This window comes from Teichococcus aestuarii (assembly GCF_042651065.1).
Lineage (GTDB): Bacteria > Pseudomonadota > Alphaproteobacteria > Acetobacterales > Acetobacteraceae > Pseudoroseomonas > Pseudoroseomonas aestuarii.
The window spans coordinates 1-57671 of sequence record NZ_JBHSCH010000016.1; the positions used below are offsets into that span (position 1 = coordinate 1).

A 57671-nucleotide genomic window follows, 5' to 3' on the forward strand; every position below is an offset into this window, starting at 1 on the left:
GCCGCTTCCTGGCTCGGCGCGCCGCTCTTCCTGGCGCTGATCCGCGCCGGCGGGGCGGCGCCGCCCGGGCTGGAGCCCCCGCCGGAACCCTGGCCGGTGCTCGATTGCGGCCAGGCGCCGGGGCACGCGCACGCCGCGCTGCGCGCCGCGCTGGCGGCGGTGGTGCTGGCGCCGGAATGCCCCGCCTTCCCCACCCTCGCCGCGCTGGCGCAGGGCCGCGTGCTGGCGGCCGCCCCGCCGGCGCTCGACCTCGCCCATGGAACGGGCGGGCGGCCGGCCACGGAGGAGCAGGTTGCCCGCTGGCTCGCCGCCGATCCGGCGCGCAGCGCCGGCCCCGCCGCCGGCGGCAGCGGCCCTGGTGACAGTCCGGAGGCCCTCGGGTAAAGCCGGAACGGCCCCCGCCGACGAGCGGGGCGCCGCAACGGCCCGCCGCCGTGGGGCGCCTCCCGCGGCCTGGTCCCGCACCGGCGGCAGGGCGCCGAACGGAAGGAAGCACGGTCATGCAGCTGACGCCCCGCGTGAAGGAAATCCTCTCCTGGTACGAGAGCGACAATCCCGGCACCAAGGCCAACCTGGCGCGCATCCTGATGGAGGGAAAGCTCGGCGGCACCGGCCGGCTGGTGATCCTGCCGGTGGACCAGGGCTTCGAGCACGGCCCGGCCCGCTCCTTCGCCCCCAACCCCGCCGCCTATGACCCGCGCTACCATTTCGAGCTGGCCATTGAGGCGGGCCTCTCCGCCTATGCCGCGCCGCTCGGCATGATCGAGGCGGGGGCCTCCACCTATGCCGGCGCCATCCCGACCATCCTGAAGGTCAATTCGTCCAACAGCCTCTCCACCACCAAGGACCAGGCGGTGACGGCCACCGTGGCGGATGCGCTGCGCCTCGGCTGCTCGGCCATCGGCTTCACCATCTATCCCGGCTCCGAATACCAGTTCGAGATGATGGAGGAGCTGCGCGAGCTGGCCGAGGAAGCGAAGGCCGCCGGCCTTGCCGTGGTGGTGTGGAGCTATCCGCGCGGCCCGAACCTCGACAAGACCGCGGAGACCGCGCTCGACATCTGCGCCTATGCCGCGCACATGGCGGCGCTGCTCGGCGCCCACATCATCAAGGTGAAGCCGCCAACGGAAGCGATCTCGCTCGACGCCGCCAGGAAGACCTACGAGAAATCCCCGGTGCCGGAGATCGGCCAGCTCTCCGGCCGCATCCGGCACATCACCCAGGCCTGCTTCGGCGGCCGGCGCATCGTGGTGTTCTCGGGCGGCGAGGCCGGCACGGCCGAATCCATCGTCGAGATGGCGCGCGGCATCCATGCCGGCGGCGGCAACGGCTCGATCATCGGCCGCAACACCTTCCAGCGCCCCAAGGCGGAGGCGCTGAAGCTGCTGTCCGACATCATCGCCGTCTACCAGGCGGCCGCCTGAGATGGCGCCGGCTCCGGAGGCGGGCGGCGGCGAGCCGGGCTGCCGCCTCTATCTCATCACGCCGCCCGCGCTGGAGCCGGCGCGCTTCGCCGACGACCTCGCCCGCGCGCTCGACGCGGGCGACGTGGCCGCCGTGCAGCTGCGCCTGAAGGATGTGGGCGAGGACGCGCTGCGGCGCGCCATCGACGTGCTGCGGCCCGTGACGCAGTCGCGCGATGTCGCCTTCCTGCTGAACGACCGCGCCGACCTCGCCGTGCAGCAGGGCTGCGACGGCGCCCATCTCGGCCAGACCGATGGCGACCACGCCCAGGCGCGCAAGCTGCTGGGGCCGGAGCGGATGCTCGGCATCACCTGCCACGCCAGCCGGCACCTGGCGATGGAGGCGGGCGAGCTGGGCGCCGACTACGTGGCCTTCGGCGCCTTCTTCCCCACCGCCACCAAGCAGGCCGAGCACCGGGCCGAGCCCGAGATTTTGGAGTGGTGGACGGAGATGTTCGAGCTGCCCTCGGTCGCCATCGGCGGCATCACCGCCGAGAACTGCGCGCCGCTGGTGCGGGCGGGGGCGGATTTCCTGGCCGTGGTCGGGGCGGTGTGGAACCACCCGGACGGCCCCGCGGCCGGGGTGCGCGCCCTGAACGCGGCGATCGCCGCCGCCTGAGGCGGCCCGCGCCTAGGGGTCCGCGCCTAGGGGTCCGCGCCTCAGGGCCGGTGCCTCAGGGCCGGCGCGGATAGGCCTCGCCGGTGACGGGGCAGCAGGGCGGGTCCGGCAGCCGGGCGATGCGCGCCCGCGCCTCCGCCGCCTGTGCCGTGGAGGCCAGGCGCTGGTCCGGCTCCTGCCCTTCCGGATAGGCGCCCACCACCAGCAGGTCCTCGCTCTCCTCCACGCGCTGGTGCCCGGTGCCGGCGGGCAGCACCAGAACGTCGCCGGCGCTCACCGGCACCTCCGGCCCGCTCTCGTCGCCCAGCCGCACGACCACCGATCCCTTCACGATGGCCAGCGCCTCATGCGCCGTGGTGTGGAAATGCACATAGGGATGGATCCCGTCGCGCCAGGCGGGCAGCCAGCCATGTCCGGCGAGCAGCGCCTCCGCCCGTTCCACCTTGCCTTCGGGAAAGACCTTCCGGTGCACCTGGACGGGCAGCCGCGGATTGTTCGGGACCGCCTCCTGACTGGGCAGCCACAGGGTTTCGCTTTGCATCTGCCGGTCTCCGGTATTCCTTGCCGTTGCCAACGGGATCGAAGGCGCCCGAGTTGCGGAGCAGGGCCTTGGCTATTGCGTGAACGCGGCCATCCGCCGCTCCCATTCCTGCCGCAGGCGCAGGGCCCAGCTTGGGTGCGGCTCCGGCAGGCGGGGCATGTCGGGCGGCGGCGGCGTGGCCAGCAGCGCCTCGGGGCGCGGCCGGGGCGCCGGCGGGGCCAGCCGGCCCAGCAGATGCGGGTCGGCCATGCGGGCCTGGGCCTCCGGGGAGAGCAGGAAATTGGCGGCCAGCATCGCCGCCTCGGGCTGCGCCGCGGCACGCGGCACGGCCAGCAGCGCGGCATGGGCCATGCTGCCGCGTCCCAGCGTCTGGGCGCGGCTGGAGGGCGGCCATTCCCCCAGCCGCACCAGCCGCGGCAGCGCGATGGGATGCAGCGCCGGCATCAGGGCGATCTCGCCGCTCCGCAGCAGGCGCCGCAAGGCCGCGGCCCCTTCGGGGAAGGCCTGGCCCTGGCGCCACAGGAAAGGGCGAAGCGAGCCATACCACTCCCAGAAGGGCGCGGTGAAAAGGGTGAAGTTCCGGTCGGTGGTGGGGCTCTCCAGAAGGCGCGGATGCGGCACCAGCTCGTGCAAGGCCTGCAGCAGGAAGGCGGCGCCCAGCGCGTGGCGTGGCGTCGGGTGCGCCAGCCGGCCTGGCCGGGCCCGCGCCCAATCCGGCAGCGCCAGCATGCCGGGCGGCGGCTCCGGCACCTGCGCCGCATCGTGCACCAGCACCAGCCCGCCGCCATGCCAGGGCACGCCGAAGCCGCCTTCCGGCGCCCCGGGCGGCGGCGGCGCGGCGTTGGGCAGGGCCGAGCGGGCCGGCAGCAGCAGGTCCTGCTGCCGCAGGGCGAGCAGCGCGCCCGCATCCAGCGCCACCAGATCCACCCCCTCCCCCGATGCGACGCGCGAGACCGCCTCCGCCTCGTCGCGCAGCGGCACGATGTCGAGGCCAATGCCGTGGCGGGCCGCCAGCTCGGCCGCCATCCAGCCCAGGAAGCCCTCCAGGCCCGGATCCTCGGCAGTCAGGTGGAAGCGGAGGGTACGGCCCCAGGCGTTCTGGCGCAGCGCCTCCCACAACAGGGCGGCGGCCCCGTCGAGAGGGATCCCGGCGGCGGCGCGGCGGCGCGGCAGCCCGGCGGCCAAGGCCGGGGGCAGGCCCGCCAGCAGGCCGCGCCGCGTGATCATGCCCCCGCCCCGGCGGAAAGCCGGGGAGCACGGGAGCCTGCATTTCTGTTCCGCCTCAGCATGGGGCGGCGTAGATAGGATGGCGGAGCCGCTTTACCCAGCCCCGCCGGCCTTCAGGGCGCGCCGTGCGGCACGTGCCGGGCCAGCCCCCCGAACAGGTCCAGCATGCGCTCGCGCCAGGCATGGACCGCGTCCGAGGCTTCCAGAAGCGGGAATGACGACACGCAGCGCGCCCATTGGAAGCTTCCGAACACGGCATAGTCGCCATAGTCCGGCGCCGCACCGCCCAGAAAGGGCTGAGCACGCAGGATCACCCGCAGCGGTTGCAGGGCCGCGCGGAACTCGGGCAGCCGTGCTTCACGCCCTTGTGTCACCTGCTCCAGGGCCATGCCGAAGCGCGCTTCGCGGCTGGCGCGGAAATAGGTCCGGTGGCTTTCATCCAGCCATTGCGGGATGTCGCTGACGATCATCCGCGCCAGATGCAGGTTCAGCACCGTGTCGGCCCAGGCATTGATGAAGCGCACCGGCTGGCGGGCGCCGTTGAACAGCGAAGGGGCCTCGGGGTAGCGGTCCTCCAGATACTCGGCGATGGCCCAGGAATCCGCGACCACATGGTCCCCGTCCACCAGCACCGGCACCTTGTCCTGGCCCGAGAAGGCGATGGCCTGGCCTTCGGTGAAGCGCCAGGGGACGCAATCCGCCTCCAGCCCCTTGTGCGCCAGCGCCATGCGGCTGCGCCAGCAATAGGGGCTGAAGCGGCGCTGCGGGTCGGAGCCGGCCAGCTCGTAGAGTTCGCGCGCCATCGCCGCTCAGCCGGCCCGGACGCCGCGGCGCAGGGGCAGGCCGTGCAGCGCGCCCCCCTTCAGGCAGCGTGCGGCCCCAGGCTGGCTCGGCGTCATCGCGGAATGCGGTTCGGTCATCGCTGGCAGCTCCCACGCGGTGGCGCAGCGCCACCGCTCCGGAGCAGGACGCTACAAAGCCCCCTCCCCCGCGGCAAGCCGGCCCCGGCGGCGCGGGTCACGCCGCCCGCGCATCCCGCCCCGGGAAATGGCAGGCTGCCATCTGCCCGCCATGCGGCGCCAGCGCCGGCTCCCGCTCGGCGCAGAGCGGGGTGGCGCGCGGGCAGCGGGTGCGGAAGCGGCAGCCGCCCGGCAGCCGCCCGGCATCGGGCGGCTCGCCCTGGAGGCTGAAATTCTCGGTCACGCGCCGGCCGCCGATCTGCGGGATCGCCGCCAGCAGGGACTGGGTGTAGGGGTGCTGCGGGTCGGCGAAGATCGCGGCGGTCGGGCCGATCTCGACGATGCGGCCGAGATACATCACCGCCACCCGCGTACACATCATCCGCACCACCGCGAGGTCGTGGCTGACGAAGACATAGGTGAGGTCGAAGCGGTCGCGCAGCTCGCGGAACAGCTTCAGCACCGTGGCCTGCACCGAGACATCCAGCCCCGAGGTCGGCTCGTCGAGGATCACCACCTTGGGGTGCAGCGTCAGGATGCGCGCGAGGCCCACGCGGCGCTGCTGCCCGCCCGAGATCTCGTGCGGATACAGTTCCAGATGCCCCTCCGGCAGCCCCACGGCGCGCAGGATCTCGCGCACCCGGGCACGGCGCGCGGCAGCGTCGAGCTTCGTGTGGATGACCAGCGGCTCCTCCAGCGAGCGGCCGATCTTCCAGCGCGGGTCGAGCGAGGCGCCGGGGTCCTGGTAGGCGTATTGCAGGTCCTTCCGGCGCTCGGTGCGGTGACGCTGGCCGGGGCCGGCGAGCAGTTCGCCATCGAGCAGGATCTCGCCGGCATCGGGCTGCTGGATGCCCATTACCGTCTTGCCGAGCGTCGACTTGCCGCAGCCGGATTCGCCCACCAGGCCGAGGATCTCGCCCTTCTCCAGGGTGAAGGAGATGTCGTCCACCGCCTTCACCGCTCCCACCCGGCGGCCCATGAAGCCACGGATGGGGAAGTGCTTGACGAGGTGGCGCAGCTCCAGGATGGGGCTCGTCGGGGTCATGCGGGCAGCCTCGGATGGTAGCAGCGCAGGCGGTGGCCCTCGGCCAGCAGCGTCTCCTCCGGCCGGGTGGCGCGGCACGCCTCCGTGGCGCGGTCGCAGCGCGGATGGAAGCGGCAGCCGGGCGGCTGGGCGAGCGGGCTCGGAACCTCGCCGGGAATGCCCGCGACATCGGCGCCTTCCCTGGGCAGGCTCTCCAGCAGGCGGGTGGTGTAGGGGTGCGCGGGGGCGGCGAAGAAGCGGTCGATCGGCGCCGATTCCACGTCCTGCCCGGCATACATCACCGTCACCGCGTCACAGATCTCCCAGGCGGAGCCGAGGTCGTGCGTCGTCAGCAGCACCGCCACGCGCCGCTCGGTGGCGAGGCGGCGGATGACGCCCAGGATCTGCGCCTGGATGGTGACGTCGAGCGCCGTGGTCGGCTCGTCGGCGATGACGAGGTCGGGCTCCGGCAGCAGCGCCATGGCGATCATCAGCCGCTGCCGCTGCCCACCCGAGACCTCGTGCGGGTATTTCCGCAGGATGGCGGCCGGGTTGGGGAGTTGCACGGCGGCGAGCATCTCCAGCACCGCCTCCCGGTCGGCCTTCCGGCGTGCGCGTGGATAGGGTTGCAGCAGGGTGGGCCAGCGCCCCTCTCCCTGGCGACGGGGAGACTTCCACTTCATCAGGTCCATCAGCTGCTCGCCGATGGTGAAGACCGGGTTGAAGCTGCTGAACGGGTCCTGCGGGATGAAGGTGATGGCGCGGCCGCGCAGGTCGCGCGCCAGGGTGGCGGGGTCCTCGCGCAGCAGGTCTCGGCCACGGAAGCTGATGCGCCCGCCCTCGATCTGCGCGCCGCCCGCCGGCAGCACGCCAAGGATGGCGCGCGCCAGCGTGGTCTTGCCGCAGCCGGATTCGCCCACCAGCCCCATCACCTGCCCCGGCGCGATGCGGAGGCTGGCACCATCGAGGATGCGCGCCAGGCCACGCTCGGTGCGGAAGCCGAGGGTGAGGCGGTCCACCTCCAGGAGAAGCCCGCTCACGGCCCGCGCCCCCCACGGCGGATGCGCGGGTCGAGGATGTCCCGCAGGCCATCGCCCAGCAGGTTGAAGCCCATGACGACGAGGAAGATGGCGATGCCCGGGGCCAGCGCGTACCACCAGGCCTCGGGCAGGTATTCGCGGGATTCGGCGATGGTGCGGCCCCATTCCGGCGTCGGCGGCGGCGCGCCGAGGCCGAGGAAGCCCAGCGCCGCCGCCGTCAGGATGGTGGCGCCCATGCCGATGGAGGTGCGCACGATGATCGCGGAGGCGATGTTGGGCAGGATGTGCAGGATCATGACGCGCGGCGCCGAGGCGCCGAGGGCGATGGCGGCCTCGACGAAGGTCTCGTTCTTGATCGAGCGCGTCTCGGCATAAACCAGCCGCGCCCAGAACGGCCAGTAGGTGGCGCTAAGCGCCAGGATGACGTTCTCGATCGACGGCCCCAGCGTCTGCGCGATGGCGATGGCCAGCACAATCTGCGGCACGGCGAGGAAGATGTCCGACAGCCGCATCAGCAGGTCGCTGAACCAGTTGCGGTAGTAGCCCGCCACCAGCCCGATCGGCACGCCGATCAGCACCGCCGTGCCGGCGGCGATGACCGCGATCAGGATGGTGATGCGCGCGCCGAACAGCAGGCGGCTGTAGATGTCGGCGCCCATGCGGTCGGTGCCCATCCAGTGCTCCGCGCCGGGCGGCGTCAGGCGGCGGGCGGTGTGGATCTCGTACACGTCGTTCGGGTGGGTGGCGAGCCAGGGGGCGAAGATGGCCGCCAGCACCAGCAGCAGGATCAGCGTGAAGCCGACCATCGCCGCGCGGTCGCGCAGCAGGCGCCGCGCGATATCCGCCGCGCCGGCGAGGAAGCCGTGGTTCGGCGCGCTCATCGCGTGCTCCGGGGGTCGATCAGCGTGTGCAGCACATCGACGATCAGGTTGACGATGACGAAGATGGCGCCGGCCCAGAGGGTGAAGCCCATCACCGCGCGATGGTCGGACTGGATGATGGAGATGACGGCGAAGGCGCCGAGGCCCGGCCAGTCGAACACCGCCTCCACCACCACAGCGCCCGAGAGCAGCACGCCGAAAATCAGGCCGATCTGCGTCACGGTGGAGATCAGCGCGTTGCGCAGCACGTATTTCCACGTCACCAGCGCGCCGGGCAGGCCCATGGCGCGTTCGTAGAGGACGTAGTTGCTGGTGACGACCTCCAGCACGCCGGCGCGGGTGAAGCGGGCGATGGTGGCCGCCGCCGGCAGCGCCAGGGTGATGGCCGGCAGCGCGATGTGCCGCAGCGCGCCCCAGAACGATTCCCAGTCCCATTGCAGCAGCGAGTCCAGCAGCATCAGGCCGGTGACGGGCTCCGGCCCGAAGCCGTCGATCCGCCCGTTCAGCGGCGCCACGCCGATCTGCATGGCGAAGAGGTACTGCAGCTGGATGGCCAGCCAGAAGCTCGGGATGGCGAGGCCGGAGACGGTGACGATGCGCAGCGCGTGGTCGATGGCGCTGTTGCGCCGCAACGCCGAGACCACGCCGAGGGGGATGCCGAGGACAGAGGCCAGCAGCACCGCGGCGAAGGTCAGCTCCAGCGTCGCCGGCAGGCGGGTGGCCAGCTCCTCGGCGATCGGCTGCTGGCTGAACAGGCTGACGCCCATGTCGCCGCGCAGAAGATCCTGGAAGTAGGCCAGGAGCTGCACCGGCAGCGGCCGGTCGAAGCCGAGCTGCGTGCGCAGCGCCGCGATCTGCTCGGCCGTCGCGTTCTCGCCCGCCAGGATGGCGACCGGATCGGTCGGGATGACATGGCTGATGGCGAAGGTGATGACGCCCAGACCAATGAGAGTCGGCACCAGCCACAGCAGTCGTGACAGGATCAGTTCCAGCCTTTTCATGCGGCGCCCCGGCAGGCCCCGGCGCGGGTGGGCGCCGGGGGGAAATTCAGGAAAGGCGGATCAGGCGAAATGCGCCCAGCGCATGTCCTGCCCGCTGCCCACCGGGCAGAAGCGGATGCCGGCGATGCGCTTCGAGTACGGCCCGAACCACTTGGTGTTGTAGATCCAGACGCCGGCGGCATCGTCGAACACCATGCGGGCCGCTTCCTCGTTCAGCCGCTGCCGCTCCTCCTGGTCGGTCGAGACCAGCGCGCGCTCGATGCGCTTATCGACTTCCGGGTTGCTGTAGTAGGAGACGTTGCCGCCGCCGAGGTAGCGGGAGCCGTAGAGTTCGCCGAGCCAATTGTTGGGGTCGGCGTAGTAGGTGCTCTTCCAGTAGGGCACCATGTCGTATTGTTGGTCCTTGTTGCGCATGCGCGAGGAGACGGTGGGCCAGGGCGCGGATTCGATGCGCGCCTCGATGCCGATCTTGCGCAGGTTGGCCTGGAACACCGAGGCCGCCTGCTCCGTCTCGCTGAAGCCCGCCAGCGTGCCGATGGTGATGGGCCGCAGCGGCGCCTGCACCTTGGCCAGCTCCGCCTTCGCCAGGTCGAGGTCGAATTTGTAGCCCTCGAGCCCCTGCGGCGCGCCCCACATGTTGTTCGGGATGATGGTGGGGTTTCGCACCACCGATCCCTTCAGCACGTCGTTGATGAAGCCGTCATAGTCGAAGGCGTGCACCAGCGCCTTGCGGAAGTGGATGTCGTTCATCGGTGCGCGGGCATTGTGGATGCAGAAGTGGAACACCCGCATCGATTCCTGTTCCAGGATCTGCACCGTGTCCGAGGCGCGGAAGCGGTCGATCTGGTCGGGCGTCATATAGCCGTCCGTGCCGTGGTAGTCGCCGCGGATCATGCCCAGCACGCGGGTGTTGGTCTCCAGCACCGTGCGGAACTCGATCTCGTCGAGATATTTCGGCCCCCAGCCGGCGAAATGGTCGGGGAAGCGCTGGGCGATGAAGCCCACCGCCGGGTCGTAGCGCCGCAGCCGGAAGCTGCCGGTGCCGGCCACGTTGCGCGCCAGCCAGGCGCGGCCCCAGTCGCCGTCGCGCTCGTTGCGCTTCACCAGCTTGGAATTCACCACCGTGATGTCCGGCACCAGAGAGCCGAAGATGGCGGAGGGTTCCTTCAGCCGGAAGCGCACCGTGTGCGCATCGGGCGCCGTGGTGGCGCCGGCTTCCAGCAGCGGCCGGAACAGCGGCGCGGCGCCGAGGTTCAGCGCCAGGATGCGCTCGATGCTGTAGACCACGTCCTCGGCCGTCATCGGGCTGCCGTCGTGGAACTTCACGTCGCGGCGCAGCTTGAACACCCAGTCCAGCCCGTCGTCGCTGGTCTCGTGGCTCTCGGCCAGCCAGAGGATCAGCTTCGGCGGGTTGTCCACCCAGCGGTAGAGGCCGTCGTAGAAGTTCAGGCGCACCGCCACGCGCGCGGTGTCGAACACCACATGCGGGTCCAGCGTGTCGAAATTGCTGTTGTTGGCGTAGACGAAGCGGTCGGCGGCGTGCGCCTCGCGCGGCATGGCGGCGGTGGCCGCGGCGGCGGCGGCAAGCCCGAGGAGGGGTCGCCGGGAGATCGGTATCATCACAGGCACCTTTCCGTCTGGTGGTTGCAGTCGTGTCGGCGCGCGGCCGTCAGGCGATGGGGCTTCCCGTCACCGGCAGCACCTGCCCGGTGATCCAGGAGGCATAGTCGGAGGCCAGGAACAGCACCGCATGCGCGATATCCTCCGGCTCGCCGAGCCGGCGCATGGCGATGCCCTCGACCATGGCGCGCTGGCCCTCGGCGCCGTAGGAATTCCACTGCCGCTCGTAATCGGGGCTGGTGCGCAGGAAGCCGGGCGCCACGGAATTCACCGTGATGCCGTACGGCCCCAGCTCATGCGCGAGCTGCCGCACCAGGCCGAGCTGCGCCGCCTTGGCCGTGGCATAGGACTGGATGCCGGTGCGGCTGACGCCAAGCCCCGCCCGGCTGGAGATGACCACGATCCGCCCGCGTCCGGCCGCCTTCATCCCCGGCACCACGGCGCGGGCGGCGAGGAAGGCGCCCTTCAGGTTGGCATCCTGGATCGCGTCCCACTCCGCCTCGGTGACGTCCTCGAAGGGCTTCGGGCTCTGGCCGCGCACGCCGCCGGCGACATGCACCAGGATGTCCGGCGTGCCGGTCTCGCCGATCAGCGCAGCGATGGCGGCGGCATCGGTCACGTCCAGCCGGCGCGTCTCCAGGCTGCCGCCCGCGGCCGGCGCCACATGCGCGGGCAGCGCCGCCAGCTCCGCCTCCAGCACATCGGTCGCGATGACGCGGCCGCCACGTTCCGCGAAGGCGGCGGCGATTCCGCCGCCGATGCCGCGCGCCGCGCCCGTCACCAGAACCGTGCGCCCCGCGAATGCGATCCTCATGCCGCGGCACTCTCCACCGCGGACATGTGCCCCATGCGGAAGCTGAGCTGCCGCGCGGCGGCCACCACCAGCCCGATCATGCGCTCGCGGTTGGCCGCGTAGCGCGGCGTGACGACGCCGAGGTTGATCGCCGCCTCCACCCGCCCGCTGCGGGTCCGCACGGGGGCGGCGATGCCGGTGCCGCCGAGCACCATCTCCTCGTCGCTGATGGCGTAGCCATCCCGCCGCGCTGCCTCGATCAGGCCGCGCAGCGCGGCACGGTCGGTCACCGTGCGCGGCGTCAGCCTCTCCGGCTGCAGCCGCGCCAAATAGGCATCCACCACGCCGGGCTCGGCGTAGGCCAGCAGCACGCGGCCCATGGCGGTGCAGTAGGCGGGCATCTGCGTCTCGCGCGTGGTGTCGTAACGCACCGCCTGCAGGCTCACGAGCTTGGCGCAGCGCTTCACGTCCTGGTTGCGCATGCGCACGCCGAGCACGACGGTCTCGCCGCTCTCATCGCGCAGCTTCTCCATCACCGGCCTGGCGACGGCGACGAGATGCGCGGTGGGCCCTCCGCTCCAGCCGGGGCCGCTGCGGCAGGCGGGGTTCATCACGTAGCGGTCGCCTTCCTCGCGCAGCGCGTAGCCGCGCCCGACCAGCGTCTGCAGCAGGCCGTGCGTGCTGCTGCGCGGAAAGCCGAGTTCGAGCGCCACTTCCTTGAGGGAGACAGGCTCCGCCGCAGCGGCGAGGAACTCCAGCAACTCCAGGATCCGCCCCGCGGACTTCACTTCCAGATTCATGGACATGAATGCCAATCCCGTTGCTGAATGAGGTTCGTTGGCGGACAGTAGCGATGTCAAGGCAAAATGAACCCGGCGTCATCGAGCGGGGCGCCGTCGAGAGGGATGGTTCCATGAGCAAGCTTGCGATCGTCACCGGCGGCGCGCGCGGCATCGGGCGCGGCTGTGCCCTCGCCCTCGCGCAGCAGGGCTTCGACATCGCGCTGGTGGACCTGCTGTTGCCGGAGATGCAGCGCACGCAAGGCGAGATCGCGGCGCTCGGCCGTGAGGTCTCGGTCCACGAGGCGGATGTGGCGGAGTTCGCCCGCGCCGGCGAGGTCGTGGCGGCGGTGATGGAGCGGCATGGCCGCATCGACGTGCTGGTGAACAATGCCGGGCGCGGCAACCTCACCGGCATCCTCGAGATCACCGAGGCGGAGTTCGACCGCACCATCGCGGTCAACCTCAAGAGCTGCTTCAACTACATCCGCCACGTGGCGCCGCTGATGAAGGCGCAAGGGTCGGGGCGCATCATCAGCATGTCCTCGCTGAACGCGCATTCGGGCGGTGTCACCGCCGCGGTCAGCCGCTTCTCCTACGCCGCCGCCAAGGCCGGCATCCTCGGCATGACGCGCGCGTTGGCCAAGGAGCTGGGGCCGGAGATCCTGGTCAACGCCATCTGCCCGGGCGTGATCGAGACGGAGCTGGGCAACAGCATCACCCGCGCGCGCGGGCCGGAGCTGGCGCGCGGCATCGCGCTGCAGCGGCTCGGCAAGCCGGCGGATGTCGCCAACATCGTGGCCTTCCTCGCCGCCTCGGAGCCCTGCTTCATCACCGGCCAGGACTTCGTCGTCGATGGCTTCCAGTACAACGTCTGAAGGCCCCGCCCGGGCGCCGGGGGCGGAACCACGCCCGGCCTGGGTCGCGGCGCTCGGCGTGGCGCTGCTGATGCAGACGGTGAGCGCCTGCCTCACCCGCGTCTTCCCGGTGCTGGCGCCGGCGCTGACCGAGGCGGCGGGCGTGCCGGAGAGCAGCATCGGGCTGCTGGCCTCGGTGGGCTCGGCCGGCACCATGCTCTGGCTGGTGCTGGGCAATGGCGTGATGGCGCAGCTCGGCGCCGTGCGCACCCTGCAGCTCGGCGCCGTTCTGGGGGTGGCGGGGCTGCTGCTGGCGACGGGCGGCGGCTGGCCGGCGCTGCTGGCGGCCTCGCTGCTGATCGGGCTGGGCTATGGCCCCTCCCCGCCCGCGGGCAGCGACCTGCTGCGCCGCTATGCGCCGGCGCGGCACCGCTCCCTGGTGTTCTCCATCAAACAATCCGGCGTTCCGCTGGGCGGGGCGGTCGCCGGCATCGCCGTGCCGCTGCTGCTGCAAAGCGGCAACTGGCGCTGGGCCTGCCTTGGCATCGCCCTGCCGGCGCTGGCCGCAACCCTGCTGTCCGAGGCCTTCCGCCGCCGCATCGACCCGCCCGGCCCGCGCCGCTTCTCGCTGCGCGCCGCGCTGGGGCCGGCGCAGATGGCGGCGCCCTTCCGGCTGCTGGCGCGGCGGCCGGCCCTGCTCGGCATCAGCTATGTGAGCCTCGGCTTCGCGGTGGCCCAGGGCAGCGTCTTCGCCTTTCTCGTCCTCTACCTGACGGCACGGCAGGGCTTCACCCTGGCCGAGGCGGGCACCGCCTTCGCCGCCATGCAGGGCGCCGGCGTGGCGGGGCGCATCCTGGTGGGCTGGCTGGCGGACCGGATGGGCTCGGCCCGCCGCATGCTGGTGCTGCTGGCCTTCGCCTCCGCCGCCGTCACCGCGCTGCTGGCGGCGGTCGGCCCCGCATGGCCGCCCGCCGCGGTGGTGGGGCTGAGCGCGCTGGGGGGCATCGCCATCGCCAGCTGGAACGGCGTCTTCATGGCCGAGGTCAGCAGCCTGGTGCCGGAGCCGCAGGTGGGCGAGGCCACGGCGGCCACCACCTTCGTCACCTTCATCGGCTATGTGCTGGGGCCGGCGCTGGTCGGCGCCTGCCTGGCGCTGGGCACCGGCTACGGGCCGGCCTTTCTCGCCGTGGCGCTGCTGCCCTTCAGCGGCGGGCTGGTGCTGCTCGGAACAGCCGCCCGGCCGTCCTGAGCGGCGGCCCGAGTCGGGGCGGCGGGAGAACCGCCCGCCCTTCCGGCCACCATTGGTTTACGAACGCTCACGAAATGCACCGGATTGTGGATGCCTTGCTTCGTGCAAGATGCGGCCGGATCGTATAGCGTCACTCTCTCCCGCGCCCACCTTCAGTGGACGCAGCACGGCTGCAGGCTTAAAGATTCAAAGATATGGCAACGATCCTGATCCTGGACGACAGGACGACCAACCGGGACATTTTCGCCAGACTGGCCGTGTCGCTCGACAAGGATGTGAGGGTCGAGGCTTTCGGCGACCCGAGGCGGGCCCTCGATTGGCTGCGTGACAACAGCGCCGATCTGGTGGTCACCGACTTCCGCATGCCGGAAATGGACGGGGCGGAGTTCACGCGCCAGCTGCGAAGCCTCGGGCCCGGCTCGGGTGCCGCGGATGTGCCGGTGATCGTCATCACCGCCTACAACGACCGTGCCTACCGGCTGCGCGCCCTGGAGGCGGGCGCCACCGACTTCCTGCTCAGCCCCGTGGACCATTACGAGTTCATGACCAGGGCGCGCAACCTGCTGCGGATGCGCTGGCAGCAGCAGATCATCCAGCGCCGCGCCGCCTCGCTGGAGCAGGAGCTGGAGGACAGCGCCCGCAGCCAGGAGGAGCTGCTGCGCCACAGCCGCCGCGCCCTGGCGCAGGTGATCGACACCGTCCCGGCCATGATCAGCGCGGCCGACCGGCAGGGGCGCTGCGTCTTCGTCAATGCCTGGCAGGCCCGCTTCTCCGGCTCCACGCCCGATGCGCTGGTGGGCAACCCGGTGGAAGCCCTGTTCGGCCCCGAGCGCGGCCGCCGCTCCCGTGCGCTCGACCTGCTGGTCTTCGAATCCGGCGAGGCCCTGCCGGGCCGCGAGGAGGAGGCGGTGGACGCCGATGGCCAGGCGCGCATCTTCATCACCACCAAGGCGCCGCTGCGGGGCGCCCGCGGCGAGATCGAATCCGTCCTGACCACCTCGCTCGAGATCACCGACCGCAAGCATGCCGAGCAGCGGCTGGGCCACCTGGCCCACCACGACCCGCTCACCGGCCTGCCCAACCGCGCCTTCCTGCGCAACCGGCTGCGGCGGGAGCTGGCGCGCGGCCGCCGGGGCGACCACATCTTCGCCCTCCTCTTCCTCGACCTCGACCGCTTCAAGCCGGTGAACGACGTCTTCGGCCACCACCTGGGCGACGAGCTGCTGCGCGCCGTGGCGGAGCGCCTGCGCCACGTCACGCAGGAGAACGACATCATCGCCCGTCTGGGCGGCGACGAGTTCGCCATCGTGCAGACCGGCATCAGCCAGGCGGAGGAGGCCGCCACCCTGGCCGAGAAGGTGGTGGCCAGCCTGTCGGAACCCTTCCACTGCGGCGGCCAGACGCTGACGGTGGGCGCCAGCATCGGCATCACCCTCTACCCGCGGGACGGCACGGACGCCGCCGAGCTGCTGCGCAACGCCGACCTCGCCATGTACCGGGCCAAGGCGGAGGGGCGAAATGGCTGGCGCTTCTTCGCCGCCGCCATGGATGCGCGGGCACGCGAGGCGATGCAGATCGAGGCGGCGCTGCGCGAGGGCCTCGCCCGCGGCGAGTTCCTGCTGCACTACCAGCCCCAGGTGGACCTGCGCACCGGCCGCATCACCGGCGCCGAGGCGCTGCTGCGCTGGCAGCGCTCCGGCCAGACGCTGATGGGCCCCGGCCGCTTCCTGCCCGTGGCGGAGGAGAGCGGGCTGATCGGCCCCATCAACGAATGGGTGCTGGGCGAGGCCTGCCGCCAGGCGGTGCGCTGGCGGGAGGCCGGCCTGCCGCCGATCCGCATGGGGGTGAACCTCTCCCCCATCCAGTTCCGCCGGCAGGACGTGGCGGCGATGGTCCTGCGGGCTTTGGCGGAAAGCGGGATGAACCCGGCGCAGCTCGACCTCGAGCTGACCGAGGGCATCCTGATGGAGCAGGCGCCGGAGACGGCGGCCGTGCTGCAGACGCTGCGCACGCGCGGGGTGCGGATTTCGGTCGATGACTTCGGAACCGGGTACTCTTCGCTGAACTATGTTAAGAACTTTCCGATAGACCGGCTCAAGATCGACCAGTCCTTTGTGCGCGGCATGACCACGGAGCCGAACGACGCGGCCATCGTGCGCACCATCGTGGAGCTCGGCCATATGCTGCGCCTGCAGGTGATCGCGGAAGGTGTGGAGACCGAGGCGCAGCTGCTGCAGCTGAAGGCCGAGGGCTGCGACGAGGTGCAGGGCTTCTACTACAGCGAGGCGGTGCCACCCGCGGATTTCGCCGAGCTGATGGGCCATCCCGTCGCCATCCCACGTGCCAGCCTGGCGGCGGCCGCCCGGCCGGAGCTGCCGGAGAGCAAGGGCCAGGACGCCGGCCCGCAGCTGCTGCGCGGGCCCTGAGGGTGCCATGAGCGCCCCGCCCCCCCGGCGCGGCCTGCTGTCCCGCCTGCGCGCACGGCTGCGCGGCCGGCCGGACAGCGAGCACGAGATGAGCTTCAACCGCCTGGCCTTCGCGGTGATCATCATCCTCGTGCTGCTGGTGGACGGCTCGGCGGAGTCCCGCAGCGCGCTGCTGGTGATGGCGCTTTATGTCACGCTGGCGCTGGGCGTGCTGGGGCATATCCTGGTCTCCCCCGGCATCTCCCAGCCGCGCCGCCTCGCCGCCCTGCTGCTCGATTGCGGCTTCCTGTCCTGGCAGCTCTTCCTGGGCGGCGAGCCGGTGGCCATGTTCTGGCCCATCTATCTGTGGGTGGTGTTCGGCAACGGCTTCCGCTTCGGGCTGCGCTGGCTGCGCATTGCCATGGCCGCGGCGCTGGCCGGCTTCGGCGGGGTCATACTCGCCACGCCCTACTGGTCCGGGCAGCCGCACCTGGCCGTCGGGCTGCTGATCGGGCTGATGATCCTGCCGCTCTACGCCGGCACGCTGATCCGCAAGCTCTCCCTCGCCAAGCAGCAGGCGGAGGAGGCGAACAGCGCCAAATCCCTCTTCCTGGCCAGCGTCAGCCATGAGCTGCGCACCCCGCTCAACGCCATCATCGGCATGGGTGGCCTGCTGCGCGGCACCAGGCTCGATGCCGAGCAGCAGGAGATGACGCGCACGGTGGACAGCGCCGCGCGCTCCCTGCTGGCGCTGATCGACGACATCCTCGACCTGTCCCGCATCGAGGCGGGGCGGATGCCGACGGATGACGCGCCCTTCGAGGTGGCCGGGATGCTGGCCGAGCTGCGCGCCCTGATGGCCAGCCAGTGCCGCGAAAAGGGGCTGCGCTTCTCCGTCCATGCCAGCGCCCGCACCCCGCTGCGGCTGCGCGGCGACCGGCGGCACCTGCTCGAGGTGCTGCTGAACCTGGCCAGCAACGCGGTGAAATTCACCGCGACCGGCGGGGTGACGGTGACGCTGGACGCCACCCCCGCCGATGCCACCGGCCGCCGCCTGCGCCTGAGCGCCGAGGTGACCGACACCGGCATCGGCATCGCGCCCGAGGCGCAGGAGCGCATCTTCGAGACCTTCACCCAGGCCGATCCGAGCATCATCAACCGCTTCGGCGGCACCGGGCTGGGCCTGGCCATCTGCCGCCGGCTGGTGCGGCTGATGGGGGGCGAGATCGGCGTCCGCTCCAGCCCCGGCCTCGGCAGCACCTTCCATTTCGACCTGCTGCTGGACCCGGCGGAGCCGGTGGCGCCCGCGAGCCTGGCGGGGCTGGCCGCGGTGCTGCTGGACCCGGCGCCGATCCGCGCCGCCGCGCTGACCGAGACGCTGGCCAGCCTCGGCATCGAGGTTCGCCACGCCGCCACTCCGGCGGAGGCCGCCACCCTGCTGCGCGCCCGGCCCGAGGGGCCGGAGGGGCGCTGCCTGCTGCTCACCTATGACGGCCCCGGAAACATCCTGCCGCCCGAGACGCCGGCGCATCCCCGCGTGCTGATCACCCCCCTGCCCCAGGGGCTGGCGCCGGAGCCGATGCGGCGCGAGCATGTCACGGCGCTGCGGCCCGAGGCCGCGCCGGACGAGATCGCCCATGCGCTGCGCCTGGCCCTGGCGCTCAGCCCCCGCCCCGCCGCGCCGGCGGAAGCCGCTCCCGGCGCCGGGCCAGAGGGCGCGGCGGCGCCGGGTTCCGCCCAGCCGGGCCCCGCCCAGCCGGGCACGGCTCAGCCCGGTGCTCCCATCGCGCTGCCGGGGCGGCGCCTGCGCGTGCTGGTCGCGGATGACAGCCGGGTGAACCAGCGCGTCGTCGCCAAGATCCTGGAGCGCGCCGGCCACGAGGCCCGGCTGGCCGATGATGGCGACGCCGCGCTCGACATGCTGGAGCAGGAGGCGGACAGCTTCGACCTGGTGCTGATGGACGTGAACATGCCGGGGCTGGACGGCATCGAGGCGACCAAGCTGTTCCGCGTCATGGCGCTGGGCCAGCCGCACCTGCCCATCCTGGCGCTGACCGCCGACGCCACGGAGGAAAGCGCCCGCCGCTGTGCCGAGGCGGGCATGGACGGGCATGTGATCAAGCCCGTGCAGCCGGAGGAATTGCTGCGGATCGTCGAGGCCAATGCCCGGCCGCCGCGCGGCGGCACGGCCGGGGCCGCGGCGCCGGTGGCCGACATCGCCTCCCATCCCCGCTTCCGCATGACCACCCCGGCGCTGGACACCGAGACGCTGGAGAATCTCCGCAAGCTCGGCGGCGAGGAGTTCGTGGACGGGCTGGCGCGGGACTTCCTGTCCGACGCGGCGGAGCTGATCGAGTCGATCTCCGCCGCTGCCATCGCCGGCGATGCGCCGCGCTTCCATGCGGAGGCGCACGCCCTGCGCAGCAGCGCCGCCAACATCGGCGCCGCCGCGCTGTGCCGCCTGTGCGAGGAGTGGCGCAAGATGGGGCGGGAGGCGCTGATGCGGGAGGGGGCGGAGCTCGCGCTGCGCGCCAGGGCCGAGCTGGACCGCACGCGCCGCGCCTTGCTCCAGGAAGTGGACCCGCAAAGTCACCGCGGCTGAGCGCCCCTCCCCTGGCGCGCAGCCCCGACCGACCCTGGCGGGCGCCCGTCCGGCGCGTTGCCTTCACTCCGCCGCGGTCGCGAGGCCGGGGGAGCCGATCCCGCCCAGGCGCCGCTCCTGCGCCGCCACCAGGCGGCCCATCTTCTTCAGGTCCGTCTCGCCGAGGTTCATCGCAGCGGCGGCCCACATCTCCACCACGTCGCGCAGCTCCTCCAGCGTCACCGGGTTCACCCGCCGGCGGGCGCGGTAGAGGGTGGTGTGCGCGTTGTGCTTGCGGCTGTGGCGGGCGATGTAGTCGCGCGCCGTCGCCTCGCCCTCGCCATCCTCGGACAGCACGTCCACCACGCCCATCGCGTGCAGCTCCTCGGCGCCGTAGAGGCGGCCGGAGGTGATCATCTCCTCCGCCCGCTTCCGGTCCAGCCGGCGCGAGAGGAAGCTGTAGGCGCCCATGCCGGGGAACATGTTGAACAGGATCTCCGGCAGGCCGAGCTTGGCGCTGCGCTCGGCCACGATCAGGTCGAAGGAGAGGGCGTGCTCGAATCCGCCGCCCAGCGCGTCGCCCTGCACCAGCGCCATGGTCACCATGGGCAGGCCGAAGGCGATGTGGTTGCGGTGGATGGCCTCGACGGCGATGTGGCCGTAGCGCACCAGGGAGGCATGGTCGCGCGAGCGGATGCGCTCGGCGAAATGGGCCAGGTCGCCGCCGAGGTTGTAGATGCCCGGCACCGCCGAGGCCATCACGAACCACTCGGACGGCGCCTGCCCCGCCGCCGCGTGCTCGGCGTGGAAGCGGGCCATGATGTCCTGCATGCGGTGCACGTCCTGCATCAGGGCCAGGGTGTAGCTCGGCCGGCCCTGGGGACGCATGGTGCACCAGGCGGTGCGGGTCCCGGCCTCCAGCCGCAGCTCGAGGTTGTCGAGGCGCGCCTCCATCGGCAGCGGGCTGGAAGCGGCGCCCAGGGCGGCCTCGCGGCCGATGGCGTTGCTATCGGCCTGCGGAGCGGTGGTGCGATCGAAGTACATGCGGATTCTCCTGCGGGACGGCCGTGCCGCCCCTATTGGACGAGACGCCCATCCGCCGACCGCCGGCAGATGTGAAGGCGAAGCTCGCTGGCGCCATCCTAGCGTCGTGTGGCGCCTGCGCGCCCACGCCGCATCGCGGCAGCTTCGCCCTCTTTCCGCAACTTCCCACGCCGGGGGGTGTTTCCCGTTTGTCTCCGCTGCAAGACAGGTCACAATGATTCAGATCGACGACGAGCTTCTCGGCTGTCTCCCTGATCTCCGCGCCTATGCACGTTCTCTGACGCGCAACCGTCATGATGCGGATGATCTGGTGCAGGATGCCGTGCTTCGCATCCTCCACGCGGCCGATCGTTACCAGCCAGGAACAAACTTCAAGGCCTGGGCGTTCACGATCCTCCGCAACCGCTTCCTCAACGAATTCGTCGCGAAGCGCAAAGCCACCCGGGAGTTCGACGAAGGGGAGATGGAGCGCGTGCCGGTCGGGGCACGGCAGGAGGACGGGCTGGAGCTTTCAGATTTCCAGCGGATCTTCCACCGGCTTCCGGAGGACCAGCGTTCGATCCTCACCCTCGTCGCCGGCTCCAACATGCCCTACGAGGATGTGGCGAGGGTGCTCAACTGCGCCGTGGGAACCGTCAAGAGCCGCGTCCACCGCGCCCGCTCCGCCCTGCTGGCATTGCTGGAGGAGGAAAAGCTGCAGCGTTCCGTGCCACAGCGCCGCATGGCGCTCCGTCCCAGCGCCCGCGCCCTGGCCGCCGAGGAACAGCGCCGGCTGAGCTTCTGAAACCTCCCCTGCTTCGGTCTGCCCCCATGGTCCCGGGTAGTCCGGGGCAGCGTGGAGGCATTTCCCTCCCCGTCCCCCGCCGGCCTCAGAGGCCGTCACGGGATCCGTAGGGCGAGGGGCCGTAATAGCCGCGCACACGGCCGCTCCACAGCTCATCGGACCAGTCCACCGTCTCGCCCGCCTTGTAGGAGGGCGCATCGGCCAGTTGCTCTTCCGTCACGTCGACCACGTATCCGCCCAGCCCGACATCGTAGCGGAGCTGGTTCCAAGGCAGCGGAAAATGCGAGCCGCCGAAGCCGAGGAAGCCACCGAAGGACAGGACGGCGTACTCGACCCGGCCCTGCACCTTGTCGATCATCAGCGTGTCGATCGAGCCCAGCCTGTTGCCGGAGGTGTCGTAGACCGCGGTGCCCTCTACCCGGTCGGAGGCAATGAGCGCGGCGCGATCCTGGCGGGCAGCGGCGCCGGGCTGATTCTGGATCGGTTCTGACATGGAAACCTCTCCCACTGGTTGTTTGTCTCGCGGGGAATAACGCGGCGGCCGGTTCATGGTTCCACCGCAACCTGCAACTCTGCCCAGGCCGAGGCTTTTTCCCAGCATCACGGGCGCATCCCTTTCGCGGGAGCATCCCGTCTGCCAGAGGAGTTCCACAGGTATGTCCGATACCAAGAATGACCCTCCCGCGCGCGAGCGGGTGATCGAGCCGCCGCCGGGACATCACAGCGCCCCGATGCCGGACAAGCCCATCGACACCACCCAGGCACGCCAGGGCGTCACCTTCGGCCACATGCGCTGGGTGCTGCTGATCTCGCTCGTGCTGGTGATCGTCGCCTTCGCGCTGGCCGCCGCCTTCAGCTGACCGAAGGCGATGGCTGCGGGAGCAATCACAGGGAAGTTTTCGGGGGGGAGTGGCCGAGCTGGCCCTGCAACCGGAACTTGGCCACGGCGGAGCGGTTGATGGCAAGCCTGGGCCAAGCGGTGCCGGGCTTCGTTGTCCACCTCCGGCCGTGTGGCAAGCCGCGCGGCTCCCGAAGGGAGTTTCCCATGTCCCAGTCCCGCACCGGCAGTGGCAAGCAAGGCTTCGCATCAATGGATGAGGCGAAGCAGCGCACCATTGCTTCCAAGGGCGGCCAGAGCGTGCCCGCCGCCAAGCGGAGCTTCGCGCAGGATCCGGCCCTTGCCGCCGAGGCCGGCCGCAAGGGTGGCCAGGCCGTGCAGGCTGCCGACCGGTCCTTCTCGCGCGATCGCACCCTCGCCGCGCAGGCGGGCCGCAAGGGCGGCCAGGCCACGCACGGCCGCACGCAGCAGAAGAGCCCGCCTTCCGACGAAACCTGAGACGCTGGCCGGCGCGGCAGCGCCGGTCCGCCCTCCCCCAACCGGCCCCGCAGGAGCCTTCCATGGCCATCGACAGCATCGTGCCCCTGACCACCCGTTCCGCCGCCGACAGCCCCTCCTACGCTCTGCGCGCCGCGCTGGCGGAGCGTCTGGCGGCGCATCGGCAGATGGCGCGGGAAGCCGGCGCGGTGCTGACGCAGCTGCGGCCGCGCCCCGAGGTGGAGCGCGACCGCGGCATGGCCCTGATGCCGGCCAAAGTGGCCAGCGCCGCCTGAACGGGGCAAGGAGCCAGACATGTCCAACACCCGCCCCCCGCCGCGTCCGCCCCATGGCGATGGAGAGGCTGAGGCCCCGGAGGGGCAGCGCGCGGCGAAGCAGGCCCAGCTGACGCCGGAAACCGGAGCCGGTGGCGTGGCTCCGAGGGACCCGGCCAACGCTCCCTCGGAACCCAGCCCGGAACCTCCCTCGCCCGGCACCTCGCACGAGCAGGACCCCGATCCGAAGCCCTTGCCGGAAGAGGCGCAGCGGCAACTGCCCGACACCCAGTACGGCAAGGCCGGCCCGATGAACCCGCCCCCCGAGACGACCAAGCCCTGAGGAGCGGAATCGGGGAGGCGCGCCCGCGGCCATGCCCTGTGCCGGGCCGGCAGGGTGCCGGGCCGGCAGGGCCTCCCCTTCGTCCGACTCCGGCCCTGCCGAGATCACGCTCGTGGGCGGCCAAGCTGGAACGATCGGCGGGTCTCGGGCGTTCTTCCGGCAGAGCGGCCGTGCCCAGCATGGCCCTGGAAGCTGGAGAACAGGCATGACAACAAGCGAAGATAAGATGGTCGCCGCCGCCGACGGGATCGAGCCCTCCGCCCTCAAGACCCTCAGCGCCTACCTGCATGACAGCCACCGCGGCTACGACCAGGGCCGCCGCCTGACCCATGACCGGTTCCTCCGTATCGAGTTCACGGAACTCGCGGAGAAGCGCGAGAAGATGGCGCAGGATGTGGACGCCCTGCTGCGGCAGCATGACGAGGCGCCGCGCAAGGGCGGCAGCACGCTGGGGGCGGCGCACCGTGCCTTCCTCGACCTGAAGGGTACGCTGTTCGGCCAGGGCCGGCTGCGGGTGCTGCGCGAGGTGGTGCGCGGCGAGGCGGCGCTGGAAGATGCCTATGACGAGGCCCTGGCCGCCGACCTGCCGGTGGAGGCACGCCAGTTGCTGCAGCGCCAGCACCGCCAGGTGCGCGCCACGCGCGACCGCTATGCCGCCATGCTGGACCATGATGAGCCGCAGGAGCAGGCGCTGGCCCTGCAAGGCAGCGGGCTGGTCGCGCGCTTCAACCGCCTGACCCAGCCGGTGACGAGCAACCCGATCCTCTCCGCCATCGTCGTCACCGCCGTGTCCGTGCTGACGGCGCGGCTGCTGCGGAGCCGCTCCTCCCACCGCTACCGCTGAGCAGGATGCAGGGGGAAGGCAGCGCCTCCCCCCATCCGCCGGCCTCCCCTCCTGCGGCTCAGGCCGCCAGGAGGTGCAGGGAGAACAGGCCCTGCGGGTCCTGCCACACTGCCTCGGGCCGCCAACCCGTCTCGCGCGCCATGGCCTGGAAGGCCTCCGGTGCGCGCTTGTAGCTGTTCTCGGTGTGGATGCTCTCGCCGGCGCTGAAATGGATCGTCTCGCCGGCCACCGAGACGGATTGCGCGGTGTCGCTGCGCAGATGCATCTCGATGCGGCTCTCCGCCACGTTCCACACCGCCTGGTGTGAGAACCGCGCCAGGTCGAAATCCGCCGCCGCCTCGCGGTTCAGCCGGTGCAGCAGGTTGAGGTTGAAGGCGGCCGTGACGCCGGCGGCGTCGTCATAGGCGGGGATCAGCACCGCCGGCGATTTCGGCAGGTCCACCCCGACGAGGAAGCGCGCACCCTGCCCGAGCGAGGCGCGCACCGCGCCCAGGAAGGCCAGCGCCGCCTCGGTGTCGAGGTTGCCGATGGTGGAGCCGGGGAAGAAGCCCAGCAGCGGTGCCGGTAGCGGCGGCAGAGCGATGCGCCGGTTGAAGTCGCACACCTGCGGATGCACCGCGACGGCGGGGAAGCGCGCGCGGATCTCCCGCGCCGAGGCCTTCACGGCCCCCTCCGCGATGTCGAGCGGCACGTAGGCGGCCGGCGCCTCCAGGGCAGAGAGCAGCAATGCCGCCTTGGTGGCGGAGCCCGCGCCGTATTCCACCACCGAGGCGCCGCGCCCGATGCGTGCGTGCAGCTCCGGCCCCACCTGCCGCAGCAGCGCGAGCTCGGTGCGGGTCACGTAGTATTCCGGCAGGGTGGTGATGGCCTCGAACAGCCGGCAGCCTTCCGGGTCGTAGAGCAGATGCGGCGGCAGGGTCTTGCGCGGGGCGGCGAGGCCGCGCAGCGCGGTCTCGGCAACCAGCGGGTCGAAGGCGCTGGCCTTGGCGGTGGCGACGGCACGCATGCGGGTCACTGCTCCTCGGCGAGGCGGAGGCCGGTGAACTGCCAGCGCCGGTCGGGATGGAAGAAATTGCGGTAGGTCAGCCGCGCATGATCGGGCGGCGTGGCGAGCGAGCCGCCGCGCAGCACCATGGTGTTGATCATGAACTTGCCGTTGTACTCGCCCACCGCGCCCGGCGGCGGGCGGAAGCCGGGATAGGGGCGGTAGGCGCTGCCGGTCCATTCCCAGACGAAGCGGCCGGCATCCTCCAGCAGGCCGCGGCGGGCGGCGGCCTCCCACTCCTCCTCCGTCGGCAGGCGCTTGCCGGCCCAGCGGGCGAAGGCATCCGCCTCGTACCAGCTGACATGCCGCACCGGCGCCGCCGGATCGAGCGGGCGCAGCCCGCCGGGCGTCATCTGGCACCACTGGCCGCCGCGCTTCTCCCAGTAGAGCGGGGCTTCCCAGCCGCCCTGCTGCGCCGCGCCCCAGCCCTCGGCCATCCAGAGCAATGGCTGGCGGTAGCCGCCATCGGCGATGAAGGCACACCACTCGGCGTTGCGCACCAGCTGCGAGGCGATGCGCCCGGTGGGCACCAGCGCGTCGTGGCAGGGCCGCTCATTGTCGAAGGCGAAGCCGGAATGCAGCGCGCCGATGCGCACGATGCCGCCCTCCAGCGGCTGCATCGCCGCGCTCTCGCGCGAGGGGGGCGCAGGCTCCTGCCAGTCCGGGATCATGGCGGGGCGCAGCGGGTTGAAGGAGAAGGCGTGCAGCAGGTCGGTGATCAGCAGCTCCTGGTGCTGCTGCTCGTGCTGCAGGCCCAGTTCGACGAGATCGGCCAGCTCCGCTGTCGCGCCGCGCTCCAGCAGGCGCTCCATCGCCGCGTCCACATGGGCGCGGTACTCCCCCACCTCGCTGGCCGAGGGCCGGGTGAGCAGCCCCCGCTGCGGCCGGGCATGGCGGGGCCCGACCTGTTCATAATAGGAGTTGAACAGGTAGGAGAAGCGCTCGTCGAAGGGGGTGTAGCCGGGGAGATTGGGGCCCAGCACGAACTGCTCGAAGAACCAGGTGGTGTGGGCCCGGTGCCATTTGGCGGGGCTCGCATCCGGCATCGACTGGATGCACTGGTCCTCGTCGCTGAGGGCGGCCGCGAGGCGGTCGGTGTGCTGTCTTACCCGCCGCCAGCGCGCGGCGAGGACGACGTCCTCCTTCTCCGCGACGCTCAGCACCGGGGTGCGTTCCGCCAGTGCCGGAAGTGGCCGGGATGGAAGTCTGGCATGGGCGCCCTCCCTCATCGTGGTTGGCCGGGCACACACCCGGCCTGAGCGCTAACGGTGCCGGCGCCGGGAGGTTGCGGGATTGCGGCCCTTCCTCACGCAACCTTGGGCGGCGCCCGGCGTTGCGAGCCCACAGCCTTCCACGCCACCGGCGACAAAGGACGCATCTCTCTTGCCTGATGCCGCTTTCCCCAACGCCATCTATTACATGAACCCCCTTGCCGTCGGACCCCTCACCGGAGCGATGGATCTCTGGAAGGAGGAGTTCGGGCGCGTCGCCGCGCTGGGCTTCGGCAGCGTGGCCCTGGCGCCGCCTTTCGAGCCCGGCCTGGAGGGCGACCTGTTCCAGCCGCGCGATCTCGCGCGGCTGCACCCGGCGCTGGGCGGCGGCGCGGCGCTGGAGGCCCTGCGCGGGCTGGCCGAGGCGGCACGCGCGCAGGGTCTCTCGGTCATCCTCGACCTGCCCACGGCCCGGATGGCGCGCGACGCCGTCCTGCTGCGCCAGAACCCGGGCTGGAAGGCCGGCGACCCCGACCGGGACGCGCCGCCGGACCCGCGCGGCCAGCCGGGGGTGGCGCTGGCCGATCCCGCGCCGGCCGCCCTCCGGTCGTGGTGGGCCGCCCGGCTCGTGGAATGGGCGCAGGCCGGCATCGCCGGCTTTCGTTGCCTTTCGCCCGGCGCGGGGAAGGCGTTCTGGCAGCCGCTGATCTCCGCCACGCGGGAGGCGGCGCCGGATACGGCCTTCATCGCCTGGGCGCCCGGCCTGCCGGCCGGCGCAGTGCCGGGGCTGGCGGGCGCTGGCTTCGACCTCGTGGCATCCTCCCTGCCCTGGTGGGACTTCTCGGCCGCGTGGTGGCCGGACGAGGTAAGCCGCCTCGCCCCCGTGGCGCCGCTGCTGGCGGCACCGGAGGCGCCCTTCGCCCCGCGCCTCGCCACCCGCCATGCAGACCGTGCCGAGGCTGGCCGCGCCGCGCTGCGCGCCCTGCGCTTCGCGACCCTCTCCGGCACGGCCTGGATGCTGCCGATGGGCTATGAGTATGGTGCCATCCATCGCATGGGCCAGGGCGCTGGCGAGGCCCGCGATTTCGCCGCGCTGCGCCGCGCGCCAAGGCTGGACCTGACGGGGGCGGTGCGCGAGGCCAATGCGGAGCGTGCCCGGCTGCCCGCCGCGCAGGGCCGCGCCGCGCCAGCCCTGCTCTCCGCCCCGCATGCGCCGGTGGCGCTGCTGCGCGAGGCTGCGGACAGCCGGATGGTGGTGCTGGCGAACCCCTCCCTGCGCCACCCCGCGAAACTCTCCGCCGCGCAGGTCACCGGATTGCTGCCCCGGCCGGGCAGCCTGCCGCAGAACGCCATCACCGCCGAGGGCCGGCTTGCGCTGGCGCCGGGAGAAATCCGCAGCATGCCGATCGACGACGTGGCCGATATCCAGCTGCCTCTGGCCGATGAGGGAGAGGCCGTCGGCCAGGCCATCTCGGCGCCCCGCATCGCCATCGAGGCCATGCAGCCGGCCGTGGACATGGGCCGCTTCCCGGTGAAGCGCCCGGTGGGCCAGGCGGTGATCGTCACCGCCGACGTGTTCACCGAGGGGCACGGCAAGATCGCCGTCCGCCTGCTCTGGCGCGCCGCCGACGCCGAGGGCTGGCGCGAGGTGCCGATGGTGCACACGGTGAACGACATCTACACCGCCGCCTTCGTGCCCGAGCGGGTGGGCCGGCACGAATACACGGTGGAGGCCTGGGTCGACCACTACGCCGCCTTCCGCGACGAGATCACCAAGAAGCATGCCGCCGGCGTGCGCATCGCGCTGGAGCGGCAGGAGGGGCTGATCCATCTGGAGAAGGCGCAGCCGCGCCTTTCCGGCGCCGAGGCGGAGGCGCTGGCCGGGCTGGTCGCGCAGCTCCGCAGCGCCGACGACGCGACGGCCGTGGCCCTGTTCACCGCGCCCGAGACGGTGCGGCTGATGACGCTGGCCGATGACCGCCCCTTCCGCGTGCGCGAGGCCCCGCTGCCGCTGGATGTGGAGCGCCGCGCCGCCGGCTTCTCCTCCTGGTACGAGATCTTCCCGCGCTCGCAGAGCGGCGACGCCAACCGCCACGGCACCTTCGACGACGTGATCCGCGCTCTGCCCCGGGTGCGGGACATGGGCTTCGACGTGCTCTACTTCCCGCCCATCCACCCGATCGGCAAGAAGAACCGCAAGGGGCGCAACAACACGCTGACGCCGGGGCCGGACGATCCGGGCAGCCCCTACGCCATCGGCTCCGAGGAGGGCGGGCACGACGCCGTGCACCCCGAGCTCGGCACCATCGAGGATTTCCGCCGCCTGCGGGACGCCGCCGCGCAGCACGGGCTGGAGCTGGCGCTGGACTTCGCCATCCAGTGCTCGCCCGACCACCCGTGGCTGCGCGACCACCCGGAATGGTTCGAGTGGCGCCCGGACGGCTCCATCCGCTACGCCGAGAATCCGCCGAAGAAGTACGAGGACATCGTCAACGTCGATTTCTACAAGCCCGGCGCCATGCCGGCCCTGTGGCTGACGCTGCGCGACATCGTGCTGTTCTGGGTGGGCGAGGGCGTCAAGCTGTTCCGCGTCGACAACCCGCACACCAAGCCCCTGCCCTTCTGGGAGTGGATGATCGGCGAGGTGCGGGCGCGCGATCCGGAGGTGGTGTTCCTCTCCGAGGCCTTCACGCGGCCGAAGGTGATGTACCGGCTGGCCAAGGTGGGCTTCGGCCAGTCCTACACCTACTTCACCTGGCGCAACACCGCCTGGGAGATGCAGCAGTACCTGGAGGAGCTGAACCAGCCGCCGGTGCGCGACTTCTTCAAGCCGCATTTCTTCGTCAACACGCCCGACATCAACCCGGTCTTCCTGCAGAACAGCGGCCGGCCCGGGCACCTGATCCGCGCCGCGCTGGCGGCCACCCTCTCCGGCCTCTGGGGCGTCTACAACGGCTTCGAATTGTGCGAGGCGCGGCCCGTGCCGGGCAAGGAAGAGTACCTCGACAGCGAGAAGTACGAGATCAAGGTGTGGGACTATGACCGCCCTGGCAACATCACCGGCGAGATCACCGCGCTGAACCGCATCCGCCGGCAGAATCCGGCGCTGCACTCGCATCTCGGCGTCACCTTCCTGCGCTCCAACCACGAGGGCATCCTGCTCTACGTGAAGATGACGCCGGAGCGGGAGAACGTCGTCCTGGTCGCGGTCTCGATGGACCCGCACCAGGCGCTGGAGAGCCATATCGAGCTGCCCCAGTACGCGATGGGCCTGCCGAACGGCGCCGGCCTCGTCGCCGAGAACCTGATGCAGGGCGGTGAGGAGGTGTGGCAGGGCACCCACCGCCGCCTCCGCCTCGACCCGCACGCCATGCCCTTCGCCATCTGGCGCCTCCGCGCCGCCGACAAGGCCTGATCCATGCCGCGTAACGACAAGCCGCACATGCCGGAAGATCCGCTCTGGTACAAGGATGCGGTGATCTACCAGCTCCACATCAAGTCGTTCTTTGATTCGAACGATGACGGCGTGGGCGACCTGCCCGGCCTGATGGCGAAGCTCGACTATATCGCCTCTCTCGGCGTGGACGCGGTCTGGCTGCTGCCCTTCTACCCCTCGCCGCGGCGCGACGACGGCTACGACATCGCCGAGTACAAGGCCGTCCATCCCGAATACGGCTCGATGGCCGACATCAAGCGGTTCATCGCCGCGGCCCATGCGCGCAACATCCGCGTCATCACCGAGCTGGTCATCAACCACACCTCGGACCAGCACCCCTGGTTCCAGCGCGCGCGCCGCGCCAAGCCCGGCTCGGCGCACCGCGACTACTACGTGTGGTCCGACACCGACAAGAAGTACGACGGCACCCGTATCATCTTCCTGGATACGGAGAAGTCGAACTGGACCTGGGACCCGGTGGCCGGCGCCTATTTCTGGCACCGCTTCTACAGCCACCAGCCGGACCTGAACTTCGACAACCCGCAGGTGATGAAGGAAGTGCTCTCCGTCATGCGCTTCTGGCTCGATGCCGGCGTGGACGGGCTGCGGCTGGACGCCATCCCCTACCTGATCGAGCGGGACGGCACCAACAACGAGAACCTGCCCGAGACGCATGTCGTCCTGAAGAAGATCCGCGCGGCGCTCGACGCGCATGCGCCAGGCCGCATGCTGCTGGCCGAGGCCAACCAGTGGCCGGAGGACACGCAGCAGTATTTCGGCGATGGCGACGAATGCCACATGTCGTTCCACTTCCCGCTGATGCCGCGCATGTACATGGCGATGGCGCAGGAAGACCGCTTCCCGATCACCGACATCTTGCGGCAGACGCCCGAGATCCCCGACAACTGCCAGTGGGCGATCTTCCTGCGCAACCATGACGAGCTGACGCTCGAGATGGTGACCGACAAGGAACGGGACTACCTGTGGGAGACCTATGCCTCCGACAAGCGGGCGCGCATCAACCTCGGCATCCGCCGCCGCCTGGCGCCGCTGCTGGAGCATGACCGCCGCCGCATCGAGCTGATGAACTCGCTGCTGCTCTCCATGCCCGGCACGCCCGTGATGTATTACGGCGACGAGATCGGCATGGGCGACAACATCCATCTCGGCGACCGCGACGGCGTGCGCACGCCGATGCAGTGGTCGCCCGACCGCAATGGCGGCTTCTCCCGCGCCAACCCGGCCAAGCTGGTGCTGCCCGCTATCATGGACCCGGTCTACGGCTTCGAGGCGGTGAACGTCGAGGCGCAGTCGGCCGACCAGCACTCGCTGCTGAACTGGACGCGGCGGATGCTGGCGGTGCGGCGGCGCCACAAGGCCTTCGGCCGCGGCAGCTTCGGCTACCTGTATCCCGGCAACCGCAAGGTGCTGGCCTATCTGCGCGAGCATGAGGGCGAGACCATTCTCTGTGTCTGCAACCTCTCGCGCAGCGCGCAGGCGGTGGAGCTCGACCTCTCGCAATTCGCCGGGCGCGTGCCGGTGGAGCTGCTCGGCGGCACCTCCTTCCCGCCGATCGGGCAGCTCACCTACCTGCTGACCCTTCCCCCTTATGGCTTCTACTGGTTCGTGCTGGCCACGGAAGCCGCCATGCCCACCTGGCACACACCGGCCCCCGAACCCATGACCGAGCTTTCCACGCTGGTGATGCGCAGCGGCCTCAACGAGGTGCTGGCACCCGCCTCCCGCAAGGTGCTGGAGCAGGACGCCCTGCCCAAGTACCTCGCCAAGCGCCGCTGGTTCGCCGGCAAGGATGGCGGCGGCGCGCTGCAGCCGCGCCTCGCCTTCGCCGAGGCGCTCGCCGGCCGCACCGTCGAGGTGCTGCTGGCCGAGGTGGAGGTGCCCGAGGGCGAGGGCCAGGCGCGCTACCTGCTGCCCCTCGGCATCGCCTGGGAGGATGAGACGAGCGCCGCGCTGCCGCAGCAGCTGGCGCTCGCCCGCATCCGCCGCGGCCGCCGCGTCGGCGTGCTGACGGATGCCTTCGCGCTCGACGTCCTGCCCTGGTCGGTGCTGCGCGGCCTGCGCGAGAAGGCGGTGATGCCGCTCTCCGAGGGCGAGATCCGCTTCCTGCCCACCTCCCTGCTGGAGGGGATGGACATTCCGCAGGATGCGGAGATCCGCCGCCTCTCGGCCGAGCAGTCCAACTCCTCGCTGATCATCGGCGAGCACGCGGTGCTGAAGCTGGTCCGCCGCGTCACCGAAGGCATCAGCCCCGAGACGGAGATGACCCGCCATCTCACCGAGAAGGGGTTCGGCCAGACCGCACCGCTGCTGGGCGAGGTGGTGCGGGTGACGCCGGACGGCACGCCGCGCACCCTCGTGGTCGTGCAGGGCTTCGTCCGCAACCAGGGCGATGGCTGGGGCTGGACCACCGACTACCTGACCCGCACCGTCGGCCAGATCGCCATGACCAAGGGGCCGGCGGGCGAGCAGGAGGACGTGTTCTCCAACTACACCATGTTCGCCACCGCCCTCGGCCGGCGCCTGGCGGAAATGCACGCGCTGCTGGCCGAGGAGAGCGAGGACGCCGCCTTCAACCCGGAGCCGGCCACGGAGAAGGATGCGCGCGGCTGGGCCAAGGGCGCCCGCACCCAGATCGAGGCGGCGCTGCGCGCCATCGGCGGCGTGAAGGACTGGGCCAGCCCCGAGGATGCCGAGCGCGCCGCCCGGCTGCTGGAGGGCAAGGCCGCGCTGCTGGCCTCGGTCGATGGCCTCGCCGCCGCCGCCGAGGGCGCGCTCAAGACGCGCATCCATGGCGACTTCCATCTCGGCCAGGTGCTGGTGGTGCAGGGCGATGCCTGCATCATCGACTTCGAGGGCGAGCCGGCCAAGACCCTGGCGCAGCGCCGCGCCAAATCCTCGCCGATGCGCGACGTGGCCGGGCTGCTGCGCTCCTTCGACTATGCCGTGGCCACGGTGATGCCGGAGCTGCAGGCTGCCGCGCCGGAAGGCGATGGCCGCCCGGCGGTGCTGCTGGAGGAGTTCCACAGCCGCGCCAGCGCCGCCTTCCTCGACGCCTACCGCGCCGTGCATGCCGAGACGCCGCGCCCCTGGGTGCGGCCGGAGGCGGAGACGGCGCTGCTCGACCTCTTCCTGCTGGAAAAGGCCGCCTACGAAATCTGCTACGAGGCCGCCAACCGCCCCGCCTGGCTGCGCATCCCGATGCGTGGGCTGGATGAGCTGGCGCAGCGCCTCCCGGCGAAGGACTGACGCATGGCCGAGACCACGCTGCCCCCCGAGGCCATCCACGCCCTGGCGGAGGGCCGCCATGGCGACCCCTTCGCCGCGCTGGGCCCGCATGACACCCCGGCAGGGCGTGTGGTGCGCACCATGCTGCCCGGCGCCACCGCCGTCTCGGCGGTGGCGGAGGATGGCACCCTGCATCCGCTGACGCCGCTCCACGCCACCGGCCTGTTCGAGGGCCCGGTGCCGGCCGGGAACTACCGGCTGCACATCGACTGGGGCGGCGTGGTGCAGGAGGCGGAGGACATCTACGCCTTCGGCCCGCTCCTCGGCGAGCTGGACATCCACCTGCTGAAGGAGGGCACCCACCAGGATATCGCCCGCTGCCTTGGCGCCCACCCGATGGAGGTGGAGGGCGTGCCCGGCGTGCGCTTCGCCGTCTGGGCGCCCAATGCCAAGCGTGTCTCGGTGGTGGGTGATTTCAACAGCTGGGATGGCCGCCGCAACCCGATGCGGCTGCGCCAGGAATGCGGGGTGTGGGAGATCTTCATCCCCCGCCTCGGCGTCGGTGCCGTCTACAAGTTCGAGCTGCTGGACCCGAATGGCAGCATCCTGCCGCTGAAGGCCGACCCCGTGGCCTGGCAGGCCGAGCCCGCCCCTGCCACCGGCTCGATCGTGGCCGATACCGCGGCCATCCGCGCGGCGCCGCGCGAGATCCCGCCCGGCGACCCGGCGACGCGCCCCATGGCTGTCTACGAGGTGCATGCCGGCTCCTGGATGCGCGGCGAGGGCAATGCTCCCCTCTCCTGGGAGGAGCTGGGCGACAAGCTGATCCCCTATGTGCGGGAGATGGGCTTCACCCATGTCGAGTTCCTGCCCGTCATGGCGCATCCTTTCGGCGGCTCCTGGGGCTACCAGCCGCTCGGGCAGTTCGCGCCGCAGGGCGATTTCGGCCCGCCGGAGCATTTCGCGCGCCTCGTGGAGCGCTTCCATGAGGCCGGCATCGGCGTGATCCTCGACTGGGTGCCGGCGCACTTCCCGACCGACACGCACGGCCTGGCCCGCTTCGACGGCACCGCGCTCTACGAGCACGCCGACCCGCGCGAGGGCTTCCACCAGGACTGGAACACGCTGATCTACAACCTCGGCCGGCGCGAGGTGCGGAACTTCATGATCGGCAGCGCGCTGCACTGGCTGGAGCATTACGGGGTGGACGCGCTGCGCGTCGACGCCGTGGCCTCGATGCTCTACCGCGACTACAGCCGCAAGCATGGCGAGTGGGTGCCGAACATCCATGGCGGGCGGGAGAACCTGGAGAACATCTCCTTCCTCCAGGAACTCTCCAACGTCGTCGCCGAGCGCTGCCCGGGCAAGCTGCTGATCGCCGAGGAGAGCACCGCCTTCCCCGGCGTCACCCGCAAGGCCAGCGAGGGCGGCCTGGGCTTCGACTTCAAGTGGAACATGGGCTGGATGCACGACACGCTCCACTACATGGAGCGCGACCCGATCTACCGGCAGTACCAGCATGGCAGCATGACCTTCGGCATGGTCTACGCCTATTCCGAGCGCTTCATGCTGCCGCTGAGCCATGACGAGGTGGTGCACGGCAAGGGCTCGCTGATCGGCAAGATGCCGGGCGACGAGTGGCAGAAATTCGCCAATCTCCGCGCCTACCTGGCCTTCATGTGGACGCATCCGGGCAAGAAGCTGCTCTTCATGGGCGGCGAGATCGCCCAGGTGCGGGAGTGGAACCACGACCGCTCGCTGGACTGGCACCTGCTGGACGACCCGCGCCATGCCGGCCTGCAACGCCTGCTGCGCGACCTCAACCGCCTCTACGCCACGCTGCCCGCCCTGCACGCGCTGGATTGCGACCCGGCCGGCTTCCGCTGGGTGGTGATGGACGATGCCGTGAACAGCGTGCTGGCCTTCCTGCGGCTGGGGCCGGAGGGCAGCGCGCCGGCGCTGGTGGTCTGCAACCTGACGCCGGTAAACCGCACGGCCTACCGCCTCGGCGTGCCCTTGGACGGCGCCTGGCGCGAGGTGTTCAACTCGGACGCGGCCATCTATGGCGGCGCCAATGGCGGCAATGGCGGCCGCGTGCAGGCGCAGGCGATCGCCTCGCACGATTTCGAGGCCTCGCTGGCGCTGGAACTGCCGGGCCTGTCCACGCTGGTGCTGACGCCGGAGGGCTGATCCCTTGCCCCTGCTCCCCGACTGGCTGCTGCCGGGCCGTCCCGACCCGCTCGGCGCCACCTGGGACGGGCTGGGGATCAACTTCGCCGTCTTCTCGGCCCATGCGACCCGGGTGGAGCTGTGCCTCTTCGATCCCTCGGGCCGCAAGGAGATGGCGCGCCTCCCCCTGCCGGAATGCACGGACGAGGTGTGGCACGGCTACCTGCCCGAGGCACGCCCCGGGCTGATCTACGGCTACCGCGCGCACGGCCCCTACCACCCGGAGCAGGGCCACCGCTTCAACCCGAACAAGCTGCTGCTCGACCCTTATGCGCGGCAGCTCTCCGGCACCCTGCGCTGGTCGGACGCGCTGTTCGGCCACCGCCACGGCCCCGGCCGCACCGACCTCAGCTTCGACCGGCGGGACAGCGCCGCCGCCATGCCGAAGGGCGTGGTGGTGGACGACGCCTTCAACTGGGGCGACGACCGCCCCCCCGCCGTGCCCTGGGACCGCACGGTGATCTACGAGGCGCATCTGCGTGGCCTGACCATGCGGCGGGAGGATCTGGTGCCCCGCGAGCGTGGCACCTTTGCCGCCCTGGCCAGCCCGCCGATGATCGAGCACCTGCTGAAGCTCGGCGTCACGGCGGTGGAGCTTCTGCCGGTGCAGGCCTTCCTGCAGGACCGCTTCCTGGTGGAGAAGCGCCTGCGCAACTACTGGGGCTACTCCCCCCTCTCCTACTTCGCGCCGGAGCCCGCCTATCTCGCCAGCGGCGGGCTGGACGAGATCCGCGTCGCCATCCGCCGGCTGCACGCCGCCGGCATCGAGGTGATCCTCGACGTGGTCTACAACCACACCTGCGAGGGCGATGGGCTCGGCCCCACCCTCTCCTGGCGGGGCCTCGACAATGCCAGCTACTACCGCCTGCAGCCCGGCGAGGAACGGCGCTACATCGACGAGACGGGCTGCGGCAACACGGTGAACCTCGCCCACCCGCGCGTGCTGCAGATGGTGATGGACAGCCTGCGCCACTGGGCCACCGCCTACCGCGTGGACGGCTTCCGCTTCGACCTGTGCAGCACGCTGGGGCGGGAGGGCAACAACGGCTTCGACCCCGGCTCCGGCTTCTTCGACGCCATCCGCCAGGACCCGGTGCTCTCCCGCCTGAAGCTGATCGCCGAGCCCTGGGACATCGGGCCGGGCGGCTACCAGCTCGGCCACCACCCCCCCGGCTTCTCGGAATGGAACGACCGCTTCCGCGACGGGGTCCGCCGCTTCTGGCGCGGCGATGCGGGGCTGCGCCCCGATCTCGCCGCCCGCCTCTCCGGCTCCGGCGACCTGTTCGAGAAGCGCCGCCGCCGCCCCTGGGCCTCGGTCAACTTCGTCGCCGCGCATGACGGCTTCACGCTGGAGGACCTCGTCAGCCACGCGGAGCGGCACAACGAGGCCAATGGCGAGGAGAACCGCGACGGGCATGGCGAGAATTTCAGCGCCAACTGGGGCGTGGAAGGCCCGACCGACGACCCCGACATCCTGGAGCTGCGCGGCCGGCTGAAGCGCGCCATGCTGCTGACGCTGCTCGCCGCGCACGGCACCCCCATGCTGCTCGGCGGCGACGAGTTCGGCCGCACCCAGCGCGGCAACAACAACGCCTATTGCCAGGACAATGAGGTGTCCTGGTTCGACTGGGCGCTGGCCGCCACCCCGGCGGGGCAGGAGCTGGCCGCCTTCACCGCCCGCGCCGCCGCGCTGCGCCGCCAGCACCCCACCCTGCGCAGCCCCGTCTTCCGCCACGGGCAGACCGAGCCCCTGCCCGGCATGCCCGACACCGCCTGGTTCGACGCCGATGGCGCGCCGATGACGCCGGAGCGCTGGAACGATCCCGAGGGCCGCGTGTTGCTGCTGCGGCGTGCCGGCCCGGCCCGCGGCGAGGGGGCGGAGAGCGAGGGGGTGGAAGTGACGCTGCTGCTGCTGAACGCCTCCGGGCGGGACCGGGTGGTGACGCTGCCCTCCCCCGCCCTGGCCTGGATCTCGGTGCTCGACAGCGCCGAGCCGGAGGCGCCCGGCCATCCGGTGGGCGGCGCAACCCTGCGTCTGGCCGCACGTTCCGCCCGTCTGCTGGTGGCATTGCCGCCCCTTGAGGATCATCCCGGATGACGCGACGCTTCTCCTACGGCCCCTCGCCCGATGCCGGCGGGCAGACCGGCTTCCGCCTCTGGGCTCCCGGTCAGCCGGGGGTCACCCTGGAACGCCGCGACGCCGAGCCGGTGCCGATGCAGGCCGCCGCCGATGGCTGGTGGGAATGCACCGTGCCGGCGCCGCCCGGCACCCGCTACCGCTATGCCCTGGGCAACGGCCCCACCGTGCCCGACCCCGCCTCGCACGCCCAGGATGGCGACGTGGATGGCTGGAGCGTGGTGGTGGACCATTTCGCCTATCGCTGGAAGCAGGGCGACTGGCGCACCCACCCCTGGCCGCAGAGCGTGGTCTATGAGCTGCACGCCGGGGCCATGGGGGGCTTCCGCGGCATCATGGCGCAGCTGCCGCGCCTGGCGGCGCTCGGCGTCAACACCATCGAGCTGATGCCGGTGAACGACTTCGCCGGCAGCCGCAACTGGGGCTATGACGGCGTGCTGCCCTATGCGCCGGACGAGACCTACGGCACGCCGGACGACCTCAAGGCGCTGGTCGATGCCGCGCATGGCCATGGCCTCGCGGTGATGCTGGACGTGGTCTACAACCATTTCGGCCCGTCGGGGAATTACTGGCACAGCATCGCGCCGGACTTCTTCCGCAAGGATGTCAGCACCCCCTGGGGCGACGCGATCGACTTCCGCGAGACGCCGGTGCGGGACTTCTTCATCGAGAACGCCATCTTCTGGCTGACCGAGTACCGCTTCGACGGGCTGCGGCTGGACGCGGTGCACGCCATCCCGGATGCCAGCTTCCTGCCCGAGCTGTCCCGCCGCGTGCGCGAGGCCGCCGGCAGCCGCCGCGTCTACCTGGTGCTGGAGAACGAGAACAACGACGCCACGCTGCTGGAGCACGACTTCGACGCGCAGTGGAACGACGACGCGCACCACTGCCTGCACGTGCTGCTGACCGGCGAGACGGATGCCTACTACGCCGACTATGCCGACCGCCCGGCCGGGCACCTGGCCCGCTCGCTGGCGGAGGGCTTCGTCTACCAGGGCGAGGAATCGGCCAATCTCGGCCATGCGCGCGGCAAGCCGAGCGGCCACCTGCCGCCCTCGGCCTTCGTCAATGCGCTGCAGAACCACGACCAGGTGGGCAACCGTGCCTTCGGCGACCGCATCTACACCCTGGCCCCTGCCGATGCGGTGCGCGCCGCGCTGCTGCTGAAGCTGCTGGCGCCGCAGGTGCCGATGCTGTTCATGGGCGACGAGTTCTTCTCCGAGCGCCCCTTCCTGTTCTTCACCGGCTTCCCCTCGGAGGATCTGGCGAAGGCGGTGCGCGAGGGGCGCCGCAAGGAATTCGCCAAGTTCGCCGCCTTCGCCGACCCGGAGAAGCGCGAGCGCATCCCCGACCCCAACGCCCCCGGCACCTTCGAGGCCAGCCGCCTCGACCTCTCGGAGCGCGAGAAGCCGGCCCAGGCGGAGGCGGAGCGCTTCGTCACCGACCTGCTGAAGCTGCGCGCCCGCCGCCTCGCCCCGTATCTGGCCGAGGCACGCTCGCTCGGCGCCGAGGCGCTGGGCACCCATGGCGTGCGGGCGCAGTGGAAGCTGGGGGATGGCTCGGTGCTGACCATCCTGGCGCAGTTCGGCGACACCGCCATCCCCGCCCAGCCCGGCCCCGGCACGCTGCTGGCGGAATCGCTGCCCGGCCTCGGCGCCGCGGTGGCCGAGAACGGCATCGGGCCCCGCGCCGCCATCGCCTGGCTGCAGGAGCCCGCGGCATGAGCCAGGACCCTGCCCTGCGGCGCCTGGCCCGCGCCGTCGGGCTGATGATCGACTGGGAGGACGCCAACGGCCGCAGGCACCAGACCACGCCCGAGACGCTGCGCAGCGTGCTGGGCGCGCTGGGCCTGCCGGCCGATGGCGAGGGCGCGCTGCGCGACAGCGCCGCCCGGTTCCGCGCCGCGCACCGCGCCCTGCCGCCGCTGCGAACGGCCGAGCCCGGCATCGACATCCGCCTGCCGCTGCCGCCCGGACGCTACAGCCTGACCGCCGAGGATGGCACCCAGGTGGAAGGCATGGCCGAGGCCGCGCCGGGCGGCGCGCGCCTCGCCGCCCCCGCCCTGCCCGGCTACTACACGCTGGAACTCTCCGGCCAGGCCCTGACCCTGGCCGTGGCGCCCGCGCATGGCCACCGCATCGAGGATGCCTGCGAGGGCCAGGCCGCCTGGGGACTGGCGGTGCAACTCTACTCGCTGAAGCGCAGCGGCGATGGCGGCGTCGGCGACTACGCCGCGCTGTGCACCTTCGCCGCCGCGGCGGCGGCGCAGGGGGCCGATGCCGTCGCGATCTCGCCCGTGCACGCGCAGTTCAGCGCCGACCCCAGCCGCAGCAGCCCCTATGCGCCCTCCAGCCGCCTCTGGCTCGATGTGCGCCACGCCGATGGCGAGGACCTGCTGCCCGGCCTGCCGCCCTTCGGCGCGGAGCTGGCCGCCGATTGGGCGCGGCTGGAAGCGCTGCCGATGGTGGAGTGGCCCGCCGTGGCCGCCGCCCGGCTGGCCCGGCTGCGGCAGATCCACCGCGCCTTCCGCGAGGCGCCACCCGGCGAGGCGCATGCGGCCTTTGCGCGCTTCCTGGCCGAGGGCGGCACCTCGCTCACGCGCCATGCCCGGTTCGAGGCGCTGCACGCCGCGCAGCTCGCCGCCGGCCCGGCGCGCTGGCACTGGCGCGACTGGCCCGCCGCCCTGCGCGACCCCGAGAGCCCGGAGGTGGCCGCCTTCGCCGAGGCGCAGGCCGAGGAGGTGGCGTTCCATGCCTTCGCGCAGTTCCTGGCCGACCGTGGCCTCTCGGCGGCGCAGCGCGCGGCGCGGGAGGGCGGCGCGCGCATCGGCCTGATCGCCGACCTCGCCATCGGCGTCGATGGCGGCGGCGCCGATGCCTGGGCGCGGCAGACCGAGTTCCTCTCCGGCGTCGAGATCGGCGCCCCGCCCGACATCTTCAACGCGAAGGGCCAGAGCTGGGGCATCACCACCTATTCGCCGCACGGGCTGACCGCCAACGGCTTCGCCGCCTTCCGCGAGATGCTGGGCGCCGCCTTCCGCAACGCGGGCGGCGTGCGGCTGGACCATGTGCTGGGGCTGCGCCGGCTCTGGCTGGTGCCGCAGGGCGAGGGTCCCGCCGCCGGCTGCTACCTGCGCTACCCGCTGGAAGACATGCTGCGGCTGGTGGCGCTGGAATCGCACCGCCACAAGGCCATCGCCATCGGCGAGGACCTCGGCACCGTGCCGGAGGGCTTCCGGCCGAAGCTGCAGAATGCCGGCCTCGCCGGCATGCGGGTAATGTGGTTCGAGCAGAGCGGCAAGTCCTTCAAGGACCCGGCGCGCTGGACGCGCGAGGCCGTCTCCATGACCTCCACCCACGACCTGCCCACCGTCGCCGGCTGGTGGGAAGGGCGCGACCTGCTCTGGCGCGAGACGCTCGGCACCACGCTGGAAGGCCAGGCCGAGACGCGTGCGGCGGAACGGCCGAAGCTGTGGGAGGCCTTTCGCAAGGCCGGCGTGGCCGAGGGGCCGGTGCCCGGCCCGGAGGCGGGGGCGCGGGTGGCCGATGCCGCCGCCGCCTATATCGGCCGCGCCCGCTGCGCCCTGGCCCTGCTGCCGCTGGAGGACGCCGTGGCGGCGGTGGAGCAGCCGAACATGCCCGGCACCATTGACGAGCACCCCAACTGGCGCCGCCGGCTGCACCCACCGGTGGAGCGCCTGTTCCACGACCCCGCGATCGAACAGCGCCTGCGGGGCCTCGCCCGGGCGCGGAGAGCCCCATGAGCGACCACGCGCAGCCCCACCCGGCCGCCACCACCCACCCCCGCGCCACCTACCGCATCCAGTTCCACGCCGGCTTCACGCTGGATGACGCGGTGGCCATCGTCCCCTACCTGGCGCGGCTGGGGGTGAGCCACCTCTACGCCTCGCCGCTGCTGCCGGCCGCGCCCGGCTCCACCCATGGCTACGACATCACGGCGCATGACGCGATCAACCCCGCCCTGGGCGGCGAGCCGGCGCTGCGCCGCCTGGTGGCCGCGCTGCGCGCCGAGGGGATGGGGCTGCTGCTCGACATCGTGCCCAACCACATGGGGGTGGACGGCCCGCACAATGCCTGGTGGCAGGACGTGCTGGCCCGCGGGATGGAGAGCGCCTACGCCCGCTTCTTCGACATCGACTGGAACTCGGACGACCCGACGCTGAAGGGCCGCATGCTGGCCCCCTTCCTCGGCCGCCCCTATGGCGAGGCGCTGGCGGAAGGCGAGCTGCGCCTGGTGAAGGAAGGCCCCACCGGCCTCGCGGTCGCCTATTTCGACAACCGCTTCCCCATCGCCCCGCGCGACGCCGAGAGCATCCTGGAGGACCGGGACGGCCTGGCGGAGCACGACACGAAGAGCCTGACCGGCGCCGCCCGCCTGCACGCGCTGCTGGAGCGGCAGAACTACCGCCTCGCCTGGTGGCGCACCGCGACGGACGAGATCAACTGGCGCCGCTTCTTCGACGTCACCGGTCTCGCCGGCTTGCGCGCCGAGGAGCCGGAGGTGTTCGACGCCACGCATGAGCTGATCCTGCGCCTCTACGCCGAGGGGCTGATCGACGGCGTGCGCATCGACCATGTCGACGGCCTGGCCGACCCTGGCGGCTATTGCCGCAAGCTGCGCCGCCGCATGGAGAGCGCCGGGCACCGCCGCCCGGCCGGAGCGCCGTCCGGCCCGCCCTACATCCTGATCGAGAAGATCCTCGCCCCCGGCGAGCGGCTGGAGACCCGCTGGCAGACCGACGGCACCACCGGCTACGACTTCATGGACCAGGTCTCCGCCGTGCTGCACGATACGGCCGGCGAGGCGCCGCTCTCCGCCCTCTGGCGCGAGGCCAGCGGCAGTGAGGCCGATTTCCACGCCGAGGAGTTCCAGGCGCGCAAGCAGATCCTGCGTGACAGCCTGGCCGCCGAGCTGGATGGCTGCGCCCGCGCCCTGCACCACCTGGCGCGCGGCCATCTGCGCTCGCGCGATTTCTCCTTCAACGCCATCCGCCGGGTGCTGGCGCAGCTCCTGGTCCACTTCCCCGTCTACCGTGTCTATGTGCGCAACGGCACGCCGACGGCGCAGGATGCGGCGGTGCTGCGCCAGGCGGCCGAGGCCGCCCGCGCCAGCCTCAAGCCCACCGACCACGCGGCGCTCAGCCACCTGCTCTACTGGCTGGCCGAGGAGCCGGTGCGCGAGCGGCCGCCGGGCGAGAGCCGCCGCGCCCTGCTGGTGGCGCGCACGCGCTTCCAGCAGCTCTCCTCCCCCACCGCCGCCAAGTCGGTGGAGGACACGGCCTTCTACCGCTACGGCAGGCTGCTCTCGCGCAACGAGGTGGGCTCCAACCCCGGCCACTTCGCCATGCCGCCGGAGACCTTCCACGCCCTGATGGCGGCGCGCGCCACGGAGTGGCCGCATGCGCTGCTCGCCACCGCCACGCACGACCACAAGCGGGGCGAGGATGTGCGGATGCGCCTCGCCGTGCTGTCCGAGATCCCCGACGACTGGGCGGCGGCGCTGCGCGGCTTCCTGGCCGAGAGCCGGGAGCTGGTGCAGGACCTGCCGGACGGCCCGGCGCCCACGCCCGGCGACGCGGTGATGCTGCTGCAGATGGTCGTCGCCTCCTGGCCGCTGGGCCTGCCGGTGACGGACCGCGCCGGCATCGGGGCCTGGGTGGAGCGGCTTTCCGGCTGGCTGCAGAAGGCGATGCGCGAGGCCAAGCGCCGCTCCGGCTGGGCCATGCCGGACGAGGCCTACGAGCAGGCCACCGCCGGCTTCCTGCGCGGCGTGCTGGACGTGGCGGCCCACCCCGCCCTGGCCACGGGGCTGCAGGGCTTCGCCGCGCGCATCGCCCTGCCGGGGGCGCTGAAGAGCCTGGCGCAGACGACGCTGCGCCTGACCTGCCCCGGCGTGCCGGATGTCTATCAGGGCACCGAGTTCTGGGACGAATCCCTGGTGGACCCGGACAACCGGCGCCCGGTGGACTACGCCGCCCGCCGCGCCGCGCTGGCGCGGAATGCGGAGCCGGCTGGCCTGCTGGCCGACTGGGCCTCGGGCACGGTGAAGCAGGCGTTGATCCACCGCCTCCTGCTGGCCCGCGCCGAGGCGCCGGCGCTGTTCACCGCCGGGCACTACACCCCGCTGCCCCTGGAAGGGGCGCAGGCGGGGGCGATGCTGGCCTTCCTGCGCCAGGAGGCGGGCGAGGCCCTGCTGGTGGCGGTGCCGCGCCTCTCCGTGCCGCTGCTGGGCCGCGGGGAGACCCTTTCCGTGCCCGACACCGTCTGGGGCGACACGCGGCTGGTGCTGCCCCCGGCGCTCTCCGGCCGCTCCTGGCGCTGCCTGCTGACGGGCGCCTCCGTGCCCGCCGGGGATGCGCTGCCGCTCGCCGGCCATCCGCTGCCGCTGCGGGTGCTGCGCGCCGCGGGCTGAGCCTGGAAGCCGGGGCGCCACCGCCCCGGCTTCCCCATTCCGCGCCGGGAGGCAGGTCGCGGCCTCCGGATTTTCTTGCGAACCCTTCGCAATTCAAATAGGCATCGCGGCAACACGGAACCACGAGGAACCGCCATGCTCCGCCGGAAGATTCTCGCTGCCCTGTCGGTGCTCGCCCTTGCCGCCCCCGCGGCGGTGCGGGCGCAGAACGCGGGGGAGATCAATCTCTACTCCGCCCGCCACTACGACACCGACCGCGCCCTCTACGACGCCTTCACCCAGGAGACCGGCATCCGCGTCCGGCTGATCGAGGGCCAGGCGGACCAGCTGATCGAGCGCATCCGCAACGAGGGCGCCAACAGCCCGGCCGATGTGTTCCTCACCGTCGATGCCGCCCGCCTCGCCCGCGCCGCCCAGGCCGGCATCCTGGCGCCGCACGGCTCCGCGGTGATCAACGAGCGGGTGCCCGCCGGGCTGCGCGACCCGCAGGGCCTCTGGTTCGCCTTCAGCCAGCGCGCCCGCCTGATCATGTACGACCGCGAGAAGGGCCGCCCCGAGGGGCTCAACCGCTACGAGGATCTGGCCGACCCGCGCTTCAAGGGCATGCTCTGCACGCGCAGCGGCGCGCATCCCTACAACACCAGCCTCGGCGCCTCGGTCCTGATGGCCGACGGGCCGCAGAAGACGGAGGAATGGGCGCGCGGCGTGGTGGCCAACCTTGCCCGCCCCCCGCAGGGCGGCGACCGCGACCAGTTCCGCGCCATCCCCTCCGGCCAGTGCGGCATCGCCATCGCCAACAGCTACTATCTCGGCCAGTACGGCCGCTCCGACAAGCCGGAGGACCAGGCGCTGTTCAAGCGCATCGGCGTCATCTTCCCCAACCAGGGGGAGGGCGACCGCGGCACGCATGTGAACATCTCGGGCGGCGGGCTGGTGAAGTCGGCGCCGAACCGCGCCAATGCCATCCGCTTCCTGGAGTTCATGACGACGCACAAGGCGCAGGAAGCCTTCGCCCTCGGCAACATGGAATATCCAGTGGTGGCCGATACGCCGCTGCACCCGGCTCTGGCCGCCATGGGCAAGTTCCGCGCCGAGCCGGTGAACGCGGCCGGCAATCTCGACAAGACGCCCGAAGCCCTGCAGATCATGCAGCGCGCCGGCTGGAACTGAGGGAAAAGTAACGCGGCCGGGCGAGGGATCTCCCCCCTCCCCTTCCTGTTCCGCTCGATGAACAGGGCGCTCCTTCGGGGGCGCCCTTTTCTTATGGCCAAGCCCAAGGTTGACGGGGCGGGCCTGATCTGTTCCCACCCTGTCGCGCATTCTCCTTGCCAGCGTTCAGGGTCGTCATGTCCGCTTCGCCGCTTCCCCTGTTTTTTTCTCCCCTTCCGCGCTCCCGGCCCGGAGACGCGGCATGACCGGCGGCACGCCCTCCAGGCCCGCGCCCCGGCGGCGCTCCCCCAAGAGCCAGGAGACGGCCGCCGCCAAGGCGCCCCGCCGCCCGAAGGCCGCCACGCCCAAGGGCGGCACCCACCGCAAGCCCAGCCAGCGCCCCGCCCCGCCCGCCGCCCCCAACCCGCTGTGGCGCGAGGTGGCGGATTACGTGGCGGGGGTCGCCATGCTGGGGGCCGCCGCCTGGGGGCTGATGGCCTTCCTCGACGTGCTCTGAGGCGCCCCCCTCTGAGGCGCCGGCCCGCCCGCTGGCGCAACCGGCCGCGCTGCGGCAGGCTGCGGGACGACAACGGGAGAAAAGAGCATCATGGAGATCAGTCTGCGGGGCCGCGCGGCGGTCATCACCGGCGGCAGCAAGGGGCTGGGCCTCGCCATGGCCCGGCGCTTCGCCGCCTCGGGCGCCGATGTCGCCATCCTGGCGCGCGGGCAGGCGGCGCTGGAGGCCGCGGCGGAGGAGATCCGCGCCGCCGCCCGGGAAGCGGGAACACAAGGGCGGGTGGCGACGGTCGCCTGCGACGTCGCCACCGCCGGGGGCATCCAGGCCGGGCATGACGGCGCCATGGCGGCGCTGGGGCGGATCGACATCGTGGTGAACAATGCGGGCATCTCCCGCACCGGCGCCTTCGAGACCGTGACGGATGCCATCTGGCAGGAGGATCTCGACCTCAAGCTGTTCGCCGCCATCCGGCTGACGCGCCTGGTGTGGCCGCAGCTGCGCGAGCGCGGCTGGGGCCGCGTCATCAACGTGCTGAACACCGGCGCCAAGGCACCCCGCGCCGGCAGCGCGCCCACCGCCGTCAGCCGCGCCGCCGGGCTGGCGCTGACCAAGATCCTGGCCGGTGAGGGCGCGCCGCACGGCATCCTGGTCAACGCGCTGCTGGTGGGGCTGATCGAGAGCGACCAGTGGCGCCGCCGCGCCGAAGCCGCCGGCCAGCCGCTGGAGGCGCTGCTGGCCGAGATGGGGCGCGGCGTGCCGCTCGGCCGCGTCGGCCGGGCCGAGGAATTCGCCCAGACCGCCTGCTTCCTCGCCTCCGACGCCGCCTCCTACATCACCGGCACGGCGATCAACGTCGATGGCGGCAGCTGCCCCATCACCTGATACCTGCGGCGCGCGAATCGGCCAGGCTAGATCTGGCGATCTGCCGCCTCCTTCCACAACCACAGCAGACAAAGAAGAATCGCCTGAAACCGCGCGTTGTTATTGCAACGCAAAACAAAAGTGGTTCTCGTGCAAATCTCGGCGATGAACGGGGGAGTATTCTCCCTCCTCCGGCGCCCTCTTGGTGCGCGGCCGCGCAACGGCGGAAGCGCCTGAACCGCCCGCAGGCGTTGCGCCGCAAGGGCCGCTGGGGTTCCCTCCCGGCCACGCACCGCCCTTGCCGCTCGCCCGGCAACCACCGCCCGCCGCCCAAGCTTGCGCTTTCGCCGTCGTTGACCCGGGCGGCCGATCCTGCGGAGAAGCGCGCAGAGGCGGAGGCGAGCCGGCTGCGTGGACGCCGCCCCTGCCCCGCACGGCAAGAGTGAGGAGCGACGCATGCCCCTGCGTGACGGTTATGTTTTCCAGGCCGGCAACACTGATCATGGTACCGAGCTCTGGCGCACCGACGGCACGGCCGAGGGCACGGTCCTTCTGCGCGACATCCGGCCGGGGCCGGCAGGTTCCTTTCCGCTGTCGCTGACCTCCACGCTGAATGGCCGCCTGCTCTTCGCCGCCGATGATGGTACGCATGGCCAGGAGCTGTGGGTGACCGATGGCACCCAGGCGGGCACCACCCTGCTGCGCGACATCCTGCCCGGCGCGGCCAGCGGCTCGCCCTTCGGCTTCTTCACCATGGCCGATGGCAGCGTGCTGTTCAGCGCACAGGGCGAGGATTTCAACGCCGAGCTGTGGCGGAGCGACGGCACCGCCGAGGGCACCCGGCTGCTGAAGGAGCTGGTGCCGGGGACGGTCGGCTCCTTCCCCGGCGCCTTCACGCCCCTGCCCGATGGCCGCGCCGTCTTCACCGCCTATGACCCGGCGGCCGGCGGTCAGCTCTGGATCACCGACGGCACGACCGACGGCACCCGTCCCATCGCCACCACCCCCAATGCCGAAGGCATCTCGGAGCCACTCAGCCTGACCGCGCTGGGCGATGGGCGCATCCTGTTCCAGGGCTCCGGCCCGCTGCCGCAAACCGAGATCTGGGTCACCGACGGGACGGCCGAGGGCACCAGCCGCCTCATCGGCCTGCCGCCCGGTGAGCTTCCCTTTTACGGCAGCCCGGACTTCACGCCGCTCGGCGGCGGCCGGGCCGTGTTCTACGCCGACAACGGCACCGAGGGCCGCGCCCTTTGGGGCACCGATGGCACGCCGGGGGGCACCGGCCTGCTGCGTCAGTTCGGCTCGGGCTACAGCGGCCAGGGGCCGCAGGAGCTGACGGCGCTGGGCAATGGCCGCGCCATCTTCGCCGCCGGCGACGCCGAGCACGGCATCGAGGCCTGGATCACCGATGGCACGGCGGCCGGCACCGGCCTGCTGCGCGACATCATGCCCGGCGCCCAGAGCTCCGCCCCCGCCAATTTCAAGGCCCTGGGCGACGGGCGGATGCTGTTCACCGCGCAGCAGGCGCTGGAGGATTCGGGCGAGTTGTGGGTGACGGACGGCACGGCCGAGGGCACCAGCCTGCTGATCGCCCTGCCCGCCGGCGCCCGCTTCGCCGCCGACATGGTGCCGACCGGAGATGGCGGCGCGCTGTTCTCCGCCGTCACCGAGGAAGCGGGGCGGGAGATGTGGTTCACCGACGGCACCACGGCCGGAACGCGCCTGGTGGCCGACATCGCCCCCGGCAAGGATGGCGCCTTTCCCGGCGGCTTCACCGCCCTGCCCGCGGCCATGACCGTGGACCGGGAGCCGCCGATCCTGGCCTCCGGCTTCGACCCCGCCTTCTACCTGGCGCAGAACCCCGACGTGCTGGCCGCCGGCGCCGATGCGCTGAGCCACTACCAGGCCTTCGGCTGGGCCGAGCGGCGCGATCCCAACACGCTGTTCAGCGTCGAGTACTACCTCAACCAGAACCCCGACGTCGCCGCCGCGGCGGTGGAGCCGCTGGCGCACTACACGACCTCCGGCTGGCGGGAGGGGCGCGACCCCAGCCTGGGCTTCGACAGCGACGCCTATCTGGCGGCGAACCCCGATGTCGCCGCCGCCGGGCTGGAGCCGTTGCTGCACTACCTGCAGTTCGGCCAGGCCGAGGGCCGGGCCATCACCGCCGCCACCCCCCATGCCACCGGGCCGCAGGACCCGCTGGTGGATGCCGGCTTCTACTTTGCCGGCAATGCGGATGTGGCGGCCTCCGGCCAGGACCCCAGCAGCCACTACCATGCCTTCGGCTGGCGCGAGGGCCGCGACCCGAATGCCTTCTTCGACAGCAGCTTCTATCTGGAAGCCAACCCGGATGTGGCGGCGGCCAGAGTAGACCCGTTGCGGCACTACGCCGAGAATGGCTGGCGCGAGGGGCGTGACCCCGGAGCGGCCTTCGGCACGGATGCGTATCTGGCGGCGAACCCCGATGTCACCGCCGCCGGGCTGAACCCGCTGATGCACTACCTCCTGCATGGCGCCGCCGAGGGGCGCGAGGTCTTCCCGGCCTGACAACCCGCGGCCCCGCCGGGACAGGCGGGGCCACGCCGGCGTCCACTGGCCTCCGGAACATGACACGCCTCCGGGGCGTCACAATCCTCCGCCCCCTCGAGGGCGTTTGCACGGCCGGCAGCCGCGCCCCGCTGAGGGTGAAATGTGGCCGCGCTCAGCGAAGTCCAACCTACGCGCTCTCCTCCTGAAGAATAATCACTCTTCGGTTGATGATGAAGAGGGATGACACGCCCTGCGTGCGGATGGTTCCATTTCCTCCCGTAAAAATGTGGCAGCCGCGCCATAGTGGGTGCATCGATCCTAGGCCATTGTTTTCACCGGTATTTTCCTTCGCGGAAGGCGCTGAAACAGGCGTTCGCGCCTCAAGGGGCAGCCTCATCGGCTCCATTTCCGCCAGATTATGGCGCGATCGTGACGCGCCTTGCCGAATTAGGGCTGGAATAAGGCAGCACCTCGCCTTAATTGTGTCCTCATCAAAGGAGGGCAGCCATGATGGACCGTACCAAGATCATCGCCGACACGGCCGCCGATCGTCGCCAGGCCGCCGCCCCGGTTGAGGGCCGCCGCGACGACACCTGGCGCGACGAGGCGCCTGGCCTGTATGCCGCCTGGAATTCCTGGGGCGAGCGCAGCCCCTTCGCGCTGGGCGCCACGGGCCGCTGGTAAGCCCGTCTTCCATCCCCGTTCGTTCCTGAGAGAGCCCGGCCCTGAGCCGGGTTTTTTCATGCCCGCCCGGCTGGGCGCCGACATTCCCGCACAGGCTTCTTCCCGGCGGTGGGTTGCATCCTCCCGCTCGCGCAGGTAGCGGTTCCTGCCCCCTGCCGCGGCCAATGCCGGGCCGGGCCCTGTCCGGAACCCGTCGCGCGGCCTGCCGCGTGGTCCTGGGAAGATGGCACCGCGCTTCAGCCCTCGTGCCCCGCCCGGTGCCTGCCCCGCCGATCCTTGCTGGGAGGACACCGTCATGCGCCTGAACCGGGCGTCGCGAATCATCGCCCTGCTGGCCCTGCTGGGCGGGCTCGGCCCCCTCTCCCCCCAGGCGCGGGCGGTGGAGATCACCATCTCCTGCGGCGCGCTGGGACAGGAGCTGGAACTGTGCCGGGATGGCGCCGAGGCCTGGGCGCGTCAGACAGGCCACACGGTACGCACCGTCTCGGTGCCCAATTCCGCCAGCGAGCGGCTGGCGCTCTACCAGATGATGCTGGCCGGCGGCGCCTCGCAGATCGACATCTACCAGCTCGACGTGGTCTGGCCCGGCATCCTCGCCACCCACTTCATCGACCTGAAGCCGCACAGCCAGGGCGCCGAGGCGGCGCATTTCCCCGCCATCATCGAGAACAACATGGTGGAGGGCCGGCTGATCGCCATGCCGCTCTACACCGATGCCGGCGTGCTGTTCTACCGGAAGGACCTGCTGGAGAAGCACGGCCGCCCCGTCCCCGCCACCTGGGCGGAGATGGAGGAGACGGCGCGCGCCATCCAGGAGGCCGAGCGCGCGGCGGGTGGCAACGGCCTCTGGGGCTACGTGTTCCAGGGCCGCGCCTATGAGGGGCTGACGGTGAACGCCCTGGAATGGGTGGCCAGCTCCGGCGGCGGCACCATCATCGACGACGAGGGCGGCATCACCATCGACAACCCTCGCGCCGCCGAGGCCATCGGCCGCGCCGCCGCCTGGATCGGCCGCATCGCCCCTGAAGGCGCGCTGACCTACACGGAGGAGGAGGCGCGCGGCATCTTCCAGTCCGGCAACGCGGTGTTCATGCGCAACTGGCCCTATGCCTGGGCGCTGGCGCAGGGCGCGGACAGCCCGGTGCGCGGCAAGGTCGGCATCGCCGCCCTGCCGCATGGCGCGCAGGGCGAGCAGACGGGCGTGCTGGGCGGCTGGAACCTCGGCGTTTCGCGCTATTCCCGCCATCCGGAGGAAGCCGCCTCGCTGGTGATGTACCTCACCGGCGCGGCGGAGCAGAAACGCCGCGCCGTGGTGGCCGCCTACAACCCGACCCGCCCGGCGCTCTACGAGGATGCCGAGGTGATCGCCGCCAACCCCTTCTTCCGGGCGCTCTACGGCACCTTCAGCAACGCGGTGGCGCGGCCCTCGCGTGCCACGGGCACCAAGTACAACCGCGTCTCGCACGCCTTCTGGACGCGGGTGCACGCCGTGCTCTCCGGCCGCGAGCAGGCCGCGCCGGCGCTCGGTGAATTGCGGCGCGACCTGCGGCGCCTCAGCCGGCGCGGCTGGTGAGCGGAGGCATGGCCCGCATGAGGGATGACGATCTCGGCCTGGCGAGGCTGCGCGTGCGCGCCGCCTGGCTGTTCCTGGCGCCGACCCTGGCGGTGCTGGCGGTGGTGGCCGGCTGGCCGCTGCTGCGCACCATCTGGTTCAGCTTCACCGATGCCGAGCTGATCGACCTGGAGAACTACCGCTTCATCGGCTTCGCCAACTACCTCGAATACTACGAGGGCGAATGGCTGGGCCTGCTGGCCGACCCCGCATGGTGGCGGGCGGTGTGGCGCACCGTCTGGTTCGCCCTCATCTCCGTCTCGATCGAGGCGGTGCTGGGCATGGTGGTGGCGCTGGCGCTGAATGCGCGCTTCCCGCTGCGCGGGCTGGTGCGCGCGGCCATCCTGATCCCCTGGGCGATCCCCACCATCGTCTCGGCGCGGATGTGGGCCTGGATGCTGAACGACCAGTTCGGTGTCATCAACCACGCGCTCCTCGGCCTCGGCATCATCAGCGCGCCGGTGGCCTGGATGGCCGACCCGGACCTCGCCATGTGGGCGGTGGTGATCGTCGATGTGTGGAAGACCACGCCCTTCGTCGCGCTGCTGATCCTGGCCGCGCTGCAGATGCTGCCCGCCGATTGCTACGAGGCGGCGCGGGTGGATGGCATCCACCCGGTGCGCGTGTTCTTCCGCGTCACGCTGCCGCTGATCCGCCCGGCGCTGATCGTGGCGCTGATCTTCCGCGCGCTGGATTCGCTGCGGGTGTTCGACCTGATCTACGTGCTGACCGCCAACGCCGCCGGCACCCAGTCCATGTCGGTCTATGCCCGGCAGCAGCTGGTCGACTTCCAGGATGTCGGCTACGGCTCGGCGGCCTCCACCCTGCTGTTCCTGGTGATCGCGCTGCTCACCCTCTCGGTGGTGCTGCTGGGGCGGCTGCGGCTCGGCGGGGAGAGCACCCGATGAACGGCCGCGCCCTCCTCGCGCGCGGCGGCTTCGCGCTACTGCTGCTGGCGATCGGCGCCTTCGCGCTGTTCCCCTTCTATCATGCGGTGGTCACCTCCTTCCGCTCCGGCACGGAACTGTTCTCGCCGGCGCTGTGGCCGGAGACTCTGGACCTCTCCAACTACGTGCAGGTCTTCACCCAGCTCAATTTCGGCCGCACCATCCTGAACTCGGTGCTGGTGGCCGCCGCCGTGGTGGGGCTGTCGCTGCTGCTGGCGGTCACGGCGTCCTACGCGCTGGGGCGGGTGCGCTTCCGCGGCCGTGGCGCGCTGATGCTGACCATCCTCGGCGTCTCCATGTTCCCGCAGGTGGCGGTGCTCTCCGGCATGTTCGAGCTGATCCGCGCCCTCGGCCTCTACGACACGCTGCCGGGGCTGATGCTGGCCAACCTCGTGCTCACCCTGCCCTTCACCGTGTGGGTGCTCACCACCTTCATGCGCGAGCTGCCGAAGGAGCTGGAGGAGGCCGCCTATGCCGATGGCGCCTCGCCGCTCACCGTCATCCGCCGGGTGTTCCTGCCGCTGCTGTGGCCGGCCATGGCGCCCACCGCGCTGCTGGCCTTCATCGTCTCCTGGAACGAGTTCCTCTTCGCCTTCACCTTCACCCTCTCGGCCGAGACGCGCACCGTGCCCGTCGCCATCGCGCTGCTCAGCGGCGGCAGCCGGCAGGAACTGCCCTGGGGGCTGGTGATGGCCGCCTCCGTAATCGTCACCATCCCCGTGGTGCTGCTCGTGCTGGCCTTCCAGCGCAAGATCGTCTCGGGCCTCACCGCCGGCGCGGTGAAGGGATGACCAGCACAGAAGGATCCCCCCGCATGGCCTCCGTGGAGCTGCGCAACGTCCAGAAGCGCTTCGACCGCACGACGGTGATCCGCGATGTCGACCTCAGCATCGGCGATGGCGAGTTCTGCGTCTTCGTCGGCCCCTCGGGCTGCGGCAAATCCACCCTGCTGCGGCTGGTGGCGGGGCTGGAGAGCGTCAGCGCCGGCTCCATCCACATCGGCGGCGAGGACGTGACGGCGAAGCCGCCGCGCGAGCGGGGCATCGCCATGGTGTTCCAGTCCTATGCGCTCTACCCGCACATGACGGTGCACCAGAACATCGCCTTCGGGCTGGAGATGGGCCGCGCCCGCCGCGCCGAGATCGACGCCAAGGTGCGCGCCGTGGCGGAGACGCTGGAGCTGACGCCGCTGCTGGACCGCCTGCCGAAGCAGCTCTCCGGCGGCCAGCGGCAGCGGGTGGCGATCGGCCGCGCCATCGTGCGGGAGCCGCAGGTGTTCCTGTTCGACGAGCCGCTCTCCAACCTCGACGCCAGCCTGCGGGTGCAGATGCGCATCGAGATCGCCCGGCTGCACCAGTCGATGCGCAGCACCATGATCTACGTGACGCACGACCAGGTGGAGGCGATGACGCTCGCCGACCGCATCGTGGTGCTGAATGCCGGGCGCATCGAGCAGACGGGCGCGCCGGTGGAGCTGTACCGGCACCCGCGCAACCTCTTCGTCGCCGGCTTCATCGGCAGCACGCGCATGAACTTTCTGCCCGTCCGCGCGGAGGGAAGCGCGGCGGGGGTGGTCACGGTCGGCCTGCCGGGCGGGGCGCGGCTCGACGTGCCGGTGGCCGGCGCCGGCGCGCGGCCGGGCGAGGCGCTGACGCTGGGCATCCGCCCCGAGCATGTGCGGCTGGAGGGCGAGGGTGCCGCCCTCGCCGGCCCCGTCGAGGTGGTGGAGGAGTTGGGCGACGAGCAGCTCGCCTATCTGCGCGCGCCGGACGGCACGCTGCTGACGGCGCGCATCCCCGAAGGCGCGCGGCTGCGCGAGGGCCAGCCGGGGCGCTTCCACCTGCCGCCCGCCGCCTGCCACCTGTTCCGCGAGGACGGCACCGCCCTGCCTCGCCGCGACTGAAGGCTGGCCCGAGGGGTAGACGGAGCGCCGCCCCTGGCCGATCCTCTCCGCAGAGCGCCGCAACGAACGGCGTGGAACGGGAGAGACAGACCATGACCCTACGTCGCAGCCTGCTGCGCGCCACCCTGGCCGTGCCGGCGGCCGCCGCCCTCTGCACCCCGGCCCTGGCGCAGGGCCTCGCGGGCCAGCGCCCGATCCGGCTGATCGTGCCCTACCCGCCCGGCGGCTCCACCGACGTGATCAGCCGCCTCTACGCGGAGCGCATGAGCGCCTCGCTCGGCCAGCCGGTGGTGGTGGAGAACCGCGCCGGCGCCAGCGGCAATCTCGGCACCGACACCGTGGCCAAGGCGGCGCCGGACGGGCTGACCATCGGCGCCGTCACCGCCAGCATCATGGCCATCAACCAGTTCCTGTTCCGCAGCATGCCCTTCGACACGGAGAAGGACCTGGTGCCGATCGGCCTGGCCTGGGAGACGCCGAACGTGGCCGTCCTCTCGCCAGACAAGAATCCGTCGAAGACCCTGGCCGAGTTCATCGACTGGGCGAAGAAGAAGCCGGACGGCATCACCTATGGCTCCACCGGCATCGGCCAGACCACCCACCTCTCCAGCAGCATGCTGTTCAGCCGCACGGGGGTGAAGGCCACGCATGTGCCCTATCGCGGCGCGGCGCAGACGGTGCCCGCCCTGCTGGCCGGCGACGTGGACATCGCGCTCGACAACCTCGCCTCGCATATCGGGCTGATCCAGGAAGGGCGGATGCGCGGGCTGGCGGTGACGGGCGCCACGCGCTGGCCCACCCTGCCGAACATCCCCACCATGGCGGAAGCCGGCATTCCGGATTTCGTCATCACCGTGTGGGGCGCCTTCGTGGCGCCGGCCGGCACGCCGCCCGCCATCATCGAGCGGCTGAACGGCGCCATGCGTCAGGTGGCGCAGGACGAGGCGATGCAGAAGCGCTTCATCCAGGGCGGCGCGCTGGCACTCTCCAGCACCGCCGAGGAAGCCGCCGCCCGTGCCAACCGCGAGCGGCCGATGTGGAAGCAGGTGGTGCAGGCCTCCGGGGCGCGAGCGGATTGAGAATCTTCTTTTTCTGAAGAAAAAGAAGCAAAAAGACTTTGTTCGTTTGGCGCTGCACCCTTGCTGGTGGCGCAGCGCCTCAAAGAACCTTCCTCATAACTCCAGCCAGGGCAGTTCCGAGGCTGGGCGCGCGAGGTCAGGGTTCTGCGCGATCATCCGTGCCCAGACGCGGCGGGTGACGGCCTCGGCCTCCTCCAGCAGGGCCGGCTCGTCCACCGTCAGGATTTTGCGGTCGCGCAGGACGAAGGCGCCATCCACCATCACCGAGTGCACCGCGCCCGGATGGCCATAATGCACGATGTTGGAAACGAGGCGGATCACCGGCCGCAGCGCCGGGGTGTTCAGGTCGAGGAAGGTCAGGTCCGCCTTCCAGCCCGGCGCGATGCGGCCGATCTCATGGCCCGCGCCGACGCTCGCCGCCGCGTCGCGCGTCACCGCGTCGAGGATGGCATCGGGGCCGGGGAGCACGCCGCCCTCTTCCGCGCGGCCGCGCCCCGTGCGGTGCAGGATGGAGCCGATGGTCATGGCCTGGAACATGTCCTCGGTCATGTTGTCGGTGCCGAAGGCGACGCGCACGCCGGCATCGCGGATCGGGCCGAGCAGCGCGCGGTGCATGCCCCGGCGGCGGGAGATGCTGGCCGGCGTGTGCGCCATGGTGACGCCGCGCGCCGCCAGGGTCTCGATGTCCTGCCGCGTGCAGAAGGTCCAGTGCGCGGCGGTGAGGTCGGGGCCGAGGAAGCCCTCGCGGTCGAGATAGCCGGCCGAGCTGGTGCCACGCGCCGCCTGCACCGCCTTCTCCTCGCCGGGGCTCTGCGAGAGGTGAACGGTGCGCGTCAGCCCGTGCTTCGCCGCCAGGTCGAGCAGGCTGCGCAGCATGGCGGGGGAGCAGTTGTCCGGCGCGTGGGCGGCCACCTGGCAGCGCACGCGGTCGCCATGGCTGCCGTGCAGCGCCTCGATCATGGCTTCCGCGCGCTCCAGGAACTGCGCGCCGAAGGCCGGGTCCTCGCGGTAGTCGCCATGGCGGATGCGGCGGGTGTCGATATCGGCGCAGCTCTCGGAGAGCCAGAGGCGCAGCCCCGTGGAAGCCATCGCCTTGCCATAGGACAGCACGTGGCGGAACGGATCGACCAGCGTGGTGCTGCCGCTGCGGATGGCCTCGACGCAGCCGAGCATAGCCATCACGGCCCGCTCCTCGTCGGTCATGGTGTAGGAGATGGGCGACATGTAGCCGTAGATCATGTCGCCCTCCCAGTCCTCCACCGAGCCGCGCAGGGCGGTGAGCACGGTGTGGGTGTGGGCGTTGACCAGCCCCGGCAGCACGGCGAGGCCGCGCGCGTCGAAGCGCTCCACCTCGGGATGCGCCGCCTCCAGCGCCTCGGTCGGCCCGAGGGCCTCGATGCGGTTGCCCCGGACCAGGATGGCGTGCCGCCCCAGGACCCGCCTTTCCTCATCGCAGGTGACGATGGCGGCGTTGGTGACGAGCAGGTCCATGGCGGGGTTCCAAAAACTGATGGCGGGGTCCGGGGTGACCCTGTCACCCCGGCGGGGGTTGCAGGGGGCGGCGCCCCCTGCCCTTACGGCTGCCCCGCGTCGACCGACACGCGGCTGATCGCCTGCGCCGCGATCCCGTGCTTCTTCAGGATCTCGCCATAGGTGCCGTTGTCGATCAGCCGCTGGAGCGAGGCGGCGATGGCGTCGCGCAGCGTGGTGGCGTCCTTTGGGAAGGCAAGGCCCGAGAGGTTGTCGGTGATGGGCTTGCCGACCGCCGCCCAGTTCTCCGGCTCGGTGCGCTGGAGGTGGGCGACGAACTCGGCGCCGAGGATGGCGCCCTGGGTGCGTTCCTGCCGCAGGTCGGTGCGGGAGGCGGTGGCGCCGTTGCTGCCCACCACCTGCATGGGCGGCTTGCCGGCGGCCACGCAGGCTTTCTCGCTCCAGGCCTGCCCGGAGGGGAAGTAGTTGGTGAAGCGCGGCGTGGAGACGGATCTGCCGCAGAAATCCGTCGCCTCGCGGATCGAGGCGGCGAGCGCGCGGGTGGTGAAGAGCTGCCCGCCGGTGGTGATGTAGTCGACGAAGGTGAGCTTCTCGCGTCGCGCCGGCAGGTCGGTCATCGAGGTGCCGCTGAAGTCGATGCGGCCGGTGGTCAGCGAGTTGATGATCTGCTCGAAGGACATCTCCTCCCAGCGGATTTCCACGCCCAGGTCCCGCCCGATGGCGGTGACCAGATCGACATTGACGCCGCGCCGCTCGTTGGTGGCGGGGTCCTTGTAGGCCATCGGCGGATAGGTGGCCTCGATGCCGACGCGGAGCGCGCCGGCGGCGCGGATGGCCTCCGGCAGCGGGGCACTCTGCGCGAAGGCGGGGGCCGCCCCCGCCAGCGCCCCCGTCAACGCCAGGGCCAGGCCCGCCGCCAGGATACGCTTGAAGGAATTCATGCGAAGTCTCCGGAGTGGGGGTCTGCCGTGGGGCTGGCGAAAGCGTGGTGGCGAGGAGGCCGGTTCAGCCGGCCTTCTGCTCGCAGGCGGTGAAATGCGCGGCGATCTCCTCGCCGGTCGTGATCCAGACATCGCCGCAGCCCTGCGCGTATTGCAGGAACTCGCGCAGCAGGCGCAGCCGCATCGGGCGGCCGCTGCATTGCGGGTGCAGCACGGTGGTCACCATGCCGCCCCAGTCACGGATCTCGTCCAGCTCGTCTTTCCACATGGAGAAGACGGCCTCGCGCGGCTGGATGGTGTGGCGGCTGTAGCGCTGCGAGAGGCCCAGCAGCCAGTCGTCGTAGCTGGCTGTGACGGGCAGCTCGACGAGACCCGGCGTGCCATCGGCCAGCAGGTGGCGGTAGGGCCGCACATCGTCGCGGAAGGAGGAGGTGTAGAGCAGGCCGCGCGCCTTCAGCAGGACGCGCAGCTCCTCGCAGAACTCGCCGGAGGGGGCGCGGTAGCCCTTGGGCACCACGCCGAGCCGGCGCTTCAGGGTCTCCAGGCCGCGATCCACCTCCTCCACCAGCATC

Annotated in this window: 46 protein-coding genes and 1 pseudogene (1 of these 47 running past the window's edge); 30 read left to right on the forward strand and 17 right to left on the reverse strand. The window is 71.6% G+C overall.

Annotated elements, in window-relative coordinates; genetic code table 11:
- The 3 genes and pseudogenes from ACFOY6_RS08810 to thiE form a co-directional block, all read left to right on the forward strand.
- Positions 1-384: pseudogene (locus tag ACFOY6_RS08810) on the forward strand (hypothetical protein); the annotation flags it as partial.
- Between the two features lie 116 nt (positions 385-500).
- Positions 501-1424, forward strand: coding sequence for a class I fructose-bisphosphate aldolase (locus ACFOY6_RS08815; protein ID WP_379650191.1), 924 nt, complete (start codon positions 501-503; stop codon positions 1422-1424).
- Between the two features lies 1 nt (position 1425).
- A complete protein-coding gene (thiE, locus tag ACFOY6_RS08820; RefSeq protein ID WP_379650194.1) occupies positions 1426-2082 on the forward strand; it encodes a thiamine phosphate synthase in 657 nt (218 codons plus the stop codon).
- A gap of 55 nt (positions 2083-2137) precedes the next feature.
- Here thiE and ACFOY6_RS08825 read toward each other — a convergent pair whose 3' ends face one another.
- From ACFOY6_RS08825 to ACFOY6_RS08870, 10 genes are all read right to left on the reverse strand, one after another.
- Positions 2138-2623 (reverse strand): cupin domain-containing protein, encoded by a 486-nt coding sequence (locus ACFOY6_RS08825; protein ID WP_109515254.1) that lies wholly within the window; start codon positions 2621-2623, stop codon positions 2138-2140.
- A gap of 72 nt (positions 2624-2695) precedes the next feature.
- Positions 2696-3850 (reverse strand): ABC transporter substrate-binding protein, encoded by a 1155-nt coding sequence (locus ACFOY6_RS08830; RefSeq protein ID WP_379650197.1) that lies wholly within the window; start codon positions 3848-3850, stop codon positions 2696-2698.
- Positions 3851-3963: 113 nt separating this feature from the next.
- A complete protein-coding gene (locus ACFOY6_RS08835; protein WP_109515252.1) occupies positions 3964-4653 on the reverse strand; it encodes a glutathione S-transferase family protein in 690 nt (229 codons plus the stop codon).
- Between the two features lie 214 nt (positions 4654-4867).
- Positions 4868-5854: an ABC transporter ATP-binding protein gene (locus tag ACFOY6_RS08840; protein ID WP_379650199.1), complete on the reverse strand. Its 987-nt coding sequence runs from the start codon at positions 5852-5854 to the stop codon at positions 4868-4870.
- Complete coding sequence (locus ACFOY6_RS08845) at positions 5851-6873, reverse strand: ABC transporter ATP-binding protein (protein ID WP_379650201.1); 1023 nt, start codon at positions 6871-6873, stop codon at positions 5851-5853. The genes ACFOY6_RS08840 and ACFOY6_RS08845 overlap by 4 nt, the downstream gene beginning before the upstream one ends.
- A complete protein-coding gene (locus ACFOY6_RS08850; RefSeq protein WP_379634645.1) occupies positions 6870-7754 on the reverse strand; it encodes an ABC transporter permease in 885 nt (294 codons plus the stop codon). The genes ACFOY6_RS08845 and ACFOY6_RS08850 overlap by 4 nt, the downstream gene beginning before the upstream one ends.
- Positions 7751-8755: an ABC transporter permease gene (locus tag ACFOY6_RS08855; RefSeq protein ID WP_109515248.1), complete on the reverse strand. Its 1005-nt coding sequence runs from the start codon at positions 8753-8755 to the stop codon at positions 7751-7753. The genes ACFOY6_RS08850 and ACFOY6_RS08855 overlap by 4 nt, the downstream gene beginning before the upstream one ends.
- Before the next feature lie 60 nt (positions 8756-8815).
- Positions 8816-10375 carry an ABC transporter substrate-binding protein gene (locus tag ACFOY6_RS08860; protein ID WP_379650203.1) on the reverse strand — a complete coding sequence of 520 codons (1560 nt, stop codon included), beginning with the start codon at positions 10373-10375 and terminating at the stop codon, positions 8816-8818.
- Positions 10376-10424: 49 nt separating this feature from the next.
- Positions 10425-11189: an SDR family NAD(P)-dependent oxidoreductase gene (locus tag ACFOY6_RS08865; RefSeq protein ID WP_379634647.1), complete on the reverse strand. Its 765-nt coding sequence runs from the start codon at positions 11187-11189 to the stop codon at positions 10425-10427.
- Positions 11186-11974 carry an IclR family transcriptional regulator gene (locus ACFOY6_RS08870; protein ID WP_109515245.1) on the reverse strand — a complete coding sequence of 263 codons (789 nt, stop codon included), beginning with the start codon at positions 11972-11974 and terminating at the stop codon, positions 11186-11188. The genes ACFOY6_RS08865 and ACFOY6_RS08870 overlap by 4 nt, the downstream gene beginning before the upstream one ends.
- Before the next feature lie 107 nt (positions 11975-12081).
- Between ACFOY6_RS08870 and ACFOY6_RS08875 the strand changes: the two genes are divergently transcribed.
- The 4 genes from ACFOY6_RS08875 (at position 12082) to ACFOY6_RS08890 (ending at position 19060) form a co-directional block, all read left to right on the forward strand.
- Positions 12082-12825: an SDR family NAD(P)-dependent oxidoreductase gene (locus ACFOY6_RS08875; protein WP_379634650.1), complete on the forward strand. Its 744-nt coding sequence runs from the start codon at positions 12082-12084 to the stop codon at positions 12823-12825.
- Positions 12803-14053 carry an MFS transporter gene (locus tag ACFOY6_RS08880; protein ID WP_379650206.1) on the forward strand — a complete coding sequence of 417 codons (1251 nt, stop codon included), beginning with the start codon at positions 12803-12805 and terminating at the stop codon, positions 14051-14053. The genes ACFOY6_RS08875 and ACFOY6_RS08880 overlap by 23 nt, the downstream gene beginning before the upstream one ends.
- A gap of 194 nt (positions 14054-14247) precedes the next feature.
- On the forward strand, positions 14248-16479 hold the full coding sequence (locus tag ACFOY6_RS08885) for a two-component system response regulator (protein ID WP_109515242.1): 2232 nt from the start codon (positions 14248-14250) through the stop codon (positions 16477-16479).
- Between the two features lie 7 nt (positions 16480-16486).
- Positions 16487-19060 (forward strand): ATP-binding protein, encoded by a 2574-nt coding sequence (locus ACFOY6_RS08890; RefSeq protein WP_379650208.1) that lies wholly within the window; start codon positions 16487-16489, stop codon positions 19058-19060.
- Between the two features lie 63 nt (positions 19061-19123).
- Here the strand turns inward: ACFOY6_RS08890 and ACFOY6_RS08895 are convergent, their stop codons facing one another.
- Positions 19124-20083, reverse strand: a complete 960-nt coding sequence (locus ACFOY6_RS08895) for a crotonase/enoyl-CoA hydratase family protein (protein WP_379650210.1) — start codon at positions 20081-20083, stop codon at positions 19124-19126.
- 214 nt (positions 20084-20297) lie between these two features.
- Here ACFOY6_RS08895 and ACFOY6_RS08900 point away from each other — a divergent pair, with 214 nt between their 5' ends.
- Positions 20298-20867 (forward strand): sigma-70 family RNA polymerase sigma factor, encoded by a 570-nt coding sequence (locus ACFOY6_RS08900; protein ID WP_109515239.1) that lies wholly within the window; start codon positions 20298-20300, stop codon positions 20865-20867.
- An 85-nt stretch (positions 20868-20952) separates the two neighbouring features.
- Here ACFOY6_RS08900 and ACFOY6_RS08905 read toward each other — a convergent pair whose 3' ends face one another.
- Positions 20953-21360 carry a PRC-barrel domain-containing protein gene (locus tag ACFOY6_RS08905; protein WP_109515238.1) on the reverse strand — a complete coding sequence of 136 codons (408 nt, stop codon included), beginning with the start codon at positions 21358-21360 and terminating at the stop codon, positions 20953-20955.
- A 163-nt stretch (positions 21361-21523) separates the two neighbouring features.
- Here ACFOY6_RS08905 and ACFOY6_RS08910 point away from each other — a divergent pair, with 163 nt between their 5' ends.
- The 5 genes from ACFOY6_RS08910 (at position 21524) to ACFOY6_RS08930 (ending at position 23644) form a co-directional block, all read left to right on the forward strand.
- Entirely contained in the window at positions 21524-21727 is a 204-nt protein-coding gene (locus tag ACFOY6_RS08910) for a hypothetical protein (protein ID WP_109515237.1), read from the forward strand.
- Between the two features lie 185 nt (positions 21728-21912).
- Positions 21913-22203 carry a con-10 family general stress protein gene (locus tag ACFOY6_RS08915; protein WP_245906048.1) on the forward strand — a complete coding sequence of 97 codons (291 nt, stop codon included), beginning with the start codon at positions 21913-21915 and terminating at the stop codon, positions 22201-22203.
- 62 nt (positions 22204-22265) lie between these two features.
- On the forward strand, positions 22266-22478 hold the full coding sequence (locus ACFOY6_RS08920; protein ID WP_109515235.1) for a hypothetical protein: 213 nt from the start codon (positions 22266-22268) through the stop codon (positions 22476-22478).
- A gap of 136 nt (positions 22479-22614) precedes the next feature.
- Positions 22615-22800, forward strand: a complete 186-nt coding sequence (locus tag ACFOY6_RS08925; protein ID WP_379650212.1) for a hypothetical protein — start codon at positions 22615-22617, stop codon at positions 22798-22800.
- Positions 22801-23005: 205 nt separating this feature from the next.
- A complete protein-coding gene (locus tag ACFOY6_RS08930; protein WP_379650214.1) occupies positions 23006-23644 on the forward strand; it encodes a PA2169 family four-helix-bundle protein in 639 nt (212 codons plus the stop codon).
- Between the two features lie 58 nt (positions 23645-23702).
- Here the strand turns inward: ACFOY6_RS08930 and egtD are convergent, their stop codons facing one another.
- Both egtD and egtB read right to left on the reverse strand, forming a co-directional pair.
- Entirely contained in the window at positions 23703-24650 is a 948-nt protein-coding gene (egtD, locus tag ACFOY6_RS08935) for an L-histidine N(alpha)-methyltransferase (RefSeq protein ID WP_379650216.1), read from the reverse strand.
- 5 nt (positions 24651-24655) lie between these two features.
- On the reverse strand, positions 24656-25852 hold the full coding sequence (gene egtB, locus ACFOY6_RS08940; RefSeq protein ID WP_245906046.1) for an ergothioneine biosynthesis protein EgtB: 1197 nt from the start codon (positions 25850-25852) through the stop codon (positions 24656-24658).
- 220 nt (positions 25853-26072) lie between these two features.
- Here egtB and ACFOY6_RS08945 point away from each other — a divergent pair, with 220 nt between their 5' ends.
- From ACFOY6_RS08945 to ACFOY6_RS09025, 17 genes are all read left to right on the forward strand, one after another.
- A complete protein-coding gene (locus tag ACFOY6_RS08945) occupies positions 26073-29315 on the forward strand; it encodes a maltotransferase domain-containing protein (RefSeq protein ID WP_379650219.1) in 3243 nt (1080 codons plus the stop codon).
- A gap of 3 nt (positions 29316-29318) precedes the next feature.
- Positions 29319-32603 (forward strand): maltose alpha-D-glucosyltransferase, encoded by a 3285-nt coding sequence (gene treS, locus ACFOY6_RS08950; RefSeq protein ID WP_379650221.1) that lies wholly within the window; start codon positions 29319-29321, stop codon positions 32601-32603.
- Between the two features lie 3 nt (positions 32604-32606).
- Positions 32607-34772: a 1,4-alpha-glucan branching protein GlgB gene (gene glgB, locus ACFOY6_RS08955; RefSeq protein WP_379650223.1), complete on the forward strand. Its 2166-nt coding sequence runs from the start codon at positions 32607-32609 to the stop codon at positions 34770-34772.
- Between the two features lie 4 nt (positions 34773-34776).
- On the forward strand, positions 34777-36909 hold the full coding sequence (gene glgX, locus ACFOY6_RS08960) for a glycogen debranching protein GlgX (protein ID WP_109515229.1): 2133 nt from the start codon (positions 34777-34779) through the stop codon (positions 36907-36909).
- Positions 36906-38672, forward strand: a complete 1767-nt coding sequence (gene treZ, locus ACFOY6_RS08965) for a malto-oligosyltrehalose trehalohydrolase (RefSeq protein ID WP_379650226.1) — start codon at positions 36906-36908, stop codon at positions 38670-38672. The genes glgX and treZ overlap by 4 nt, the downstream gene beginning before the upstream one ends.
- A complete protein-coding gene (gene malQ, locus ACFOY6_RS08970) occupies positions 38669-40711 on the forward strand; it encodes a 4-alpha-glucanotransferase (RefSeq protein ID WP_379650228.1) in 2043 nt (680 codons plus the stop codon). The genes treZ and malQ overlap by 4 nt, the downstream gene beginning before the upstream one ends.
- Complete coding sequence (gene treY, locus ACFOY6_RS08975) at positions 40708-43380, forward strand: malto-oligosyltrehalose synthase (protein WP_379650230.1); 2673 nt, start codon at positions 40708-40710, stop codon at positions 43378-43380. Before malQ ends, treY begins: the two co-directional genes overlap by 4 nt.
- A 135-nt stretch (positions 43381-43515) precedes the next feature.
- Positions 43516-44550: an extracellular solute-binding protein gene (locus ACFOY6_RS08980; protein WP_379650232.1), complete on the forward strand. Its 1035-nt coding sequence runs from the start codon at positions 43516-43518 to the stop codon at positions 44548-44550.
- Positions 44551-44791: 241 nt separating this feature from the next.
- Complete coding sequence (locus tag ACFOY6_RS08985) at positions 44792-45046, forward strand: hypothetical protein (RefSeq protein ID WP_379634693.1); 255 nt, start codon at positions 44792-44794, stop codon at positions 45044-45046.
- A gap of 90 nt (positions 45047-45136) precedes the next feature.
- The gene (locus tag ACFOY6_RS08990) at positions 45137-45928 is read left to right on the forward strand and encodes an SDR family oxidoreductase (RefSeq protein ID WP_379634695.1); all 792 of its coding nucleotides are present in this window, start codon (positions 45137-45139) and stop codon (positions 45926-45928) included.
- A 435-nt stretch (positions 45929-46363) separates the two neighbouring features.
- Positions 46364-48460, forward strand: a complete 2097-nt coding sequence (locus tag ACFOY6_RS08995; RefSeq protein WP_379650234.1) for an ELWxxDGT repeat protein — start codon at positions 46364-46366, stop codon at positions 48458-48460.
- Positions 48461-48949: 489 nt separating this feature from the next.
- Complete coding sequence (locus ACFOY6_RS09000) at positions 48950-49126, forward strand: hypothetical protein (protein ID WP_181377961.1); 177 nt, start codon at positions 48950-48952, stop codon at positions 49124-49126.
- A gap of 295 nt (positions 49127-49421) precedes the next feature.
- The gene (locus tag ACFOY6_RS09005) at positions 49422-50699 is read left to right on the forward strand and encodes an ABC transporter substrate-binding protein (RefSeq protein WP_379650236.1); all 1278 of its coding nucleotides are present in this window, start codon (positions 49422-49424) and stop codon (positions 50697-50699) included.
- 17 nt (positions 50700-50716) lie between these two features.
- On the forward strand, positions 50717-51646 hold the full coding sequence (locus ACFOY6_RS09010) for a carbohydrate ABC transporter permease (RefSeq protein ID WP_379650238.1): 930 nt from the start codon (positions 50717-50719) through the stop codon (positions 51644-51646).
- Positions 51643-52476, forward strand: a complete 834-nt coding sequence (locus ACFOY6_RS09015) for a carbohydrate ABC transporter permease (RefSeq protein WP_109515219.1) — start codon at positions 51643-51645, stop codon at positions 52474-52476. The genes ACFOY6_RS09010 and ACFOY6_RS09015 overlap by 4 nt, the downstream gene beginning before the upstream one ends.
- Positions 52477-52499: 23 nt before the next feature.
- Positions 52500-53588, forward strand: a complete 1089-nt coding sequence (locus ACFOY6_RS09020) for an ABC transporter ATP-binding protein (protein ID WP_379650240.1) — start codon at positions 52500-52502, stop codon at positions 53586-53588.
- Between the two features lie 92 nt (positions 53589-53680).
- On the forward strand, positions 53681-54667 hold the full coding sequence (locus ACFOY6_RS09025; RefSeq protein WP_379650242.1) for a Bug family tripartite tricarboxylate transporter substrate binding protein: 987 nt from the start codon (positions 53681-53683) through the stop codon (positions 54665-54667).
- A 93-nt stretch (positions 54668-54760) separates the two neighbouring features.
- Here the strand turns inward: ACFOY6_RS09025 and ACFOY6_RS09030 are convergent, their stop codons facing one another.
- From ACFOY6_RS09030 to ACFOY6_RS09040, 3 genes are all read right to left on the reverse strand, one after another.
- Complete coding sequence (locus ACFOY6_RS09030) at positions 54761-56158, reverse strand: amidohydrolase family protein (protein ID WP_109515216.1); 1398 nt, start codon at positions 56156-56158, stop codon at positions 54761-54763.
- An 83-nt stretch (positions 56159-56241) separates the two neighbouring features.
- Entirely contained in the window at positions 56242-57099 is an 858-nt protein-coding gene (locus tag ACFOY6_RS09035; RefSeq protein WP_379650244.1) for a transporter substrate-binding domain-containing protein, read from the reverse strand.
- Between the two features lie 64 nt (positions 57100-57163).
- Positions 57164-57671 carry the 3' portion of a polysaccharide deacetylase family protein gene (locus tag ACFOY6_RS09040; protein WP_379650246.1) on the reverse strand. 392 nt of this gene lie beyond the right edge of the window, so 508 of the gene's 900 nt are visible here — the last part of the coding sequence; its start codon lies beyond the right edge, outside the window — the gene reads right to left on this strand; the stop codon is at positions 57164-57166.

Bases quoted from the DNA above. Each gene is read 5' to 3' on its own strand.
- ACFOY6_RS08815 (WP_379650191.1), top strand. From the start codon at position 501: ATGCAGCTGACGCCCCGCGTGAAGGAAATCCTCTCCTGGTACGAGAGC.
- thiE (WP_379650194.1), top strand. From the start codon at position 1,426: ATGGCGCCGGCTCCGGAGGCGGGCGGCGGCGAGCCGGGCTGCCGCCTC.
- ACFOY6_RS08825 (WP_109515254.1), bottom strand. From the start codon at position 2,623: ATGCAAAGCGAAACCCTGTGGCTGCCCAGTCAGGAGGCGGTCCCGAAC.
- ACFOY6_RS08830 (WP_379650197.1), bottom strand. From the start codon at position 3,850: ATGATCACGCGGCGCGGCCTGCTGGCGGGCCTGCCCCCGGCCTTGGCC.
- ACFOY6_RS08835 (WP_109515252.1), bottom strand. From the start codon at position 4,653: ATGGCGCGCGAACTCTACGAGCTGGCCGGCTCCGACCCGCAGCGCCGC.
- ACFOY6_RS08840 (WP_379650199.1), bottom strand. From the start codon at position 5,854: ATGACCCCGACGAGCCCCATCCTGGAGCTGCGCCACCTCGTCAAGCAC.
- ACFOY6_RS08850 (WP_379634645.1), bottom strand. From the start codon at position 7,754: ATGAGCGCGCCGAACCACGGCTTCCTCGCCGGCGCGGCGGATATCGCG.
- ACFOY6_RS08855 (WP_109515248.1), bottom strand. From the start codon at position 8,755: ATGAAAAGGCTGGAACTGATCCTGTCACGACTGCTGTGGCTGGTGCCG.
- ACFOY6_RS08860 (WP_379650203.1), bottom strand. From the start codon at position 10,375: ATGATACCGATCTCCCGGCGACCCCTCCTCGGGCTTGCCGCCGCCGCC.
- ACFOY6_RS08865 (WP_379634647.1), bottom strand. From the start codon at position 11,189: ATGAGGATCGCATTCGCGGGGCGCACGGTTCTGGTGACGGGCGCGGCG.
- ACFOY6_RS08870 (WP_109515245.1), bottom strand. From the start codon at position 11,974: ATGTCCATGAATCTGGAAGTGAAGTCCGCGGGGCGGATCCTGGAGTTG.
- ACFOY6_RS08875 (WP_379634650.1), top strand. From the start codon at position 12,082: ATGAGCAAGCTTGCGATCGTCACCGGCGGCGCGCGCGGCATCGGGCGC.
- ACFOY6_RS08880 (WP_379650206.1), top strand. From the start codon at position 12,803: ATGGCTTCCAGTACAACGTCTGAAGGCCCCGCCCGGGCGCCGGGGGCG.
- ACFOY6_RS08885 (WP_109515242.1), top strand. From the start codon at position 14,248: ATGGCAACGATCCTGATCCTGGACGACAGGACGACCAACCGGGACATT.
- ACFOY6_RS08890 (WP_379650208.1), top strand. From the start codon at position 16,487: ATGAGCGCCCCGCCCCCCCGGCGCGGCCTGCTGTCCCGCCTGCGCGCA.
- ACFOY6_RS08895 (WP_379650210.1), bottom strand. From the start codon at position 20,083: ATGTACTTCGATCGCACCACCGCTCCGCAGGCCGATAGCAACGCCATC.
- ACFOY6_RS08900 (WP_109515239.1), top strand. From the start codon at position 20,298: ATGATTCAGATCGACGACGAGCTTCTCGGCTGTCTCCCTGATCTCCGC.
- ACFOY6_RS08905 (WP_109515238.1), bottom strand. From the start codon at position 21,360: ATGTCAGAACCGATCCAGAATCAGCCCGGCGCCGCTGCCCGCCAGGAT.
- ACFOY6_RS08910 (WP_109515237.1), top strand. From the start codon at position 21,524: ATGTCCGATACCAAGAATGACCCTCCCGCGCGCGAGCGGGTGATCGAG.
- ACFOY6_RS08915 (WP_245906048.1), top strand. From the start codon at position 21,913: ATGTCCCAGTCCCGCACCGGCAGTGGCAAGCAAGGCTTCGCATCAATG.
- ACFOY6_RS08920 (WP_109515235.1), top strand. From the start codon at position 22,266: ATGGCCATCGACAGCATCGTGCCCCTGACCACCCGTTCCGCCGCCGAC.
- ACFOY6_RS08930 (WP_379650214.1), top strand. From the start codon at position 23,006: ATGACAACAAGCGAAGATAAGATGGTCGCCGCCGCCGACGGGATCGAG.
- egtD (WP_379650216.1), bottom strand. From the start codon at position 24,650: ATGCGTGCCGTCGCCACCGCCAAGGCCAGCGCCTTCGACCCGCTGGTT.
- treS (WP_379650221.1), top strand. From the start codon at position 29,319: ATGCCGCGTAACGACAAGCCGCACATGCCGGAAGATCCGCTCTGGTAC.
- glgB (WP_379650223.1), top strand. From the start codon at position 32,607: ATGGCCGAGACCACGCTGCCCCCCGAGGCCATCCACGCCCTGGCGGAG.
- treZ (WP_379650226.1), top strand. From the start codon at position 36,906: ATGACGCGACGCTTCTCCTACGGCCCCTCGCCCGATGCCGGCGGGCAG.
- malQ (WP_379650228.1), top strand. From the start codon at position 38,669: ATGAGCCAGGACCCTGCCCTGCGGCGCCTGGCCCGCGCCGTCGGGCTG.
- treY (WP_379650230.1), top strand. From the start codon at position 40,708: ATGAGCGACCACGCGCAGCCCCACCCGGCCGCCACCACCCACCCCCGC.
- ACFOY6_RS08980 (WP_379650232.1), top strand. From the start codon at position 43,516: ATGCTCCGCCGGAAGATTCTCGCTGCCCTGTCGGTGCTCGCCCTTGCC.
- ACFOY6_RS08985 (WP_379634693.1), top strand. From the start codon at position 44,792: ATGACCGGCGGCACGCCCTCCAGGCCCGCGCCCCGGCGGCGCTCCCCC.
- ACFOY6_RS08990 (WP_379634695.1), top strand. From the start codon at position 45,137: ATGGAGATCAGTCTGCGGGGCCGCGCGGCGGTCATCACCGGCGGCAGC.
- ACFOY6_RS08995 (WP_379650234.1), top strand. From the start codon at position 46,364: ATGCCCCTGCGTGACGGTTATGTTTTCCAGGCCGGCAACACTGATCAT.
- ACFOY6_RS09000 (WP_181377961.1), top strand. From the start codon at position 48,950: ATGATGGACCGTACCAAGATCATCGCCGACACGGCCGCCGATCGTCGC.
- ACFOY6_RS09005 (WP_379650236.1), top strand. From the start codon at position 49,422: ATGCGCCTGAACCGGGCGTCGCGAATCATCGCCCTGCTGGCCCTGCTG.
- ACFOY6_RS09010 (WP_379650238.1), top strand. From the start codon at position 50,717: ATGAGGGATGACGATCTCGGCCTGGCGAGGCTGCGCGTGCGCGCCGCC.
- ACFOY6_RS09015 (WP_109515219.1), top strand. From the start codon at position 51,643: ATGAACGGCCGCGCCCTCCTCGCGCGCGGCGGCTTCGCGCTACTGCTG.
- ACFOY6_RS09020 (WP_379650240.1), top strand. From the start codon at position 52,500: ATGGCCTCCGTGGAGCTGCGCAACGTCCAGAAGCGCTTCGACCGCACG.
- ACFOY6_RS09025 (WP_379650242.1), top strand. From the start codon at position 53,681: ATGACCCTACGTCGCAGCCTGCTGCGCGCCACCCTGGCCGTGCCGGCG.
- ACFOY6_RS09030 (WP_109515216.1), bottom strand. From the start codon at position 56,158: ATGGACCTGCTCGTCACCAACGCCGCCATCGTCACCTGCGATGAGGAA.
- ACFOY6_RS09035 (WP_379650244.1), bottom strand. From the start codon at position 57,099: ATGAATTCCTTCAAGCGTATCCTGGCGGCGGGCCTGGCCCTGGCGTTG.